39 protein-coding genes and 2 tRNA genes are annotated in these 42,833 nt (G+C 71.0%); 16 read left to right on the plus strand and 25 right to left on the minus strand.

The features are described from left to right. Positions 1-129: 129 nt before the first annotated feature. The 3 genes from QR78_RS24725 to QR78_RS24735 are packed head-to-tail and all read right to left on the minus strand — an operon-like array spanning position 130 to position 3,703. Positions 130-1,425, minus strand: coding sequence for an O-antigen ligase family protein (locus tag QR78_RS24725; RefSeq protein WP_082173837.1), 1,296 nt, complete (start codon positions 1,423-1,425; stop codon positions 130-132). Next, positions 1,419-2,687: a lipopolysaccharide biosynthesis protein gene (locus QR78_RS24730; protein WP_048430254.1), complete on the minus strand. Its 1,269-nt coding sequence runs from the start codon at positions 2,685-2,687 to the stop codon at positions 1,419-1,421. The genes QR78_RS24725 and QR78_RS24730 overlap by 7 nt, the downstream gene beginning before the upstream one ends. A gap of 2 nt (positions 2,688-2,689) precedes the next feature. Continuing rightward, a complete protein-coding gene (locus QR78_RS24735; RefSeq protein ID WP_048430255.1) occupies positions 2,690-3,703 on the minus strand; it encodes a lipid II:glycine glycyltransferase FemX in 1,014 nt (337 codons plus the stop codon). Between the two features lie 269 nt (positions 3,704-3,972). Here QR78_RS24735 and QR78_RS24740 point away from each other — a divergent pair, with 269 nt between their 5' ends. Both QR78_RS24740 and QR78_RS24745 read left to right on the plus strand, forming a co-directional pair. Continuing rightward, positions 3,973-4,749, plus strand: a complete 777-nt coding sequence (locus QR78_RS24740) for a polysaccharide deacetylase family protein (protein ID WP_048430256.1) — start codon at positions 3,973-3,975, stop codon at positions 4,747-4,749. Then, on the plus strand, positions 4,736-5,869 hold the full coding sequence (locus tag QR78_RS24745) for a glycosyltransferase family 4 protein (RefSeq protein ID WP_244276340.1): 1,134 nt from the start codon (positions 4,736-4,738) through the stop codon (positions 5,867-5,869). The genes QR78_RS24740 and QR78_RS24745 overlap by 14 nt, the downstream gene beginning before the upstream one ends. A 237-nt stretch (positions 5,870-6,106) precedes the next feature. On the opposite strand, the gene QR78_RS34390 is transcribed toward QR78_RS24745, so the two are convergent. Then, positions 6,107-6,301 carry a hypothetical protein gene (locus QR78_RS34390; RefSeq protein ID WP_048461050.1) on the minus strand — a complete coding sequence of 65 codons (195 nt, stop codon included), beginning with the start codon at positions 6,299-6,301 and terminating at the stop codon, positions 6,107-6,109. Between the two features lie 389 nt (positions 6,302-6,690). Next, positions 6,691-7,167 (minus strand): Lrp/AsnC family transcriptional regulator, encoded by a 477-nt coding sequence (locus QR78_RS24755; RefSeq protein WP_048430289.1) that lies wholly within the window; start codon positions 7,165-7,167, stop codon positions 6,691-6,693. A 237-nt stretch (positions 7,168-7,404) separates the two neighbouring features. Between QR78_RS24755 and QR78_RS24760 the strand changes: the two genes are divergently transcribed. Next, entirely contained in the window at positions 7,405-8,778 is a 1,374-nt protein-coding gene (locus tag QR78_RS24760) for a bifunctional folylpolyglutamate synthase/dihydrofolate synthase (protein ID WP_244276339.1), read from the plus strand. A 32-nt stretch (positions 8,779-8,810) separates the two neighbouring features. Here the strand turns inward: QR78_RS24760 and QR78_RS24765 are convergent, their stop codons facing one another. The 5 genes from QR78_RS24765 to QR78_RS24785 all read right to left on the minus strand — a co-directional run bounded on the left by QR78_RS24765 (position 8,811) and on the right by QR78_RS24785 (position 11,902). Further along, positions 8,811-9,461 carry a hypothetical protein gene (locus QR78_RS24765; RefSeq protein WP_048430259.1) on the minus strand — a complete coding sequence of 217 codons (651 nt, stop codon included), beginning with the start codon at positions 9,459-9,461 and terminating at the stop codon, positions 8,811-8,813. Between the two features lie 128 nt (positions 9,462-9,589). Continuing rightward, entirely contained in the window at positions 9,590-10,306 is a 717-nt protein-coding gene (locus tag QR78_RS24770) for an LrgB family protein (RefSeq protein ID WP_048430260.1), read from the minus strand. Continuing rightward, positions 10,303-10,674, minus strand: coding sequence for a CidA/LrgA family protein (locus QR78_RS24775; protein WP_048430261.1), 372 nt, complete (start codon positions 10,672-10,674; stop codon positions 10,303-10,305). Before QR78_RS24775 ends, QR78_RS24770 begins: the two co-directional genes overlap by 4 nt. After that, positions 10,671-11,420, minus strand: a complete 750-nt coding sequence (locus QR78_RS24780) for a glutamine amidotransferase (RefSeq protein ID WP_048430262.1) — start codon at positions 11,418-11,420, stop codon at positions 10,671-10,673. The genes QR78_RS24775 and QR78_RS24780 overlap by 4 nt, the downstream gene beginning before the upstream one ends. Then, the gene (locus QR78_RS24785) at positions 11,420-11,902 is read right to left on the minus strand and encodes a tellurite resistance TerB family protein (protein WP_048430263.1); all 483 of its coding nucleotides are present in this window, start codon (positions 11,900-11,902) and stop codon (positions 11,420-11,422) included. The genes QR78_RS24780 and QR78_RS24785 overlap by 1 nt, the downstream gene beginning before the upstream one ends. A gap of 259 nt (positions 11,903-12,161) precedes the next feature. Between QR78_RS24785 and QR78_RS24790 the strand changes: the two genes are divergently transcribed. The 3 genes from QR78_RS24790 to QR78_RS24800 all read left to right on the plus strand — a co-directional run bounded on the left by QR78_RS24790 (position 12,162) and on the right by QR78_RS24800 (position 14,356). Next, positions 12,162-12,237 (plus strand) — tRNA-Thr (locus QR78_RS24790). Between the two features lie 239 nt (positions 12,238-12,476). Next, entirely contained in the window at positions 12,477-13,160 is a 684-nt protein-coding gene (locus tag QR78_RS24795) for a spermidine synthase (protein ID WP_167349682.1), read from the plus strand. Positions 13,161-13,300: 140 nt separating this feature from the next. Then, positions 13,301-14,356: a helix-turn-helix domain-containing protein gene (locus tag QR78_RS24800; protein ID WP_125900969.1), complete on the plus strand. Its 1,056-nt coding sequence runs from the start codon at positions 13,301-13,303 to the stop codon at positions 14,354-14,356. A gap of 15 nt (positions 14,357-14,371) precedes the next feature. Here the strand turns inward: QR78_RS24800 and QR78_RS24805 are convergent, their stop codons facing one another. Then, complete coding sequence (locus tag QR78_RS24805) at positions 14,372-14,719, minus strand: hypothetical protein (RefSeq protein WP_048430266.1); 348 nt, start codon at positions 14,717-14,719, stop codon at positions 14,372-14,374. Between the two features lie 246 nt (positions 14,720-14,965). Here QR78_RS24805 and QR78_RS24810 point away from each other — a divergent pair, with 246 nt between their 5' ends. Next, positions 14,966-16,141, plus strand: a complete 1,176-nt coding sequence (locus QR78_RS24810; protein WP_048430267.1) for a multidrug effflux MFS transporter — start codon at positions 14,966-14,968, stop codon at positions 16,139-16,141. A 132-nt stretch (positions 16,142-16,273) separates the two neighbouring features. Further along, positions 16,274-16,912, plus strand: coding sequence for a transglutaminase-like cysteine peptidase (locus QR78_RS24815; RefSeq protein WP_048430268.1), 639 nt, complete (start codon positions 16,274-16,276; stop codon positions 16,910-16,912). Here QR78_RS24815 and QR78_RS24820 read toward each other — a convergent pair. Further along, positions 16,896-17,177, minus strand: a complete 282-nt coding sequence (locus tag QR78_RS24820) for a hypothetical protein (RefSeq protein ID WP_048430269.1) — start codon at positions 17,175-17,177, stop codon at positions 16,896-16,898. The genes QR78_RS24815 and QR78_RS24820 overlap by 17 nt on opposite strands. A 291-nt stretch (positions 17,178-17,468) precedes the next feature. On the opposite strand from QR78_RS24820, the gene QR78_RS24825 reads away from it, so the two are divergent. Then, positions 17,469-18,851, plus strand: coding sequence for an SGNH/GDSL hydrolase family protein (locus QR78_RS24825; protein WP_048430270.1), 1,383 nt, complete (start codon positions 17,469-17,471; stop codon positions 18,849-18,851). 3 nt (positions 18,852-18,854) lie between these two features. Here QR78_RS24825 and QR78_RS24830 read toward each other — a convergent pair whose 3' ends face one another. The 6 genes from QR78_RS24830 to gltB all read right to left on the minus strand — a co-directional run bounded on the left by QR78_RS24830 (position 18,855) and on the right by gltB (position 28,782). Further along, the gene (locus tag QR78_RS24830; protein ID WP_048430271.1) at positions 18,855-21,014 is read right to left on the minus strand and encodes a TonB-dependent siderophore receptor; all 2,160 of its coding nucleotides are present in this window, start codon (positions 21,012-21,014) and stop codon (positions 18,855-18,857) included. A 421-nt stretch (positions 21,015-21,435) separates the two neighbouring features. Beyond that, a complete protein-coding gene (locus QR78_RS24835; RefSeq protein ID WP_048430272.1) occupies positions 21,436-22,863 on the minus strand; it encodes a glutamate synthase subunit beta in 1,428 nt (475 codons plus the stop codon). Between the two features lie 45 nt (positions 22,864-22,908). Beyond that, positions 22,909-23,511: a glutathione S-transferase family protein gene (locus QR78_RS24840; protein WP_048430273.1), complete on the minus strand. Its 603-nt coding sequence runs from the start codon at positions 23,509-23,511 to the stop codon at positions 22,909-22,911. Between the two features lie 15 nt (positions 23,512-23,526). Continuing rightward, a complete protein-coding gene (locus tag QR78_RS24845; protein ID WP_048430274.1) occupies positions 23,527-23,817 on the minus strand; it encodes a BrnA antitoxin family protein in 291 nt (96 codons plus the stop codon). Further along, positions 23,777-24,049, minus strand: coding sequence for a BrnT family toxin (locus QR78_RS24850; protein WP_048430275.1), 273 nt, complete (start codon positions 24,047-24,049; stop codon positions 23,777-23,779). The genes QR78_RS24845 and QR78_RS24850 overlap by 41 nt, the downstream gene beginning before the upstream one ends. A 23-nt stretch (positions 24,050-24,072) precedes the next feature. Continuing rightward, the gene (gene gltB / locus QR78_RS24855; RefSeq protein ID WP_048430276.1) at positions 24,073-28,782 is read right to left on the minus strand and encodes a glutamate synthase large subunit; all 4,710 of its coding nucleotides are present in this window, start codon (positions 28,780-28,782) and stop codon (positions 24,073-24,075) included. 716 nt (positions 28,783-29,498) lie between these two features. Here gltB and QR78_RS24860 point away from each other — a divergent pair. Further along, the gene (locus QR78_RS24860) at positions 29,499-30,560 is read left to right on the plus strand and encodes a threonine aldolase family protein (protein WP_048430277.1); all 1,062 of its coding nucleotides are present in this window, start codon (positions 29,499-29,501) and stop codon (positions 30,558-30,560) included. Positions 30,561-30,563: 3 nt separating this feature from the next. Here QR78_RS24860 and QR78_RS24865 read toward each other — a convergent pair whose 3' ends face one another. Beyond that, positions 30,564-31,190: a carboxymuconolactone decarboxylase family protein gene (locus QR78_RS24865; protein ID WP_048430278.1), complete on the minus strand. Its 627-nt coding sequence runs from the start codon at positions 31,188-31,190 to the stop codon at positions 30,564-30,566. A gap of 222 nt (positions 31,191-31,412) precedes the next feature. On the opposite strand from QR78_RS24865, the gene QR78_RS24870 reads away from it, so the two are divergent. The 6 genes from QR78_RS24870 to QR78_RS24895 all read left to right on the plus strand — a co-directional run bounded on the left by QR78_RS24870 (position 31,413) and on the right by QR78_RS24895 (position 38,115). Then, positions 31,413-32,399, plus strand: coding sequence for a hypothetical protein (locus QR78_RS24870; RefSeq protein ID WP_048430279.1), 987 nt, complete (start codon positions 31,413-31,415; stop codon positions 32,397-32,399). 216 nt (positions 32,400-32,615) lie between these two features. Continuing rightward, positions 32,616-33,830, plus strand: a complete 1,215-nt coding sequence (locus QR78_RS24875) for an ABC transporter substrate-binding protein (protein ID WP_048430280.1) — start codon at positions 32,616-32,618, stop codon at positions 33,828-33,830. Between the two features lie 132 nt (positions 33,831-33,962). After that, positions 33,963-34,835, plus strand: a complete 873-nt coding sequence (locus tag QR78_RS24880; RefSeq protein ID WP_048430281.1) for a branched-chain amino acid ABC transporter permease — start codon at positions 33,963-33,965, stop codon at positions 34,833-34,835. A gap of 74 nt (positions 34,836-34,909) precedes the next feature. Next, positions 34,910-36,982, plus strand: a complete 2,073-nt coding sequence (locus QR78_RS24885) for a branched-chain amino acid ABC transporter ATP-binding protein/permease (protein WP_048430282.1) — start codon at positions 34,910-34,912, stop codon at positions 36,980-36,982. Between the two features lie 4 nt (positions 36,983-36,986). Further along, on the plus strand, positions 36,987-37,709 hold the full coding sequence (locus QR78_RS24890) for an ABC transporter ATP-binding protein (RefSeq protein ID WP_048430283.1): 723 nt from the start codon (positions 36,987-36,989) through the stop codon (positions 37,707-37,709). Positions 37,710-37,899: 190 nt separating this feature from the next. Beyond that, entirely contained in the window at positions 37,900-38,115 is a 216-nt protein-coding gene (locus QR78_RS24895; RefSeq protein ID WP_244276463.1) for a putative hemolysin, read from the plus strand. An 88-nt stretch (positions 38,116-38,203) separates the two neighbouring features. On the opposite strand, the gene QR78_RS24900 is transcribed toward QR78_RS24895, so the two are convergent. From QR78_RS24900 to QR78_RS24925, 6 genes are all read right to left on the minus strand, one after another. Further along, the gene (locus QR78_RS24900; protein WP_048430285.1) at positions 38,204-39,811 is read right to left on the minus strand and encodes a B12-binding domain-containing radical SAM protein; all 1,608 of its coding nucleotides are present in this window, start codon (positions 39,809-39,811) and stop codon (positions 38,204-38,206) included. A gap of 198 nt (positions 39,812-40,009) precedes the next feature. After that, positions 40,010-40,717, minus strand: coding sequence for a 50S ribosomal protein L1 (rplA, locus tag QR78_RS24905; protein WP_048430286.1), 708 nt, complete (start codon positions 40,715-40,717; stop codon positions 40,010-40,012). Between the two features lie 12 nt (positions 40,718-40,729). Then, positions 40,730-41,179: a 50S ribosomal protein L11 gene (rplK, locus tag QR78_RS24910; RefSeq protein WP_048430287.1), complete on the minus strand. Its 450-nt coding sequence runs from the start codon at positions 41,177-41,179 to the stop codon at positions 40,730-40,732. 181 nt (positions 41,180-41,360) lie between these two features. Then, the gene (gene nusG, locus QR78_RS24915) at positions 41,361-41,894 is read right to left on the minus strand and encodes a transcription termination/antitermination protein NusG (RefSeq protein ID WP_048430291.1); all 534 of its coding nucleotides are present in this window, start codon (positions 41,892-41,894) and stop codon (positions 41,361-41,363) included. A gap of 64 nt (positions 41,895-41,958) precedes the next feature. Then, a complete protein-coding gene (gene secE, locus QR78_RS24920) occupies positions 41,959-42,267 on the minus strand; it encodes a preprotein translocase subunit SecE (protein WP_048430288.1) in 309 nt (102 codons plus the stop codon). Positions 42,268-42,462: 195 nt separating this feature from the next. Then, positions 42,463-42,539, minus strand: a tRNA-Trp gene (locus QR78_RS24925). Positions 42,540-42,833: the final 294 nt, after the last annotated feature.

Genomic DNA, 42,833 nt, shown 5'->3' on the forward strand with positions numbered 1-42,833 from the left:
CCGGGCCGATCGCGGCACGCGTCGCCTCGTCGCCTGCCTGATCCTGATGGTGACCCTCAACGGCATGACGACGCCCGGCCTGTACCAGGACTGGAACGTCAACGTGCTGGCCTACATCGCGGTGCTGGCCTACGCGCGGGCGGCCCGGCGCGAGGCCAGCACCGCGATGTAGGCCAGCACGTTGACGTTCCAGTCCTGGTACAGGCCGGGCGTCGTCATGCCGTTGAGGGTCACCATCAGGATCAGGCAGGCGACGAGGCGACGCGTGCCGCGATCGGCCCGGGCGGCGAACCGGATCGGCTCGACGAGGCAGAGGATCGCGAAGCACAGGCCGACGATGCCGGTACCGGCCCAGGCGCTGAGGAACATGTTGTGCGAGCTGGTGATGAACACCGCCTCGCGGCCGAGCTCGTCGGCGAGCCCGGTGGTGGGGATCAGGAGCTGCACGAAGCGGTCGGCGGCCGAGAACCCGGACCCGAGCAGGTGGTCCCGCGTCGCCGCGATGAAGATCGGCCAGAACTGGCCGCGGCCGGTGGCGTTGGCGAGCTCCACCCGGGGCTTCTGCAGGATGACCGAGAGGGCATCGAGCAGAGCCGGGAAGCTCGACAGGCCGACCATCAGGAACAGGAACACCCCGGTCGCCACCACCGCGAGGACGATCCCGGCGAGGCGCACCCCCGGGCGGCGCGAGGCGATCATCAGGGCCGGCCCGACCGCCGCGAGCGCGCCCGTCGAGGCCGCCGACCCGGCGATGATGAACCCGGCCGCCGCCAGCGCCAGGTAGCGGCCCCGGCGGGGGTTGGGCGGCCCGAACACGACCGCGAAGCCGAGCGCGGCGCAGACCAGCGGCATCATGTTGTTCTTGGCCGAGGAGAACACGATGCCGGAGGACAGGCTCGTCAGGATCTCCGGCGTCACGGAGACGAGCCAGGCGACCGTCACGATCGCCAGGAGATCGGCGAGGCGCTGCCGGATGTCGGGCCGGTCGAAGATCAGGATCAGCGCCAGGGTGAAGACCGCGAGCTCGCCGGTGCGGTAGAGGGTGTAGGTCGGCACGATCGACCACGCCGCGCTCAGGCCGTTCATGCCGATCATCAGGGTGAACGGCAGGTAGGGCATCGCGAAGGGCAGGAGCAGGATGCGCCGGTCCGCGGCGATCTTCACCGCGAGGTAGAGCGCGGTGAGCGCGGTGAGCACCAGGGTGACGACGTTCGAGGCCGTCAGCCCCTGCTCCAGCACGGCGTTGCCGTCCTCGCGCGGGACCGTGAAGACCAGCGGCATGAAGGCGAAGACCACCGTCAGGGCGAGCGGCCAGAACACCGGCGCTCCCCCGGAGGGCGGGCGGGTCTCGAGGCGGTGGCGCAGGATCGGGTAGGCGACCGAGAACCAGGTCGCGACCCCGACGGCGATCAGGGCGTTCAGCATCGCTCGGAGGTCTCCGCCCGGGGGAGCGCGCCGCGGCCGAGGGCGACGACGAGCGCCAGGAGGGACGCGCCGTGCGCGATCGCCACCACCGCCGCCGCCCCGGCGGCCCCGTAGCGGCCGATGAGCGGCTGGATCAGCGCCAGCGACACCGCGAAGCTGACCGCGAAGGCGCGGAAGATCACGTCGGTGCGTCGCCGGGCACGGAAGATCTGCGCCGCCATGTCCCGCAGGAAGATGAACACGACCCCGAGGGCCAGCCAGCGCAGGCACGGCGCGAAAGGAGCGTAGGGCGCGCCGAAGACGAGGCGCAGCCAGAGGTCTGCCGGGACCGCCACCAGGCCGAGCAAGATCGCGACCGGCAGGCCGAGACGGCGCGTGACGCCGAGGAGATACGCCCGCAGGGCCGGCTCGCCGCCGGTCTCGTAGGCACGGCCCGCCCCGGTCGGGACCACGTTCTCGGTCGCGGCGAGCATCAGCAGCACGATGCCGACGAGGTACTGCGCGGCCCGCAAGCCCCCCAGGGCCTCGTCGCCCAGGGCCGCCCCAGCCAGGATCCAGACCAGCTGCTCCTGCCCGAAGGTGACGAGGACCACCGGCAGCAGCCAGCGCGCCATCTGCCAGTGCCGGCGCGCCGCGATGGCGAGACGGCGGCGGCCGGGATCGGCCGCCCGGGCGAGAAGGGCCGGCAGCGTCGTGAGGAAGGCCGTGAGCGCGAGGATCTCGACGAGGCGCGGCGCATCGAGGGGGATGCCGGCCGCCCACAGGCCCGCGACGCCGAGCGGGAACGCCACCGCCCGGGCGAGGTCCATGACGAGGGCCCGGCCGCCGCCCTCGTAGGCGAAGAGCAGCCGCCGCGCGGTGAGCTGGAGGTTCTGGGCCAGGGTCAGGGCGCCGGCGGCGGTCACGAGATCGACCGGAATCGCCTCGCCGCGGGCGTGGAAGTAGAGGGCGAGGGCCCCGGCGACGCCGAGGGCGAGGCCGGCCGCGAGCACCAGGGCACCGGCGCTGACGGCGGCGGCGTAGCGGGCCGGATCGCGGACCGAGCCGGCGAGCGTCATCAGCGGTGCGGTGACGAGCGCGTTGTGGAGCCCCTGGGCGAAGCCCGCGACGATGAGCACGAGGGCGAAGCGCCCGAACGCCTCCATGTCGATCAGGCGGGCGGCCGCGATGCCGGCGAGGAAGCCGAAGCCGCTCACCGCCCCCTGGTCGAGGAGCGAGAGCAAGGCCGGCCCGCGCAGCCGGGCGACGAGGGCGGAGGCCATGCTCACCGGGCGAGCGCCGCCCCCGCCGCCATCGCGACGAGGCGGCTTCGTCCGTAGAGCCAGAGCGGGCCGCTCGACGCGACGTTCCGGGTGACCCCGCGCTTGAAATCGTAGACGCCGCGGTTGTTCGCCGGGTCGATCCCGCCGAAATCGAACACCCGGCACCCCTCCTCCGCACCGCGCCGGATGAAGCTCCACACCGCCAGGTGGGCGGCGGCGTTCGCCTTCGCCCGCTCGGTCGAGGCGGTGAAGAAGTCGGTGAAGCGGTCCCGGCTCAGATGCGCGATCCGGACCAGGCAGGGCTCCCCGTCCTCCCGGATCTCCAGGATGACGTGGCGCGGGTCGTTCGCCGCGAGGTCGCGGTAGGCGGCGGGGTCGAAATCGTTGGAAAAACCCTTCCGGGTCTTCAAGGCCGCGTACATCGCCGTGAAGGCATCGAACGCGGCGAGCCGCTCGGCCGGGTCGTCGAGGAAGCGGACGGTGAGGGCGGCGTTGCGCTCGGCCTTGCGGATCGCCTTGCGCCAGCGCTGTTCCATCTCGGCCAGCACCGTCTCGGTCCCGCGGGTGAGGTCCACCTCCAGGGTGTGCCGCCCGGCCGTCGTCACCGGTTTGAACCCGCCGGCCAGGAGGCCGAGGACGGCCCCCGGACTCTCGGCGCGGCTGAAATCCACCACCACGAGGTCGAGGGGCCGAAGCGCCAGATGGGCGAGGAGCGCCGACACGACCGCCTCGCCCTGGCGCTCGCCCTTGTCGGTGAGGAGCGGCCCACCCTGGATGTAGACCTGCCGCGCCGGGCCCCGGCGCCGCACCTGGACCTGCGCCAGCCCGAGCAGGTCGCCCGCCTCGTCGACGACGCGCAGCCTCGCGACGTCCGCGCCGCGGCGCGCCTTGTAGGTGCCCCAGCCCGAGGCCGCGAAGATGGTACCGCGGGCCTGCGCCCAGACGGCCTCGTCCCAGGCCGGCACATCGGCCGCCGGGAGGACCCGCAATCCCGTCTCGCGTTCCGTTCCGGTCATGGAAACCCTGTACCAGGATGCGACGGACATCGCCGTCTTCGCCCCCGTCACGCAAGTGGCGCACCGCGGGACAAATGACGCACCGCGGGGTCGACGATGCATGGCAGGGCCGGCCGCGCACAGGTTTGTTAGGCATGAACGGCGACGGCGCGACGAAGACCCGGGCATCGGTGGCGCGATCGGCCGGACGCTACGTTGTCCTCTCGACTTGCGCCCGCACCGGAACGACCTCACCCTCGTCGGACGGCGCTATCGCAACGGCGGGTGAGATGCTGCTACCGTTCAAGTCCCTCGCCCGCGACCACCCGCTGATCCGCGCCCTCCTGTTGCGGGCGCTCGCGCGCCTCCGCCGGCTCGCCCACGCGCCGCCCGGCCTCTACACCCTGTGCTACCACCGGGTCCCGGACCGGCACCGGGCCGGATTGGCCGCGCAGATCGGCTACCTGCAGCGGCACGGCCGCTTCGTCGGGGCCGATGAGGCGGTGACGCTGCTGGAAACCGGCGCGGCGGCGACGGAGCGGCACTTCCTCGTCACCTTCGACGACGGCTACGCCGACACGGTCGAGGTGGCGCTGCCGGTTCTGCGGGCGGCCGGCGTGCCGGCGATCCTGTTCCTCGTCTCCGACTGGCTCGACGCGCCGCCGGCAAGCCCGCCCGGTCCCTATGTCGACCGGGAGATGGTGAGGATCTGGCTCGATGCCGGCATGGAGATCGGCTCGCACGGCCGCAGCCATGCCCGCATCGCCACCCTGGACGACGTCGCGGCCGAGCGCGAGATCGCCGGTTCGCGCCGTGCCCTCGCCGTGGAGACCGGCCAGCGGGTCCGGCACTTCGCCTGCCCCTGGGGCGTGGCCGAGCGCGACTACCGGCCCGACCGCGACCCGGGCCTGGCGCTGGGCTCCGGCTACGCCACCTTCTTCACCACCCGCCGGGGCGTCGCCACCGGCGCCGCCGACCTCCCGGCGCTGCCGCGCCACGTCATCGAGCCGGAATGGCCCTTGCACGAGATCGACGCCCTGATGGGAGCCCGCCTTGCCGGGCGCTGACGTGACGGATTCCCGATCGACCGACGCCGACCGCCCCGTCGTGGTGGTGACCGGGGCGCTCGCGCCCTACACCCAGGTACTTTACCGAGCGCTCGCCGCCGCCCTCGACGCACCGCTCACCGTGCTCGCCTGCGCGGCGCGGGAGCCGGCGCGGCAATGGGAGCTCGCGGCCGCCGACGGCTACGGCTTCTCGGTGCTGCCGGGCCTGCGCTGGCACCGGGACGCGGTGCGCAACCTCTACGTCAATCCGAGCGTCGTCCCGCGGCTCGCCGCCGCGCGGCCGGCGGCGGTGATCCTCAACGATTTCTCGCCCACCATGGCGATGGCGGCCCTCGCCGCGCGTGCGCTCGGCATCCCCTACGGCATCCGGACCGACGGGGTGCCGGAGACCGATCCGGGCACGCGCTCGCCCGCCCACCGGGCCCTGCGCCGCGCCATCGTCCCGGGCGCCGCCTTCGGCCTCGCGCCGAGCACCGGCAGCCGGACGCTGCTCGCCGCCTACGGGCTCGCCCCGGCGAGGATCTTTCGCGCCCCCCTCTTCCCGGCCTGGGAGGCGAAAGCCGCGCTGCCCGACCCCGAGGCCCGGCCCTACGACGTCCTGTTCTGCGGCATCCTCAACGAGGAGGTGAAGGGCGCGCGCTTCTTCACCGACGTGATGCGGGCCTGCGCCGCCGCCGGGCGCCCGTTGCGGGTGCGGGTGGCGGGCGACGGGCCGCTGCGGGACGAGATGGCGGCCCGCCTCGCGGAAGCCGGGATCGAGGCCCGGTTCGACGGTTATCTCGCGCAGGACGCCCTCGCCGAGGCCCATACCTCGGCGCGGCTCCTGCTCTTCCCGAGCCGCGGCGACGTCTGGGGCATCGTGGTCAACGAGGCGTTGCAGAGCGGCACGGCGGTCCTCGCCTCGCCCCATTCCGGCGCCGCCCGCGAGCTGCTCGCGGCCGAGGGCTGCGGCGTGGTGCGGCCGCTCGCGGTGGAGGCGTGGGCGCGGGAGACCCTGGCGCTCCTCGACGATCCCGGCCGGCGGGCGCAGCTGCGGCAGGCGGCGGCGCGGGCGATGCCGGACGTCTCCCTCGCCCGCGCGGTCGAGGGCTACCGGGCGGCCCTCGCCTCCCTGGGCTGACGCGTCTCTCAGCAGACTTGCGTTGGCAGGCCAACGCTTCGCCCGCTCAGGTTATTGTTTTATCGCAGATTTTTGACGCCGAACCGGTCTCCACTTCGGCGAAATCCGCTTAGAGCACTTCAAGATCGCGCTGCAATCGCGAAGCTTTCTAAGTCTTTGGTTTGGTGCATGGTCTTCGACGAACCGGCATCCACTTCGTCGGAAAATGCTCCGGCGCCCCCAGGATCGTTCGCCGCCTCACGGGCGGTCGAGGCCGGCGGCGGCGAGGAGCGCGCGGTCGAGGCCGTCGCCGCCCGCCGACAGGGCCTCGCGCAGCTCGGCCTCACCGGCATAGACCATCACGTCGCAGGCGTCCCCCTGCTCGGCGCCGAGATGCAGGCAAGTGCGGACGACGTAGTGGTGGTCGGCCGTGCGATAAAGCGTCTGCGTCACCGGGAGGGCATCGCCGGGCGGGCTCGCCGCCCGTCCGATCGGCCTCGCGAACAGACTGACCGGATCCGTCGCGCCGGTCGACGGCGTCGGTGCGGGAGAACGGGACGGTTGGGGCATCGTCATCCTGATCAGCGCGGCACTTCCCCCGATGTTGCGGAGTATTGCCGATGATTCCGGCGCACCGCCACCGCTACGGCACACCATCGACAACAACTCAAGGTTTTGTCGACGTGTGCGGATCGACCTGACGGCGCACCGGCTATTGCGCCATGACAGCATGAACCGGCCGTCGGCGCATCCACAATTGACGGCTTGACTGGTCCTGGCGGCGGTTATTCACGGTTAAAGTGGCGATCGGCGCATCCCGGCCCGCGGAGACTGGACCGGCACTACGCCTCGCCGCCGTCGAGGGGCGCGATCGGCTCGTCCTTGATCTGGTCGATGGCGAGCGCCGTGCGCACCGTGCGCACGTTGGGCAGGCCGGTGAGGTGGCCGACCAGCTGCTGGAAGGCGCCGAGATTCGGTGCGACGCATTTGAGCAGGAAATCGGTCTCGCCCGAGAGCGTCCAGCATTCCCGCACCATCGGCCAGCCGCGCATCTCCGCCGCGAAGGCGGCGAGCTCGGCCTGGCCCTGCGCGGCGAGCTGCACCATGGCGAAGCACATTACCTCGTAGCCCAGCGCCTTGGGCTCGAGCAGCGCCCGGTAGCCGCGGATGATGCCGGCCTCCTCCAGCGCCCGGACCCGCCGCAGGCAGGGGGGCGCCGACAGGCCGACGCGGCGCGCCAGCTCGACGTTGGTGATCGAGCCGTCGGCCTGCAACTCCCGGAGGATCGCCCAGTCGATGGCGTCGAGACGGGCGGGCAAGGCGGCGACCACGATCCTGGCGGGTGGAAAGGCGACGGCAGGAATGCCCGGCGGGCCGCATGAGTAGCCGGCCCCCGGGGCCGGCACAAGGTCGCGCTCCGCGCGTGGCCCGTCCCGCGGCCCGTCCCGCGGCCCCGGCTCCCCTCTTCTGGGGGGCTGCCGGTGCGGCGCGGACGGGCCAAGGTATGCCGCCGGGGAGCGCCGGCCCTCCTCCCCCGAGCCGACCCACCGGACATTATGAACGCCGCGCCCCTCTCCGCCCCGCTCGACGTACCGTCCCGGCCCGCCCTGGGCCTGCCGGAGGTGCTGGCGCGCCTCGACCGCCTGACCGACTGGGAACGGCGGCCGCGCGGCGGGATGCGGGTCGGCCTCGCGCCGATGCACGATCTGCTGGCCCGCCTCGGCGCGCCGCAACGCCGGCTGCGGGTGGTCCATGTCGGCGGCACCAAGGGCAAGGGCTCGGTCAGCGCCCTGATCGAGGCCGGGCTGCTCCGGGCGGGCCTGCGGGTCGGGCGCTATGCCTCGCCCCACGTCGAATCGGTCACCGAGCGGGTCTGCCTGGGCGGCGCACCGGTGACGGAGGCGGTGCTCGCCCGGGCCCTGGCCCGGACGCTCGACGCCCACGAGGCCGCGCGGCGGGACGAGAGTGCGGGTGGCGACGCGACCTGGTTCGACGTGCTGACCGCCGCCGCCCTCCTGATCTTCGGCGAGGCGGGGCTCGACTGGGCGGTGATCGAGGTCGGGCTCGGCGGGCGGCTCGATTCGACCAACGCGGTCGACGGCGAGGTCGCGGTGATCACCAATATCGGGCTCGAGCATACCGAGATCCTCGGCCATACCCGGGCCGCCATCGCCGCCGAGAAGGCCGGCATCCTCAAGCCCGGCGCCGCCCTCGTCACGACGCTCCCGCCGGAGGACGAGGCCGGCGCCGTCGCGGCGGGGCGCGCCGCCGCCCTCGGCTGCCCGGTGCTGCGTCCCGTCCTCCCGCCCGGCGCCTCGATCGCCGAGGAGAACGCGGCGCTCGCGGGCCTCGTCCTCGATCATCTGGGCCGGGATCATCCGGGCCTGCGCGGCCTGCGCAACCGCGGCGGCGCGCCGGTGAGCGCCGCCCTTCTCGACGGCGCGACCCGCGCGGCGGCCTGCCTGCCGGGCCGGCTCGAACGGCGGACGATCCGCAGGGCGGAAGGCCCGGTGCCGGTGGTGCTCGACGGCGCCCACGTGCCGTTCAACCTCGCGGCGGTCCTGCGCGATCTCACCCGCGCCGACGATCTCCCCGGCCCCTGCATCGCGCTGGTGGCGATGGCGGGGGACAAGGATGCGCCGGGCTTCCTCGCGGTCCTCGCCCGCCACGCCGCGAGGCTCGTCTGCACCGAGATGCCCGAGCGCCGCGGCCACGGTGCCGAGATGCTGCAAGCCCTCGCCGCGGTCGCGGGGGCCGAGGCCGAGGCGGTGGCCCTCCCGGGGGCGGCCCTCGCCCGCGCCGCGGATCTCGCCGCGGCGCGCGGGGGCTGGCTGCTCGTCACCGGCTCGCTCCACCTCGTCGGGGCGTTGCGGGGGGCGACGCAGGCCGAGGCGTATGGTCGGGGTCGGTCCCCCTGGCCGGAGCCGTGATCACGGGCGACCGGTGAGACCGATCCGCCGCGTCACGTCCGCGGCAGCGGGCCGCCTTTCGCCGTCACCTCCGCGCCGTGCCGCCTAGCGAGGACCGTGACGACCTGGGCCAGAACGTAGGAATCCCGATCCAGCATCACGATGGGAATGCAGAGGGTGTCGGGGCGCCTGTGCCAGGCGTCGATCGTCGTTCCGGCCCGGAACGGATTGTGTCGCACCCGGATCGGGGCACGCAGCGTCAGATGGAGATGGGCGAGGAAATTCGGGGTGTACACGACGCGGACCCGGGACACCGTCGCCCACGGGATCGTCGCTCCGGCCCGCCGATCCTCGATGTTCCGCGACCGGATGATCAGGACGGGCTCCGCCTGGAAGGCGTCCCGCAGGCAGGTCCAGCCCTGAGGCGGTCCCTGGACACCGAGGAGCAATCCGGCGGGGAGGCAGCCCACCACGACGACCCAGGACACCCACTCCGATGGGTGTGTCGCGACCAGCCAGAGCATCATGGCGACCATCGCCATGCAGAGCAGGCCCATGGCCAGCATGACGAGGCCGCAGAGGTACTGAAGGACCGGGCGAGTGTGGACGTCGAGCGGCAGATCCACCGGGATGGGAGGAATCGCGTAGGTCCGGCCGAAGCTCGGCAAGCCCGGCACCCGGACCGTTTCCGTGTCCTGCAGCATGGCAACAACGATACGCCGATGGATGCCGTCCGACCATGCGAACGAGACGCTGCCGGGGCGGATTTTTACGTCCGCCGATGACGGAAGACGCTGCCGGCACGGGCGGTCCGATGAGAGCGGTATTCGGCCTACCGCAGGAACGCCAGCGCCAGCGGCACCAGAACCGCCGTCAAAAAGGCATTGAGCCCCATGGCGATGCCCGCGAAGGTGCCGGCGACCTCGCTGACCTGGAAGGCGCGGGCGGTGCCGATGCCGTGGGCGGCGAGCCCGACGGCAAAGCCGCGGGCGCGGTAATCGGTGATGCCGAGGCGGTCGAGGAGCGGGGTCACCATGATGGCGCCGAGGATGCCGGTGAGGATCACCAGGACGGCGGTCAGCGTCGGGTCGCCGCCGAGCGCCGAGGTGATGCCCATGGCGACGCTGGCGGTGACGGATTTCGGCGCCAGCGCGATCAGGATCGGGTCCGGCACGCCGAGCAGCTTCGCCGTGCCGATGCCGGCGACGAGCGCGACCGTGGAGCCGACGGCGAGGGCCGCCAGCATCGGCACCAGCACGCGGGTCACGGTCTTGCGGTGCTCGTAGAGCGGGATCGCCAGCGCCACCGTGGCCGGGCCGAGGAGGAAGTGCACGAACTGCGCGCCCTCGAAATAGACCGCGTAGGGCGTGCGGGTGACGATCAGCACGAGGCCGACCATCCAGATCGCATGCAGGACCGGGTTCGCCAGGGGGTGGCGGCCGGTGGCGGCCGACACCCGGTCGGCGACGACATAGGCGGTGAGCGTCACGGTGAGCCACAGGAGCGGCGTCCGCGTCAGGAACACCCAGAGGGCGAAATCCCCGGTCATCGCCCAGTCCGCTTCGCGACGAACGAGAAGGTCAGCACGGTGGCGACCAGGGCGAGCGCCGTCGAGACCACCAGGGCCACCGCCAGCGCCAGGCCGTGGGCGGCCAGCACGTCGAGCCGGCCGATCACGCCGGCGCCCGCCGGCACGAAGAGCAGCGAGAGGTGGGCGAGCAGCCCCTTGCCGGTGCGCTCGAGGGTCCCGTCGACGAGGGGCGCGGGCAGACCGCCGGGCCGCCGGTCGCGCAGGATCAGCACCCCGAGGAGCAGCGCCATGCCGACGACCGGCCCCGGCACCGGCAGCGCGAAGGTCCGTGCCAGAATCTCGCCGACGAGCTGGCACAGCAGCAGGAGCGTGAGGCTGAGGATCATGCCGCCGCCCGGGCCGGGCCGGAAAGCCAGTGGTCGAGGAAGGCGTCGAGCCAGGCCGCAACGCGGCCGTCATGCATGAACCGGCCCTCGATCTGGCGCGCCCGGTCCTGCGCGCCGGGCAGGCGCAGGCGCTCGGCGGCGCGCACGGTCCAGCGGCAGATCATGGCGTGAGTCACCTCGGGGTGGAACTGGAGCCCGAAGGCCGCCGGCCCGACCCGGATCGCCTGGGTGGGGAAGTCGTCGCCGGTGGCGAGCGTGTCGGCCCCGGCCGGGCAGGAGAACCCCTCCCGGTGCCAATGGTAGACGTGGGACGGCCAGGGCTGGCCGATCTCGCCCGCGAAGTCGCGCCCGGCCTCGGTCGGCAGGAGCGGGTAGTAGCCGATCTCGGCCCGGCCCTCCGGGTGGGCGCGAACCGGGGCGCCGAGGCACTTCGCCAGCATCTGCGCGCCGAGGCAGAGGCCGAGGAACGGGCGCTGCTCGCGCAGCGGCACCTGGATCCAGTCGATCTCGCGCCGCACGAAGTCGTCGCCGTCGTTGGCGCTCATCGGCCCGCCGAAGATCACCGCGCCGGCATGGTGCTCCAGCGTCTCGGGCAGCGGGTCGCCGAAGCGCGGGCGGCGGATGTCGAGGGGGTGGCCGCGCTCCTGGAAGAGCCGGCCGAGGCGGCCGGGGGTCGATTGCTCCTGGTGCAGGATCAGGAGCACGGGCTTGCGCGGGGCCTCCGGCGTCACGACGGAACTCGCCATCACCGGGCGGGCACCTGCTGGGCCGGCAGCCCCGCCAGGGCGACCGCCCGGGTGGCGGTGATCGCGGCATCGTCGAAGCCGAGGAGCTGGCCGACGCGCCAGACGAGATCATCCTCGAACTCGTGGACCTGGCCGTCGGCGGCGGCGACCGCCCAGGCGAGGCCGAGGAGCCCGCGCCGCTCCTCCTCCGGCAGGTCGCGGCCGATCATCTCGACGAGTTCCGCGACATCGCGGGTCTCGTCGTCGAAGCTGATGGCGCGGGCGATCAGCGCCTTCGCCTGCGCCTCGGTCGGGACGAAGCGCTGGGTCAGGAGGCGGGCGAGCCGGTCGCGCTCCACCGCCGCCAGCGTCCCGTCGACCCGTGCGACGTGCACGAGCAGGGCCGCGGCGGCGAGGTGCTGCTCGGCCTCGGCATCGAGCGGCGAGGCGGGCGCGCCGAACATCTCGGCGGCATAGGCGCGAAGGCGGGCGATCAGAGGCATTGGGAGGATTGGGTTTTTCCGGCTCGTCCCATCGTCCGGTCTCGGGGGCCCAGCGTCAAGCGCCGTTCCGCGCCGACGCCCGCCCGGAGCCCTGCGCGGGCGGCAAGCCGGTTCAGGTGTCGCTTGGAAACCACCCCGGCGGAGCCGGACCACGACCGCGCCCGGTCCCGGCTCGTCGCCTCGCCGACACAGCCTTGCCAACCCGACCGCCCCCGGCTATGAGAGCGCCACCGAACGCCGCAGCGCCGGCCCGGTCGGCGCCGCAATAGCTCAGCTGGTAGAGCACCTCATTCGTAATGAGGGGGTCGGGGGTTCGAATCCCTCTTGCGGCACCACTCGTCTCCACCACAAGCAGTTTGCGGTCATCGGCTGGATCTCGGATCCTCCGGTGTTTTTTGCATGTCCGGTCCTCTGCCGCCTGCCCCGTGCGGGTGCGGTGATCCGGCCATGAAACAAATCTTCAGCCCCTTCCCCGCATCAGCGGCGACGACGATTGTTCGCACGAGGCGCCCGCCCCTCCCCCGGCGGCGGAGAGTACCGACCGATGAGGCGTTCCCGCGTGCCCGGTGCAGGCCTGGCGTCCTGGACCGAGATCGACACCGGCCCGATTCCCGGGGGTGGGGCCCTGCGGCTGGTGCGACGCGACGACGAGTTCCTGATCGCGGTCGACGGGATGGAGCTGATGGGCAGCCATCGCAGCGGTTCGGAGCGGGAGCTCGCGGAGCTTGCCTGCGGGGCGCTCTGCGACCATCCGGCGCCGCGGATCCTGATCGGCGGGCTCGGCATGGGCTTCACCCTGCGGGCGGCGCTCGCGAGGCTCGGGCCGCAGGCCCGGGTGGTGGTGGCGGAACTGGTGCCGGCGGTGGTGGCCTGGGCCCGCGGGCCGCTGGCGCACGTCTTTGCCGGCTGCCTCGACGATCCGCGGGTCGAGATCCGCGAGGCCGACGTCAACCGGGTGATCCAGTCCGGCCCCGAGACCTGGGACGCCATCCTGCTCGACGTCGACAACGGCCCGCACAGCCTGGTCAGCCGGTCGAACGACCGGCTCTACGATTCCTGGGGGCTGAAGCGGGCACGCTGGAGCCTGCGGCCGGGGGGCCTGCTCGGCGTCTGGTCCGGCTGCCCGGACCGCCAGTTCAAGGCGCGGCTGCAGCGCACCGGCTTTTCCGTGACCGAGCACCGTCTCCGTTCGGAGCGCCCGGGCCGGACGCCGCACGTCGTCTGGATCGCCCGAAAGCCCGCCGCCCCGGCCGCGTGACGCGAGGGAGCGGCGACGGCGAGCGGCGACGGCGAGCGGCGACGGGAAGCGCCCGACCGGATTGACGGCGGGCCGGCGCTTCCGCAACGCTCCGCCGGGGCGGCACGCGGGAGTGCCGTCTCCCGTCAGGGCGCCCCGCCTTGCCGGAGCGGACGGGTACCGGCGCGATGGCGGAACGGGAGACGACGGATTTCACGCTCGGGCGGCTCGCGGCCGAGCAGCAATTCGCCCTCTGGCACGACCTCGTGCGGCCGCTGTTCCGGGTCAGCCTCGAGACGCAGGAGGAGGCCGCCGCGTTCCGGGCCGATGTGCAGGCCGCCCCGGTCGCCGACGCGCTCCTGACCACCTGCACCGCGCGCGGACAGGTCTTCGCGCGCGACATGGGGGATGTCCGCAGCTCCGGCTGGGACCACGTCGTGATCCAGCACTACGTGTCCGGCCGCTTCGAGGGCCTGTGCGGCGACCGCACGGTGGCGGTGGAGGCCGGCGACATCAACGTCCTCGACCTCAACCGCACCTTGCGCACCCGGGCGACCGACTTCTCGAACCTGACCCTGATCCTGCCGCGGGACCGGCTGCCGATCGCGGCGACGCACGACCTGCACGGCCGGGCGCTCAAGGGCGGCGACGCGATCGCGGCCGTGATCGGCAGCCACCTGCGCAGCCTCGCCGCCCATGCCGGGTCTCTGTCGCCGCGGGAGGCGGGCAGCGCCCTCGACGCCCTCTGCCTGCTGCTCTCCGGCAGCGATCTGCGGGAGGCCGACCCGCTGGTCCGGGCCGCGGCCTCCGCCAGCGCCCACGAGCGGATCTGCGCCCATATCGACCGCCACCTCGACGATCCGGACCTGAGCCCCGCCACCCTCGCGGCCGCCTGCCGGGTGTCGCGGGCGACGCTCTACCGGCTGTTCGGCTTCGAGGGCGGGGTGATGGCCTACATCGCCGGGCGCCGCCTCGACCGGGCCTTCACGATCCTGTGCCGCCCGGAAGCCGAGCGCACCAGCATCGCCGAGGTGGCCTATCGCAGCGGGTTCACCAGCGAGACGCATTTCAGCCGCTCGTTCCGGGGCCGCTTCGCGATGGCGCCACGGGATGCCCGCCGCCTCGCCCGCGCGGGGCTGGCCCCGGCCCGGGCGGCGATCGGCCTCGCGCCCCACGACTGGATCGGCACGATGCGCCGCCTGCGCGAGACGTTCTGAGCCCTCCGCGCGGTCCTACGGCAGCGCGCCGATCTTCTCCTTGGCACGGGTCATGGTGTCGTTGCAGGCATCCGCCTGGCCGGAACGGTCCTGCTCGCGGGCCTTGGCGATCAGGGTCCGGGCCTCGGCGATATGCGCGGCCTCCGGCTTCGTCGCCGGATCGCTCGGCTGGCCTTGCGGCGGGGCCGGCAAAGCCTTCGGCGAGCCGGTCGTCGTCGGGGTCTCCCCGGTGACCTTGGCGGCGCCGGGGCTCTCGAGCCGGCGTTCGATCGTGGCGATCTGCTCGGCGCACGGCGTCGCGGAGGCGGCGGTGGCGAGGAAAGGCAGCAGGGCGGCCGCCCCGATCAAGATTGCGCGATTCACCGGTGACGCTCCTCGTGCGAGGCCGCCCCCTCCGGGCGACGCCGGGATGCAACGGCGCGTCGGCGTCGCGGTTCGCACGCGACCCCTCGGCTTCGGTGTCGCAGGCCTGCCGGGCGCCCCGCCCGCCGCGGGCATCGTGGCGCTCCCGGGCACCCTGCCATTCCGGGCCGGCATGCCTCCCGGGGTCGGCTCCGTCCTACAGGAGAACCTTCTCCTCTCTTTGGGACGCCGCGAGCGGACAGCAGGATGAAGCATTCCCCGAGGCTCTCCGGCCAGGCGTCGCTGCCGCTCCTCGTCGCGGTGACGATGACCGGAACGGTGGCGCTGCACATCTTCGTCCCGGCGCTGGCCGCGGCGGCGGCCGATCTCGGCACGACGCCGGTCGCGGCCCAGCTCACGATCACCCTCTACCTCGTCGGGCTCGCCTGCGGGCAACTCGTCTACGGTCCGCTCTCGGACCGGTTCGGCCGCCGGCCGGTCCTGATCGCCGGGCTGTCGCTCTACCTCGCGGGCCTGCTCCTCGCGATCCCCGCCCCGTCGATCGAGGTCCTGATCGTCGCCCGGGTGCTGCAATCGCTCGGGGCCTGCGGCTCGCTGGTGCTCGGCCGGGCGATGGTGCGCGACGTCTCGACCGCCACCGACGCCGCCCGCAAGATCGCGATCCTCACCATGGCGATGACGCTGACGCCGGCCCTCGCCCCGGCGATCGGCGGCCTCGTCGCCGGCGCCTTCGGCTGGCGGGCGGTGTTCGTGGTGCTGGCCGCCGTGGTGGCGGGCCTCGGCGCCCTGGTGGTGTGGACGCTGCCGGAGACGAACCGCCGGCCGATGGCGCTGCCGGGCGTCGGCGCCGTGGCGGGGGCCTATCTGCGGCTCCTGCGCAATCCCGCCTACCGGGCCTACATGCTGGCCGGGGCCTGCGCCGGCACCAGCCTCTACGCCTTCCTGGCGGTGGCGCCGTTCCTTCTCGTCGACCGGCTCGGCCGCTCCTCCCAGGAGGTCGGGCTCGATTGCCTGATCGTGGTGGCCGGGATGGTGGTGGGCTCGGGCATCGCCGGGCGCCTCGCCGGACGGATGCCGATCCGCCGCGCGGCCAAGATCGGCAACGGCGTCTGCCTCGCCGCCGCCCTGGCGCTGCTCGCCGTCGACCGGAGCGGCGCGCTCACGGTGACGACCCTGCTGGCACCGCTCGTGCTCTACGCCGTCGGCATCGGGCTCCTCGGGCCGAACGCGGTGGCGGGGCTGATGAACGTCGATCCCCATGCCGCCGGCTCGGCCTCGAGCCTGTACGGCTTCATGCAGATGGCGCTCGGCGCCCTGTTCACCCTGGCGGTCGCCACCTGGCACGACGGCTCGGCCATGCCGGTGGCGGTCACGCTGCTCGCGGCATCCGTCATCGCCGCCCTGTCGCTGCGGCGGACCTGACGGGTGGCCTCACCCGCCACCGGCGAGCCTGTGAACAGACGTTAACCTTTCCTTAACTCGGCCGTTGCCCTCACGGACCCGGCGTGCGACCAACTCGTTAACGAGAGCTTAACGGGTGTGGGTGCGGGTCGGATGCGTATCGCGGGTCGCAAGAACGGTATCGGACAGGCTGCATTCGCGGCCGTCGCCCTCCTGGCCTCGGTGACGGGCGCCGGCAGCCAGACCCTGGCGGCACTCCCCGCCGTCACCATCCCGGCGGCCCCCGTCGGCGAGGCGCGACCGGTCCCGGCCTGGACCGAGTTCTGCGCCCGCTACGCCCGGGAATGCGCCGTGGACACGAGCGAGCCGACGGAGGTCACCCTGACCCCGCGGCTGTGGCAGACGGTCACGACGGTCAACCGCCAGGTCAACACCGGCTTGCGCGCCGTCACCGACCAGGAGCACTGGGGCGTGCCCGACCGCTGGGACCTCGCCGAGGATGGCTCGGGCGATTGCGAGGATTTCCAGCTCCTCAAGCGCAAGCTGCTGGCCCAGGCCGGCCTGCCCCGCCGCGCCATGCGCATGACCGTCGTCATCGACGAGAAGGGCGAGGGCCACGCCGTCCTGATGCTGCGTACCGACCGCGGCGACTTCGTCCTCGACAACAAGACCAGCGCCGTGCTCCCCTGGCACAAGACCGGCTACACCTACATCAAGCGCGAGGCCGACGAGGCCATGCGCTGGGTCTCCCTCGGCCGGGCGGTGTCGCCGGTCGTCACCGCGAACCGCTAGCCTCCGGCTCGAACCGGGCCGCCAGGGCCTCGCTCGCCAGGATGGCGCTGCCGTTGGTCCAGGGCAGCGGCAGGATCACCCGCACGCCGGGCGCCGGCTCCGGGATCACCGGACGGGCGAGCGGCGCGGCGATCGGCACCGGGTCGAGACCGGGCCGCAGCGTGAGGGCCGCGGCCTCCCGGCCGCCCCGGGCGAGCAGCGCGACCGACCCGATCGCGACGATGAGCGCGGCCTGGAGTCCCAGCCGGCGTAGGGTCCGCATCATGTGAGCACCCGCCTGTCCTGCGGCGACCGTGTCTGGGACCAGTCGCTCGTTGGACAAGACCATCGAGCCGGGCCGCTTAACGTCCGGTCGTCGGGACGTCCGCTCTCTTCCCGGCGAGGCGACGACTTATCGCGATGATGAACGGAGGTTTTACACTGATCTCCACCCGGTGGTAACCTTGACGGATCGTCCTCGCGCCGGGCCGCGGACGGGCGGCGTGCCTCGGGATGGGCCGGAGCGGACGCGTGCGCTATATTCCCCGGCATGAGGATGCAGCGGGGAACGGTGCGGATGGGGTGGCCGGCGGGACGGATGCTGTCGCGGCTCGTCCTGTGGGGCCTGCTCGCGGGCCTGAGCGCCCCCGGCCCCGTCCACGCGCAATATTACGACGAGGGCTACGCCCCGCGCCGCGTGACGGAGGGCGCCTACGGCTACCGCCGCCGCGATCCCGGCTACCGGCCGGCGCCCGAGCCGCAGCGGCAGTTCTACTGGCCGTGGGAGGACCGCCCGGCGGCGGCGCCCCAGGCGCAGGATTACGGCCAGCCCGCGGCTCGCGGCGGCTACCGCACGCCCCGCCCGCGGCGCGAGCGCGAGCGCGAGGTCGTGCACAGCCGCGAGGGCCGCTCGGTGCAGCGGCCCAAGCCCCGCCCGGCTCCGGTCGTGGCGCGGCCCGCCGCCCCGAAGCCAAAGACCGACCCGGCGACCCAGATCGCGGTGTTCGGCGATTCCCTCGCCGAGCTGCTCGGCCAGGGCCTCGACACCGTCTACGAATCCTCGCCCGACGTGGCGGTGATCCGCCGCGCCAAGGGCGACAGCGGCCTCGTGCGCAAGGACGTGGTCGACTGGCCGAAGGCGGCGGAGGACTACCTCAAGACCAACCCGAAGGTCTCCTACGCCGTGGTGATGGTGGGCGCCAACGACCGCCAGCCCCTGCGCGACGGCGACCAGACCGTCGATCCCCTGAGCGAGCGCTGGCGCACCCTCTACCGCGACCGGGTCGACGCGCTCCTCAAGGTCTTTTCCGACCGCAAGGTCCCGGTCGTCTGGGTCGGCGAGCCGCCGATGAAGAGCGACACCCTCTCGGCCGACATCACCTCGCTCAACGAGATCTTTCGCGACCGGGTGCAGCGGGCGGGCGGCGTCTACGTCGACATCTGGCCGGCCTTCGTCGACGAGAACAACCGCTACGCCGCGACCGGGCCGGACCTCGAGGGCCAGCAGGCGAAGCTGCGCACCGCCGACGGCGTGCACTTCACGCAAGCGGGCGCCCGCAAGGCGGCGCATTTCGCCGATGTCGAGATCAAGCGGCTGATCGAGGCCAAGGGCGGCAGCCCGACCCCGCCCGACGCGGTGGCGGCCGTGAGCCCCGAGGCGCCGCCGCCCGCCGCCGGCCCGGTCAAGCTCGACGACGACGCGGCGATCGACCGGCTCATCACCGCGATGCTGCCGAGCCTGCCCGAGCCCCCCGGCATCCCGGCGCTCCCGGTCAAGCCGGCCGCCGGCCCGGTGGTGCCGCTGACCCGCACCGAGGTCGCGCCCAACGGCCAGCTCGTCACCGGCCGGCCCCGGATCGACCGCGACACCGGCTATACCCTGGAGCGCAGCCTGACCCGCGGCGTCGCCCCCCCACCCCAGCCGGGCCGGGCGGACGATTTCCGCTGGCCGCGGGGGTGAGGGCTACAGCCGCGCCGTGAGCGTCGCCAGCACCGAGAACGGCGCGCCCGGAATGTTGTTGAACTGGTTGAACGGCGCCTCGATGTAGCGCGCGTTGGTCAGGTTCTTCAGGTTCAGGGCGAACCGGGCGTGCTCGTTGAGATCGTAGAAGATCGCGGCATCGACGCGGGTATAGGCGCCGACCTTGTAGGTGTTGGTGATGTCGCCGAAGCGCGAACCGACATGGGTCACGCCGGCGCCAAGACCGAGGCCGCGCCAGAATCCCTCGTCGAACTGGTAGGTGGTCCAGACGCTGCCGCTGAATTGCGGTGCGCCGTCGAGCCGGTTGCCAACCGGGATGCTCGTGTCGCGCGTCACCCGGGCATCGGTGTAGCCGACGCCGCCGATGACCTTCCAGCCCGGCAGGATCGTGCCGGCGAGATCGGCCTCGACGCCCTTCGAGCGCTGCTGCCCGGTGATGATCGAGAAGCCGGTATTGATCGGATCGTTCGCCGCGACGTTGTTGCGGGTGATGTCGAACACCGAGGCGGTCAAGCTCAGGTCGGGCGAGAACTCGAACCGGGTACCGACCTCGACCTGCTCGCCGGTTTCCGGCGGCGGGTTGGCGGCACCGAAGACGTTGGCGGTCTGCGGCTTGAACGAGGTGGTGTAGCTCGCATAGAGCGCCAGGGGCTCGGCGACCCGGTAGATCAGCCCGATCCGCGGCGACACGCCGGAAAGCTCCTGATCCGGCGGGATCGTGCGCGAGGTCGGCGTACGGCTGAAGTAGAACTGCGAGCCGGTGTCGTAGCGCACGCCCAGCAGCAATTGCAGGCCGTAGCCGAGGTCGATCTGGTCCTGGGCGTAGAGCCCGGTCAGCTCGGTCTTCTGCTTCAGGTCGCTCTGCAGCGACAGCGCACCCGGCAGGGCGAGGCCCGGAACGGGGTTGAGGAAGCTCACCGAGGCGAGCGGACCTTGCGTGGTGATCGCCCGCCGGTAGCCGTTGACGTACTCGACCCCGAGGAGCGCCGTGTGGCGCAGGCCCAGCCAGTCGAACTTCGCCACCAGCTCGGTCTGGCTGTCGACGGCGGCGTAGGTCGAGGTGGTGGCCGTGGTGCGGCGGGTGAGCGTGAGCCCGTTGGCCGAGACGCCGTTGGCCCGGGCCGCGATCGCGTCGAAGCTGCCGCCCTGCGCGTTGATCACCTGGCGCAGCATCAGGTGCTCGTTGACGTCGTGCTCGACTTTCAACGTGCCGAAATTCGCATTGGCGTTGTAGCGCGAGAACGGCTCGCCGTAGTAGCGCGCGATGTTGTCGAGGGGCACGCGGCCGTTCCGGGCGACCAGCCCCTCGTCGTAGACCGTGTCCTGCCGGGTGAACTCGCCGATGAACGAGACCCGTGTGTCGGGGCTCGGGTTCCAGCTGAAGGCCGGCGCGATGAAGAACCGGGAATTGTCGCGCCCGGCGAGGTCGCGAAACGTCGGGTCGACCTGCGTCCCGAAGCTGAGGCGGGCGGCGAGCCCCTCGACCCCCGGCACGGCCCCGGAAGCCGAGCCCTGGACCCGCCGGAAGCCGAAGCTGCCGCCCTGGATGCTGGCATCCGCCGTCGGCACCAGGCTCGGCTGGCGGGTGACGATGTTGATGACGCCGCCCGGATCGCCCCGCCCGTAGAGCACCGAGGCCGGACCTTTGAGCACCTCGATGCGCTCGACATCGGCGAGGTCGCGCTGGACCGGGTAGAACGTGTTGGCCTGGTTCATGAACACGCCGTCGATGGCGTAGGTCTGGGTCCGGAAGCCGCGGATGATGAAGGTGTCGCTGCGGCCCTGGATGGTGCCGCCCGGCTGCACGTTGCTGACGTTGAACAGGGCATCGGCGAGCCGGGTTTCGGCCCGGTCGACGATCACCTCGCGCGGCACGACGTTGACGGTCTGGGGGACGTCGCGCAGGGGCGTGTCGGTCTTCGTCGCGGTGGCGCTGCGGGTGGCGCGATAGCCCTGGACCGGGCCGGTGGCGGTTTCCCGGAACTGCGGTGCGCCCGCGACGGTGATCGTATCGAGGGCGATCGCCTCGCCGGCCTCCTGCGCCCATGAGCCGCCCGCGCCGAGAACCGGCGCCGCGCCCGCGAGCAGAGCGACGAGCAGCGGCGACCGATGCCGGCGGGCGGGGCATGGACGTGGGCGCACGGGAACCTCGAGTGACGAAAAAAAGGCCTCTCGCCGCGTAAGCGGCTGGTTCTCGGCAATCAATCATTTCATCCCAACAAGCTCTGGAATGATTCCAGCCCTGGACGCTATCGTCATTGGTGTTGCATCGACGCATCTTTCCCAGTGTTCGACGCCCCGGGCCACGCACCTTTCATTGCATGAATTAGAATAGGTCCAATAAGATCGGTCGATGACGGCTGAGGCCGCGCGCTCCCGACGGAGTCCGGTTTCGGATGGCCCCTGCCCTGCCGGGCGCCCATGCAAAGCCTTCGTTGGGAAACCTCGAATGCGAGGGTCCCGGAAACGACGACGGGACCCGCCCCGGATGAAGCGGATCCCGCGTATCGATGCTCGACTTCATGACCGGCGGGGGCTGGGCGCCCCCGCGGACCGATCCGCCTCAGAGCGGCAGGGTCGTCGCGCCCATCAGTGCCTCGTCGATCGAGCGGGCAGCCTGCCGGCCCTCGCGGATCGCCCAGACCACCAGGGACTGGCCGCGGCGCATGTCGCCGGCGACCCACACCTTGTCGGTCGAGGTGCGGTACTGGGTGTCGTCGGCCTGGACGTTGCCGCGCTTGTCGCGGGCGACGCCCGATTCCTCGATCAGGCCGGTCGCCACCGGGCCGGCAAAGCCGATCGCCATGAAGACGAGGTCGGCGGGCAGCAGGAACTCGGAGCCGGCGATGGGCTTGCGGGCCTCGTCGACGCGGGCGCAGACCACGCCCTTCACCTTGCCCTTCTTGTTGCCCTCGATGCGCAGCGTCGCGGCCTGGAACTCGCGCTCGGCGCCCTCGGCCTGGCTCGACGAGGTCCGCATCTTGGTCGCCCAGTAGGGCCACACGGTCAGCTTGTCCTCGCGCTCCGGCGGGCGCGGACGGATGTCGAGCTGGGTGACCGAGAGGGCGCCCTGGCGGAAGGCGGTGCCGACGCAGTCCGACGCGGTGTCGCCGCCGCCGATCACCACCACGTTCTTGCCGGCGGCGAGGATCGGCTCCTCGGGCGTCGCGGCCTCCTGGCCGACGCGGCGGTTCGACTGGACGAGGTAGGGCATGGCGAAGTGCACGCCCTCGAGCTCCTGACCCGGCAGGCCGGGATCGCGCGGGGCCTCGGCGCCGCCGGCGAACAGCACGGCGTCGAACTCGTTGTGCAGGCTGGCGAAGGAGCGGGTGACGCCGACATTGACGCCGTAATGGAACTGCACGCCCTCGGCCTCCATCTGCCGCACCCGGCGGTCGATGTGGCGCTTCTCCATCTTGAAGTCGGGGATGCCGTAGCGGAGGAGCCCCCCGGCCTTCGGCTCGCGCTCGAAGACGTGGACGTCGTGGCCGACCCGGGCGAGCTGCTGGGCCGCCGCGAGGCCGGCGGGGCCCGAACCGATCACCGCGACCTTCTTGCCGGTCTTCACCGCGGCGGGCTCGGGCACGACCCAGCCCATGCTCCAGGCCTTGTCGGCGATCGCCTGCTCGATGGTCTTGATCGCGACCGGCTGGTTCTCGAGGTTGAGGGTGCAGGCCTCCTCGCAGGGCGCGGGGCAGATGCGGCCGGTAAATTCCGGGAAGTTGTTGGTGGAGTGCAGGTTGCGCGCCGCCTCCTCCCAATCCGCGTTGAAGACGAGATCGTTCCAGTCCGGGATCTGGTTGTGGACCGGGCAGCCCGTCGGGCCGTGGCAGAACGGAATGCCGCAATCCATGCAGCGCGCCGCCTGCTTCTTCAGGTCGTGCTCGTCGAGCGGCAGGGTGAATTCGAGGAAGTGACGCACGCGGTCGGCCGCGAGCTGATACTTCTGCTCCTGCCGGTCGAACTCGAGGAAGCCTGTGACCTTGCCCATCGGGTGAGTGCTCAGTTCGTGAAGTGGTCGGGCCGGCGGCGGGTCTTAGGCGACCCCGGCGACGGTGGCGGATGTGGGGAGCGCGTCCCCGCAGCGGGTGAGCCAGGCCCGGATCGCGGGCCGGCCCGAGAGGTCGAATCCGCCCTCGTCGGCGAATTGCGTATAGGCGAAGAGGGCGACATCCGCGATGCTGACGGCCTCGCCGACGAACCACGCGGCGGTGGTCAAGTGTCGCTCCATCCGGTCGAGGGCGGCCTCGCCCCCGGCGACCTTCTTCGGGTCGCGGGTCTCGGCCGGCTCGCCCCGGTAGCGCATGTGGAAACGGCAGACCGCGATCGTCGGCTCGTGGCTGTACTGCTCCCAGAACAGCCACTCGTCGATCTTGGCCTGTATCCAGGCGTCGTCCGGCAGCAGGGCGGAGCCGCGGGCGAGGTACCGGATGATGGCGTTCGACTGGGCGAGGCAGCGCCCATCCGGGAACTCGACCCCGGGCACCTGGCCGGCGGGGAAGCGGGCCAGATAGTCGGCCGTGCGGCTCTCCCCCTTCATGATGTCGATCGGGATCCAGTCATAGGCGAGCCCGAGGCGATCGGCGACGTACCGCACCTTCAGGCAGTTGCCCGACATCGTGTCGCCGTAGATCTTCACCTTCGGGCTCTCCCCTTACCCGGCGTCGTGCAGGCTGTCGTGCTTCTGCAGCCATTGCCGCAGGGCGGTGTCCAGGATCATCTCCCAGCCGTTCCCGAAAGCGCGGAAACGGTCGAGCAATTCGACCGGAAGCTCGATCGATTCGAGCCGGCCGCTCTCGCCGGGCTCGCGGCCCCGGCGGATCAGCTTGCCGCCTTCGTAGTGGAAGGCCCGTTCGAAGAACTCGTCGGTCAATTCCGGGGCGTCGTCGGGATCGTGCCAAACCTCATCGGAGGAGGTGAGCATATCGGGCTTGCTCGCGGTCATTCGCCTTCCTCATGCTGATGATCCGACGGTCGTCCCCACGGTCGGTCCACACCACGACGACCATCCGGCCATCGAGGCGGCCATAGGTCTGTGTGCGCACCTCACCGTAATCGGCCCTCCGGTCCACGATGTTCAAGGTGTGACCGGAGAACACCTCTTCACAACGCGCGAAGTCCAAGCCCCGCTCATGCAGGGTCCGCTCCCGCTTGGCCGGGTCGTAGACGAGTGTCACGGCCCGGCCTCACGGATACGTCGTTACTCCGCCGCCACCGGCATCCGGGCCCGCTCCATCTCGCGAAGCGCCCGCCGGTACTCGACCGGCATCACCTTCACGAACTTGGTGCGGTAGGTCTCCCAGTTGTCGATGATCGCCTTGGCGCGCACCGAGCCGGTATACTTCAGGTGGTTGTTGATGAGGCCGACGAGGCGCTCCTCGTCGTGGCCCGACATGTTCTCGAGAATGTCGATGCGCCCCTTGGTCTCCAGGTCGCCGTCCTGGTGGAAGCGGCGCATGAACTCGTCCTCCTCCTCGACCGGCTCGAGATCGACCATCGACAGGTTGCAGCGCTTGGCGAACGACCCGTCCTCGTCGAGAACGTAGGCGATGCCGCCCGACATGCCGGCCGCGAAGTTGCGCCCGGTCTCGCCGATCGACACGACGACGCCGCCGGTCATGTACTCGCAGCCATGGTCGCCCATGCCCTCGACCACCGCGATGGCGCCCGAGTTGCGGACCGCGAAGCGCTCGCCGGCCGCGCCCCGGATATAGGCCTCGCCCGCGATGGCCCCGTACAGCACCGTGTTGCCGACCATGATGGTGCGGTCCGACGGCGAGCCCAGCGCATCCGAGGGCCGGATGATCAGCTTGCCGCCCGACAGGCCCTTGCCGACATAGTCGTTGGCATGGCCGGTCAGGCTGAGCGTCACGCCGGCGGCGAGCCAGGCGCCGAAGCTCTGGCCGGCGGTGCCGGTGAGCTTCACCGTCAGGGTGTCGTCCGGCAGGCCTTCATGGCCGTGCGCCTTGGCGACGGCGCCCGAGAGCATCGCGCCCGCGGCCCGGTCGGAGTTGCGGATCGTGTCCTCGACGGTCACCGCGACACCGGTCTCGATCGCGTCGCCGACGGCTGCGATGAGGCGACGGTCGAGGACCTGGTCGATCGGGTGCTTCTGGGTCTCGACGTGGCGGAGCGCGACGCTCTCCGGCACGTCCGGCTTGTGAAACAGCCGGGTGAAGTCGAGGCCCTTGGCCTTCCAGTGCGAGATCGCCGCGAGCTTGTCGAGGTATTCCGAGCGGCCGATCAGGTCGTCGAGCTTGGTGACGCCCAAGCTGGCCATCAGCTCGCGCACTTCCTCGGCGACGAAGAAGAAGTAGTTGATGACGTGCTCAGGGGTGCCCTTGAAGCGCTTGCGCAACACCGGATCCTGGGTCGCGACGCCGACCGGGCAGGTGTTGAGGTGACACTTGCGCATCATGATGCAGCCCGCCGCGATGAGCGGCGCGGTCGAGAAGCCGAACTGGTCGGCGCCGAGCAAGGCCGCGATCAGCACGTCCCGGCCGGTGCGGATACCGCCATCGGCCTGGAGCGCCACCCGGCCGCGCAGGTGGTTGAGAACCAGGGTCTGCTGCGTCTCGGCGAGACCGATCTCCCAGGGGCCGCCGGCATGCTTGATCGAGGTGAGGGGGGCCGCACCGGTGCCGCCGTCGAAGCCCGAGATGGTGATGTGGTCGGCGCGCGCCTTGGCGACGCCGGCTGCCACCGTGCCGACGCCGACCTCCGCCACCAGCTTGACCGACACGTCGGCCGCCGGGTTGACGTTCTTGAGGTCGAAGATCAGCTGGGCCAGATCCTCGATCGAGTAGATGTCGTGGTGCGGCGGCGGCGAGATCAGGCCGACGCCCGGGGTCGAGTGGCGGACCTTGGCGATCTTGGCGTCGACCTTGTGGCCGGGCAGTTGGCCGCCCTCGCCGGGCTTGGCTCCCTGCGCCACCTTGATCTGCATCATGTCGGCGTTGACGAGGTAGTCCGTCGTGACGCCGAAGCGGCCCGACGCCACCTGCTTGATGGCCGAGCGCCGCGAGCGGCCGTCCGGCAGCGGCCGGAAGCGCTCGCGCTCCTCGCCGCCCTCGCCCGAGTTCGAGCGGCCGCCGAAGGAGTTGACGGCGATCGCCAGGGTCTCGTGCGCCTCCTTGGAGATCGAGCCGTAGGACATCGCGCCGGTGGCGAAGCGCTTGACGATCTCGACGGCCGGCTCGACCGCGTCGATCTCGACCGCGGCCCGGCCGAGTTCCGCCGCGCTCTTGATCCGAAAGAGGCCGCGGATCGTCTTGAGGTGGTTCTCCTGCTCGTTCACCATCTTGGCGAAGGCCCGGTAGCGGTCGGGCAGGTTGAGCCGGACCGCGTGCTGGAGCGTCGCGACGGTGTCGGGCGTCCAGGTATGGGCCTCGCCGCGCAGGCGGTAGGCGTATTCGCCGCCGACATCGAGGGCGGTGCGGTAGACCGGCGCGTCGCCGAAGGCGTCGCGGTGGCGGCGCACCGTCTCCTCGGCGACCTCGGCCATGCCGACGCCTTCGATCGTCGTCGCGGTGCCGAAGAAGTCGCGCTCGACGAAGGCCGAGTTCAACCCGATCGCGTCGAAGATCTGCGCGCCGCAATAGGACTGGTAGGTCGAGATGCCCATCTTGGACATCACCTTGAGCAGACCCTTGTCGATCGACTTGATGTAGCGATAGACGATCTCGTCGTCGGTCAGCTCCGGCGGCAGCTCGTCCTTCATCGCGATCAGCGTCTCGAAGGCGAGATAGGGGTTGATCGCCTCGGCGCCGTAGCCGGCGAGACACGCGAAGTGATGCACCTCGCGCGGCTCACCCGACTCGATCACGAGCCCGACCGAGGTGCGTAAGCCCTTGCGGATCAGGTAGTTGTGGACCGCCGCGGTGGCCAGCAACGCGGGAATCGGGATCCGGTCCGGGCCGACGGCACGGTCCGACAGCACGATGATGTTGTAGCCGCCGCGCACCGCGGCCTCGGCGCGGTCGCAGAGACGGTCCAGCGCCCCCTCCATCGCCTGCGCGCCGGTCTCGGCCGCGTAGGTGATGTCCAGGGTCTTGGTGTCGAAGCGGTCCTCGAAATGGCCGATGCAGCGGATCTTCTCCAGGTCCGCATTGGTCAGGATCGGCTGGCGCACCTCGAGGCGCTTCTTGCGCGAGGTGCCCTCCAGATCGAGGATGTTCGGCCGCGGCCCGATGAACGAGACGAGGCTCATCACGGCCTCCTCGCGGATCGGGTCGATCGGCGGGTTCGTCACCTGCGCGAAGTTCTGCTTGAAGTAGGTGTAGAGGAGCTTCGGCTTGTCGGACAAAGCCGAGAGCGGCGTGTCGGTGCCCATCGAGCCGACCGCCTCCTGGCCGGTCACGGCCATCGGCTGCATCAGGAGCTTCAGGTCTTCCTGGGTGTAGCCGAAGGCCTGCTGGCGATCGAGCAGCGACACGTCGGTGCGCGACTCGCGCGGCTGCACCGGGCGCAGGTCCTCGAGCACGATCTGGGTGCGCTTCAGCCACTCCTTGTAGGGGTGGGCGGCGGCGAGCTCGTCCTTGATCTCCTCGTTGGAGACGATGCGGCCCTTCTCGAGGTCGATGAGCAGCATCCGGCCGGGCTGGAGGCGCCAGGACGAGACGATCTTCTCGTCCGGGATCGGCAGCACGCCCATCTCGGAGGCGAGCACGACGAGCCCGTCATCGGTGACGAGGTAGCGGGCGGGGCGCAGGCCGTTGCGGTCGAGGGTGGCGCCGATCTGGCGGCCGTCGGTGAAGCAGAGCGCGGCCGGGCCGTCCCACGGCTCCATCAGGGCGGCGTGGTACTCGTAGAAGGCGCGCTGCTCCTCGCTCATCAGCGGGTTGCCGGCCCAGGCCTCGGGCACCAGCATCATCATCGCGTGGGCGAGCGGGTAGCCGCCCTGGACGAGGAATTCGAGGGCGTTGTCGAAGCAGGCGGTGTCGGACTGGCCCTCGTAGGAGATCGGCCAGAGCTTCGAGATGTCGTTGCCGAACAGGTCCGAATCGACGCTGGCCTGGCGCGCCGCCATCCAGTTCACGTTGCCGCGCAGCGTGTTGATCTCGCCGTTATGGGCGACCATCCGGTAGGGGTGCGACAGGCGCCAGGTCGGGAAGGTGTTGGTGGCGAAGCGCTGGTGCACGAGCGCGAGCGCCGAGACGAAGCGCTCGTCCTTCAGGTCGAGGTAGTAGTGGCCGAGCTGGTTCACCAGCACCATGCCCTTGTAGACGATGGTGCGGGACGACAGGGAGACCGGGTAGAACTCCTTCAGCCGCGCGTCCTTGAGGGTGTAGACGGCGTTGGAGATCACCTTGCGGACGAGGAACAGCCGGCGCTCGAAGGCGTCCTGGTCGGCGCTGGAGGCCGGGCGGCCGATGAACACCTGGCGGTGGCGCGGCTCGCTGGCCTTCACGCTCTCGCCGAGGTCGCTCGGGTCGACCGGCACGTCGCGCCAGCCGAGCAGCGCCAGACCCTCGTCGGCGATCGCCTTCTCGACGATCTTCTCGACGAGCTGAAAGCCCTCCTCGTCCTGCGGCATGTAGAGTTGGCCGACGCCGTAATGGCCGGCCTCCGGCAGGGCGATGCCGAGACGCTCGGCCTCCGCCGCGAAAAAGCCGTGCGGGACCTGCACCAGGATGCCGCAGCCGTCGCCCATCTTCGGGTCGGCGCCGACCGCGCCGCGATGGTCGAGGTTCTCCAGGATCTGGAGACCCTGCTGGACGATGGCGTGGGTCTGGCGGTTGTGCATGTCGGCGATGAAGCCGACGCCGCAGGCATCCTTCTCGTTGCCCGGGTTGTAGAGGCCCTGGCGCGCCGGCAGGGCCGGATCGCGCACGACGAGGGCGGGAACGGTCTGCCCGCGGGAGGGGTGCTGGGTCCCGATCCGGGACCGCGACTGGTCCGTGCCGCTCATGGTCTGGTCTCCCATTAGGCTCGCGGGCGAGCGCGCTCGTTCATGAAGGCGGCAGGTGCGCGGTCTCGCGCGCCGGCCGTGAAGGGACTGCCCGCCGCACGAACCGACGTGCCTGCCGATGAGGCAGGCCCGGTCGGGGGCGAGTTATACCCGCGCCGAGGGCGGGCAAAGTGGCGCGGCTGACGCAGGGTCGCCGCGTGGGCGTGCAGGCCGAGGGCACGGCCGCCGCCTCGTCTTGTTTCAGTCCGCGGGAGGGTCGGTCGCGTCTCGCGAAGGGAGCGCCCGCACCTCGCGAGCGCCCGGCAGGCTGGTGTCAGCCCGCGTGCGCCCGCACCGCCCGAATGGCGGCGCGTTTGGTATCTCGTTTGGCCGTCGTGCAAGCCACAAGCCAGCGCCCTTGCGACCCGGGGGCACGAGCCCAGCCGGGAAAATGGGACAGCGGTACTGTCCTAACTCGGGGAACCTGCCAGATTTCAATCGGTCCAGCAAGAGGCCATTCCGTCCAGGCTTGTGCTTTTCTTGCGTTTCGCGACGTCCAATCGCAACGAAACGCCGAAATCGCCCGGAGCCGCGCATCTTTCCCCTTCCGGCGATAGGCAGGGCATGGCCTGCAAGGCATGACGGGCATGAGGCCGGGACGGCTCGTCCCGACCGGCCGCGCCCGCCATGATGGCGCGCCGCCCCGCGGGGCGCGAGACCGAGGAGCCCCGGGGCCGATGAATTTCGCCAGCGACAACGTGGTGGGCGCGAGCGCGCCGATCCTGGAGGCGATCGTGCGCCACAACGGCGGCGCGATGCCGGCCTACGGCGCCGACCCGCTGACGCTCGGCCTCACCCCGCGCTTCCGCAGCCTGTTCGAGCACGCCGACCTCGCGGTCTTCCCGGTCGCCACCGGGACGGCGGCGAACGCGCTCGCGCTCTCCGTGATGGTGCCGCCCTTCGGCCTGTGCCTCTGCCACGAGGAGGCGCACGTCATGGAGGACGAGTGCGGCGCGCCGGAATTCTACACTCACGGCGCCAAGCTGCACGGCCTGCCCGGCACCGGCGGCAAGATCGCGCCCGAGACCCTCGACGGCTTCCTCGGCGGCCTCACCCGTCACGTGAAGCAGATGCCGCCGCGCGCCCTCACCCTGTCGCAGCTCACCGAGAGCGGGCAGGTCTACACGGTCGAGGAGATCGCGGCGCTGTCGCGCATCGCGCACGCGCACGGCCTCGCCGTGCACATGGACGGGGCGCGCTTCGCCAACGCGCTCGCGGGCCTGACCTGCACGCCGGCCGAGATGACCTGGCGGGCCGGCATCGACATCCTGTCCTTCGGGGCGAGCAAGAACGGCGCGCTCGCGGCAGAGGCGGTGCTCGTCTTCCGCCCCGATCTCGCCGAGACGCTGGAGTTCCGCCGCAAGCGCGCCGGCCACATCCTGTCGAAGGGCCGCTTCCTCGCCGCCCAGCTCGACGCCTATCTCGCCGACGACCACTGGCTCGCCAATGCCCGCCACGCCAACCGGATGGCGGCCCGCCTCGCCGCCGGCCTGTCCGAGATGCGCGGCGTGCGCCTCGCCTGGCCGGTCCAGGGCAACGAGCTCTTCCCGATCCTGCCCGCCCGCCTGGACTCGGCCCTGCGGGACGGCGGCGCGCTCTACTACGACTGGGCGAGCCGCAGCCTGCCCGCAGGCGAGGCGGTGCGCGAGGACGAGCGGATGATCCGCCTGATCACCGCCTTCTCCACCACCGAGGCGGAGGTGGAGGCGTTCCTCGCGCTGGCGCGGCGCTCGACCTGAGCGCTACTCCGGCAGGCGCGGCAGCGGCGTGCCGTCCTTCGGCAGCGGGTAGCGGGCGACGTTCAGCTCCATCGCCAGGAAGGTGTAGTAGCCGCTGACCGCCGTGAGATCGACGACGCCCGGCTTGCCGAAGAGCTTTTCCGCCCGGGCGAAGGTCGCGTCGGAGACGCGCTTGTTCTGCAAGAGCTCGGCGGTGAAGTCGTAGGCGGTCTCCTGGTCCTCCGGCAGGCCGGTCGGGCGGCGGCCGTCGCGGATCGCCGCGATGGCCTCGGGGGCGATGCCGACCTTCCCGGCGATCGGCGCGTGGACGTACCACTCGTAGTCCTGCGTCCAGTGGCGGGCATTCACCAGGATCACGAGCTCGGACAGCGTGGTGCCGATCTTCGGCTTGTAGCGCAGGTAGTCGCCCATCGAGCGTGCCAGGGTCATCACCTCGGGCGAGTGCATCAGCGGCTCGAACGGGCCGAAGACCGGCACCTTGCGGGCGGCCTCGAAGGCCTCGGCGGCCTGCTTCTGCTCCGGGGTGTACTGGGCGGGCGGGATCGTCGGCAGCCGGTCCTCGGCGAGGGCCGCACCGGCCCAGGCGGCGGGCAGGAGCGCGAGAAGAAGCGCGGGCAGCAGGCGCGGCATGGCGTGGTCCTCCGGAGACATTGGGGGGCGTGGGTGTCGTCCCTTACCCGAAAGGCCGGTCCCATGCCGGCCACGCTCCCGCAATCCCGCCTCATTCCCGCGGTTAACAGGTTATTGTCCGAGCACGAGGGGAATGCGGGGCCTCACCCGCCCGGCACGACCCCGGAAACAAGGGAATGCGGGACGATGACTGCACTACCGTCCAAGACGGGTTCGCGGTCCGTGACGGGCGCGGCACGTCTCGCTGCGCTCGCCGCCACGTTGATGGCCGGTGCGATCCTGCCGGCACAGGCGCAGGGCTATCGCCCAGGCTATCCGGTCGCCATCGAGGACGAGGACGACGCGATCCTGCCGCCCCGCGCGGTGATCTTCCGCCTCGGCCGGGCCGGCTTCACCGGCATGACCCATCCGCGCTTCGACGGCGAGACCTACCGGGTCGAGGCCGACAGCCCGTGGGGCAACCGGGTGCAGCTCGTCGTCGACGCCCGCACCGGCCGCATCCTCGACCGCGAGCGCCTGGAGGCGCCGCTGATTCCCCCCGGCACCGTGCCCGGCGGGCGCCGCCCCGGCTACGGCTGGACCGAGGCCGACAGCCGCCCGCCCTGGCCGCGCGACGAGGCCTTTCGCGATCGCGCGCCACGCGGCAATGGCTGGCGCGAGGAAGGCGCCTACGCCCCCGTGCCGCTGCCCCGCGCCGAGCCGCTGCCCCCCGGCGATCGTCCGGAGGAGCGCCGCGTCGCCGCCCGCCCGCTGCCGCAGGGCGCGCCGCAATTCGAGCCGACCTCCCCGGCGACCCGTGCCGCGCCGGCTCCCCGGACCCCGAGCAATGCCGGGTCGAACCCGCTCGGCCTCAATCCCGACAGCTCGGCCGCCCGAACCGGGGTCGCGCCACGCCGCGAGGCCCCGTCCGAGGCGGCAAAGTCCGAGGGAGCGAAGTCCGACGCGCCCCGCAGGACGGCGGCGCGCGCCAAGCCGGCCGAGAAGCCGCCCGAGCGAATCGAGACCCCGGCCGCCCTCGTGCCGCCCCTGGCCCCGAAGACCGGGCCGGTCGCCAAGGAGCCCGCTCCCGCCAAGGCGGCCGAGGCCAAGCCCGCCGACACGAAGCCGGCGGATGGCGGCTGGAAGACCCCGCCCGAGGGCAACCGACCGGTCCGGGTGATCGGCGGCATCACGCAGGTGCCCGGCAAGGACGAGCCGGCGAAGGATTGAGACCGCGGGCGGTGCCTCTTGCGCGAGCCGGGATCCGCCGCCTCGACTCGTCGGGTCGAAGGCGCGGGAACCCGGTCGTCCGCGCCCGTTCTTCGATGTGTTTCTAGATCGAAAGACGCGCTCGACAAGCGCTGCCACTTTCGGTTCTATCCGGCACCCCGATCCCCGTCCGCAGCAGGCCGGGACGGCAAGAAACGGTCCCCGGAGGAACCCCAGATGCGCTCATCCCTGACCGCTCTCGCGGCGGCGCTTGCCTGCGCGACCGCCTTCGCGGTCCCGGCCCTGGCCGCCGACCCGATCAAGATCGGCGTGACCGGCCCCTATACGGGCGGCTCCTCCTCGATGGGCGTGTCGATGCGCGACGGCGTGCGCCTCGCCGCCGAGGAGATCAACAAGAACGGCGGCGTGCTCGGACGCCAGCTCCAGCTCGTCGAGCGCGACGACGAGGCCAAGAACGAGGTCGGCGCCCAGGTCGCCCAGGAGCTGATCAATAAGGAGAAGGTGGTCGCGACCCTCGGCTTCATCAACACCGGCGTGGCTCTGGCCGCCCAGCGCTTCTACCAGGAAGCCGAGATCCCGGTGATCAACAACGTCGCCACCGGCACGATCATCACCAACCAGTTCAACCCGCCGGATTACGACAACAACTACGTCTTCCGCACCTCGGCCTACGACGTGCTGCAGGCCGGCATGATGGCCGACGAGGCGATCGCGCAGGGCTACAAGAAGATCGCGATCCTCGCCGATTCGACCAATTACGGCCAGCTCGGCCGCGAGGACCTCGAGAAGTACTTCAAGGACAAGGGCATCAAGCCGGTCGCGGTCGAGAAGTTCAACATCAAGGACGTCGACATGACGCCCCAGCTGCTGAAGTCGCAGCAGGCGGGCGCCGACGTGATCCTGGCCTACGGCATCGGCCCGGAACTGGCCCAGATCGCCAACGGCATGGCCAAGCTCGGCTGGAAGGTGCCGATGATCACCTCGTGGCCGGCCTCGATGCAGAGCTTCATCGATATCGCCGGCACGAACGGCAACGGCGTGATCATGCCCCAGACCTTCATCGAGGATAAGACGCTGCCCAAGCGCAAGTCCTTCCTCGACGGCTACTACGCCGCCTTCAAGGTCAACAAGATCCCGACCCCGGTGGCGGGCGCGCAAGGCTACGATTCGGTCTATCTGCTCGCCGCGGCGATCAAGCAGGCCGGCTCGACCGACGGCGCGAAGGTCCGCGCCGCGCTCGAGAACCTGAACACCAAGGTCGAGGGTGTGGTCACGACCTACGACAAGCCGTTCACGGCCAAGGACCACAACGCCATCAGCCGCAACATGGTGGTGTTCGGGAAGGTCCAGGACGGCAAGATCGTCTACGCCAAGGACGAGGACGCCAAGAACGCCGGCGTCGTCCGCGTCAAGGAAAAGGCCTCGAACTGAGTGCCGTCCCGGGGTCCCGCGCTCGCGGCGCGGGACCCCGCACCTGCGCGTCGAGCGCGGGCCCCGTCCCGGCGGGCTGACGCGCGGGGCCCGCCCGACGTGACGAGCCTGTCCCCCATCGAGCTTTTCCCCATGCAGATCTTTCTTCAGCTCGTGGCGAGCGGCATCGCCGTCGGCATGATCTACGCCGCGATCGCCTTCGGCTACCAGCTCACCTTCGCCACCTCGAAGACCCTGAATTTCGGCCAGGGCGAGGCACTGATGCTCGGCGCCCTGTTCGGCCTGACGCTGGTGCCGTTCACCGGCTACTGGCTGATGCTGCCGCTGGTGCTGGTCTTCGGCTTCGCGCTCGGCGCCGTCGTCGAGCGCCTCGGCGTGCGCCCGGCGGTCAAGATCAAGTCCGAGTACGGGTGGATCATGGCCACCATCGCGCTCGGCATCATCTTCAAGAACGTCGCCGAGAACATCTGGGGCCGCGACGACCTCAAGTTCCCCTCGCCGCTGCCCGAGACCGCGCTGACCTTCGGCGGCGTCCGGGTGCTGCCGATGGAGCTGATGATCGTCGCCGGCGCGCTGCTGATGATGCTCGCGGTCGAATTGTTCAACCGCCGCTCGATCTGGGGCAAGGCGGTGGTGGCGACCTCGAACGACATCGACGCCGCCGGCCTGATGGGCATCAACACCCGCAAGGTCATCACCCTGTCCTACTCGATCAGCGCGATGACCGCCGCCTTCGCGGGCGTGCTCGTCGCCCCCGTGACGCTGACCGGCGCCACGATGGGCTCGGTGCTGGCGCTCAAGGCCTTCGCGGTGGCGATCATCGGCGGCCTCGAATCCGGCCTCGGCGTCATCGTCGGCGGGCTGATCCTCGGCGTCGCCGAGACGCTCACCGGCTTCTACATCTCGACCGGCTACAAGGACGTGCCCGGCCTGATCCTGCTGCTCGCCGTGCTGGCGGTGCGCCCGGTCGGCCTGTTCGGCAAGGCCGTGATCAAGAAGGTCTGAGCTTTCGTCCCGCGCCGCTCCCCGGATGCGGGAGCGGCCCTCGCTCCCCGTTCCATCCAGGGTTCCTCACCACCATGGCGCAGTCCGCCTCCGCGCCGGCGCTCTCCCGGCAAACCGCCCCGCCGGTGCCCCAAGCGCCGCAGGCCTCCCAAGCCGGGCTCGGCCGCTTCGTCGGCCTCCTCGGCGCCGTCTTCCTCGTCGTCTTCCTGGCGGCCTTCCCGCACGTCGTCACCAGCCAGTACTACATCCACCTGCTGATCGTGATCGCCATCTACGCGATCCTGATCCTCGGGCTCGATATCGTGGTCGGCTATACCGGCCAGGTCTCGCTCGGGCATGCCGGCCTGTTCGGCATCGGCGCCTACGCGGCCGCGGTGCTGTTTCTCAAGCTCAAGCTCGGGCTGTGGTTCGGGCTCCTCGCCGGCATCGGCGTCACGGCGGGATTCGGCTTGCTGCTGGCGATCCCGGCGCTCCGGGTGAGCGGCCCCTACCTCGCCATGGTGACGCTGGCCTTCGGCACCATCATCCAGATCTTCATCAACGAGATGACGGACCTGACCAACGGGCCGCTGGGCATCACCCTGCCGCCGGCCCGGGTCCTCGACTTCTCGCTCATCGGCATGCAGGCGCCCTGGGGTGCCGCCGGCCGCAAGCTCGAATTCTACTATCTCGTCTGCGCCTGCCTGCTGCTCACGATCCTGGTGGTGAACCGGGTGGTGCGCTCGCCCTTCGGCCGGGCCTTCGAGGCCCTGCGCGATTCGCCGATCGCCTGCGACTGCATGGGCGTCAGCGTCTACCGCTACAAGGTCTACGCCTTCGTGATCTCGGCCGCGCTGGCGGGCCTTGCCGGCGCGCTCTTCGCCTGGTCGGAGCGCTACGTCGCGCCCAACTCCTACGGCTTCGAGCTGACGGTGCTGTTCCTGCTCGCCGTCACCATGGGCGGGCGCAAGTCACGCTCCGGGCCGCTGATCGGCGCGGCCATCATCGTGATGATGCCGAACATCCTCGCCGATATCGGCCTCGTGCGGATCATGGCGGGCATCATCGCGGCGGTGGCCGTGATCGTGGTCGGCCTCGCCTTCCTGCGCCGCCGCGACGACCGGATGACCCTGCTCATTCCGGGCGCGCTCTGCCTCGCCTTCTTCCCGGCGACGCTCGCGATGGACTCGGTGACGGATTTCCGCCTCACCGTCTTCGGCCTGATGATCCTGTTCGTGGTCTACTACCTGCCCGAGGGGATCGTCGGTTTCTTGCGCGAGAAGCTGCCCTTCCTGCGCCCGGCCCATACCGGGGCGACCCAGAACCTCGCCGCCTCCGGCGATGCGCTGATCCGCCAGGGCGGCCGCGCCGGCGCCGACCCGCTGCTCACGGTCGAGCGGGCCCTGATGCAGTTCGGCGGCCTCAAGGCCCTCAACGAGGTCGACCTCGCGATCCGTCCGGGGACGATCCACGGGCTGATCGGCCCGAACGGCTCGGGCAAGAGCACGATGATGAACGTGCTCACCGGCATCTACAAGCCGACCGCCGGCAGCGTGACTTTGGCCGCCGGCACCGATGCCGCCAAGCGCCTCGACGGCCGCACGCCCTCCGAGATCGCGCTTTCGGGCGTCGCCCGCACCTTCCAGAACGTCCAGCTCTTCCGCGAGATGACGGCTCTGGAGAACGTGCTCGTCGGCCTGCATCACAGCTTCCAGGGCACGCTGTTCGACGCGATCCTCGGCACGCCGCGGCGCCGCCGCGAGGAGCGGGAGGCGCGGGCCCGCGCCATGGCGATCCTCGACTTCGTGGGCCTCGGCGCGCTCGCCCAGATCGAAGCCCGCAACCTGCCCTACGGCAAGCAGCGGCTCCTCGAGATCGGCCGGGCGCTGGCGCTCGACCCGGTGCTCCTCCTCCTCGACGAGCCGGCGGCCGGCCTCACCGCCCCGGACATCGCCGAGCTCACCCTCATCATCCGCAAGATCCGCGATGCCGGCATCACGGTGATTCTGATCGAGCACCACATGGACGTGGTGATGGGCCTGTGCGACCGCGTCAGCGTGCTCGATTTCGGCCACAAGATCGCCGAGGGCGGCGCCCGCGAGGTCCAGTCCGACCCCAAGGTCATCGAAGCCTATCTCGGCAGCCCCGTTGCCGACGCCGCGGAGTAGAGAGATGCTCGACGTCAGCGGATTGTCGGCCGGCTACGGCCAGATCGAGGTCCTGCACGGCCTCACCTTCACGGTGCCCAAGGGCCAGGTCGTCACCCTGATCGGCTCCAACGGGGCCGGCAAGACCACGACCATGCGGGCGCTCTCGGGCATGATTCGCCCGCGCGCCGGCTCGATCAAGCTCAACGGCCGCGAGATCGGCGGCCTCGACAGCCACGATGTCGCCCGCACCGGCCTCGCCCACTCGCCCGAGGGGCGGCGGGTGTTTCCGACCCTCTCGGTCGAGGACAACCTGACGCTCGGTGCCTTCCCGCGCCTCACCGGCTCGCGGCCGAAGGGCGACGTCAATGCCGACCGGGAGCGGGCCTACACCCTCTTCCCGCGCCTGCGCGAGCGCCGCACCCAGCTCGCCGGTACCCTGTCGGGCGGCGAGCAACAGATGCTCGCCATGGGGCGGGCCCTGATGCTGCGCCCGGAGATCCTGCTCCTCGACGAGCCGTCGATGGGTCTCGCGCCGAAGCTGGTGGAGGAGGTGTTTCGCATCATCCGCCGGCTGAAAGAGGAGCAGGTGACGATGCTGCTCGTCGAGCAATTCGCCATGGCGGCGCTCGGCGTCGCCGACCACGCCTACGTGCTGGAGAACGGCCGCATCCGCTTCCAGGGCCCGGCGGCGCAGCTGCGCGACGATCCGCAGGTGCGGGCGGCCTATCTCGGCGGCGGGCACTGACGACCGGACCGGCGGGACGCCCGAGAGCATTGTCCGACGAAGCGGATACCGGTTCGTCGCAGAAATGCTGCAAAATCAGAGACCTAGAGTGCTTCGCGATTGCAACGCGATCGTGAAGTGCTCTAGCGTCAGCGCCGGTTCATCGCCTCTCCCCTATCCTGCCGTCCGGCCTGTGACCAGGAGAGATGCCGTGACACGAGTCATGATCGCAGCCGCGCTGCTCGCCACCACCGTCGGGACCGGTCAGGCCTGGGCCATGGCGAATCCGGCCTCGGCCTATTGCGCCTCGCTCGGCGGGCGCGTCGAGATCCGCAAGGACGCCACCGGCGAGGCCGGCTATTGCCATCTGCCCGACGGGCGGGTGGTCGAGGAGTGGCAGCTGTTCCGCGCGGCAAAGCAACGGTAGGGGGATCGCCACCCCTCCCCGCTCCGCATCCCGGGGCCTCGGCCGCGCCGAGCCCCGGGATGCGCGCCCGATGACGGGCGCGGGCCGATCAGGCCGCCTGCCGGGCCCCGGCCGCGGCTTCCGCCTTCGCCTTGTCCTGCGCCGCGTAGAACGAGGCGTTGTGCTCGCCCCGCAGGGCCTCGCGGGTGAAGCGGATCAGGTGATGGGCGACGAAGCCCATGTTGAACACCGCCTCGATCTGCCCGCGCTTCAGCGCGTAGCCGGCCGCCCGCCAGAAGGCCCGGCGATAATCGGAATGCAGCCCGACCTGGGTGACGATGTTGAAGCCGAGGATCAGCCCGCGGCGCAGGTTGGTGAAGGTCAGCTTGCCGGCGGTCGGTGTGGTGATCCGGTTCGGATAGGTGACGTCGCACTGGCGCTTGAAGCGCTCGAACAGGTGCTCGGGCGAGTAGGCATGCGCGATGGCCCGGCGCCAGGAGCCCACCACCTCGTCGTGCGGGCGCTTGAACAGCACGTTCGATTCGAGGCTCGCGTCGTGGACGAGCCGCCCCTCCCGCTCCAGCCGGTCCCAGAGCGGAGTCTTGGGCAGGGCTTGCAGCAGGTTGATGGTCAGGACGGGAATCGCCGAGCGGTCGATGAAGTCGATCAGGTTCTGCTCGGACTTGTCGGAATCGGTATCGAGACCCAGGATGATGCCCGACGTCACCTCGAGCCCGTAGGAGTTCAGGGTCTCGATCGCCTCGTACATCGGCACGGCGGCGTTGTGGGTCTTGTCGATGCCCTTGAGCGCGTCGGCCTCCGGCGTCTCGATGCCGACGAAGACCGTCATGAAGTTTGCCTGACGCATCAGCTCGAGGATCTCGGGCTGCTTGGCCATGTTGAGCGTCGCCTCGCAGGCGAACTGGAGCGGATAGTTGTTCCGCTTCTGCCACTCCACCAGGTGGGGCAGCATCTCGCGGGTCGCCTTGCGGTTGCCGATGAAGTTGTCGTCGACGAAGTACACCACCGCCGGGTGAGCCGGCTGGGCCACGATGGCGTCGAGCTCGGCGCAGAGCTGCTCGGGAGTCTTGAGCCGCGGCTGGCGGCCGTAGAGCTGCGGGATGTCGCAGAACTCGCAGCGATACGGGCAGCCCGACGAGAATTGCAGCGAGCCGATCAGGTAGCGCTTGAGCGGCACGCGCTCGTAGGCCGGCGCCGGGAAGTCGGCGAGCGCCAGGCGGTCGGCGGTCTCGAAGCGCTCGGGCTCGGTCGGCACCGCCACGGTCTCGTCGAGGCGCCGGATCAGCCTGTCGGTGGCGTCGCCGATCTCGCCGAGATGGAGGTAGTCGAAATCCGGGTACTTTTCCGGGGCACCGGAGACGGAAGGGCCGCCCAGCACTGCGACCTTGCCGGCGGCATGCGCCCGGCGGCCGATCTCGTGGATCTGGCCCTCCTGGATGTGCATGCCCGACACGAACACCGCGTCGGCCCAGGCGAAATCCTCGGGGCCGGCCCGAGCGATGTTCTCGTCGACGAACCGCACCTCCCATGCCTCCGGCATGTAGGCGGCGATCACGAGCAACCCTTGCGGCGGCATGAACGCCTTCACGCCGCCCATCAGCGGATAGGCGTGCGAGAAGGTGCCGAACGAGGGCGTGTAGGCGGGGAAGACGCAGAGGATGCGTCGCGAGGAGGAGACCGGGACGGTGCTGCGCATGGCAGCGTATCTAGCACAGCCCCGCCGGAAGGCTGCCCCGCCGCATCAGCTTTTCGCCGCGCCGCTTCGCCTTAGCCGCGAGTCGCAATGCCGCAGCGTCATTCGTCGTCGGCAAGACGCCGCCCCCGCGAACGCGAAACGCCCGGTCCGTTGCCGGACCGGGCGTTTCAGATCGTGTTTGCGACAGTCGCGTCGGCGTCAGGCGCCGGCGGAGACCAGCACGCTCGAGGGATCGACCTTCACGCCCGGGCCCATCGTCGAGGAGACGGCGATGCGCTGGATGTAGGTGCCCTTGGCGCCGGCGGGCTTCGCCTTGGCGACCGCATCGGCGAAGGCGCGGATGTTCTCGACGATCTTCTGCTCGTCGAACGAGACCTTGCCGATGCCGGCATGGACGATGCCCGCCTTCTCGACGCGGAACTCGACCGAGCCGCCCTTGGCGCCGGCGACGGCGCCCTTGACGTCCATGGTGACGGTGCCGACCTTCGGGTTCGGCATCAGGCCGCGCGGGCCCAGCACCTTACCGAGGCGGCCGACCAGCGGCATCATGTCCGGGGTGGCGATGCAGCGATCGAAGTCGATCGTGCCGCCCTGGATCGTCTCGAGCAGGTCCTCGGCGCCGACGATGTCGGCACCCGCGGCCCGCGCCTCGTCGGCCTTCGGGCCGCGGGCGAACACCGCCACCCGCACGGTCCGGCCGGAGCCGTTCGGCAGGTTGCAGACGCCGCGGACCATCTGGTCGGCGTGGCGGGGATCGACGCCGAGATTCATCGAGACCTCGAAGGTCTCGTCGAACTTGGCCTTGGCCCGCTCCTTGATCAGCTTCACCGCCTCGTCGAGCGGGTAGAGCTTGGTAACCGCGATGCCCTCGCGGGCGGCGCGGATGCGCTTGCCTGTCTGTGCCATGTCGCCCTCCCCTTACGCGGTGATCTCGAGGCCCATCGCGCGGGCGGAGCCGCGGATCATGGCGACGGCGGAATCGACCGAATCGCAGTTCAGGTCGGGCATCTTCTTCTCGGCGATCTCGCGGATCTGCGCCTCGGAGACCTTGCCGGCGGGCGCGCCCTTGCCGGGGGTCTTCGAGCCGGAGGCCGGCTTCTTGCCGATCTTCAGGCCGGCGGCCTTCTTCAGGAAGAAGGAGACCGGGGGCTGCTTCATCTCGAAGGTGAAGGAGCGGTCCTGATACGCGGTGATGATCACCGGGATCGGGGTGCCCTTCTCGATCTGCGCGGTCTTCGCGTTGAAGGCCTTGCAGAATTCCATGATGTTGAGGCCGCGCTGACCGAGCGCGGGACCGATCGGCGGCGACGGATTGGCGGCGCCGGCCGGGACCTGAAGCTTCACGTAGCCCGTGATCTTCTTCGCCATGGGACTGCTCCCAGAATAGCCCTACTGCTTGAGGGCGGTTGCAGGTCGCGGTGCGGCCCGGGCTCCCGGAGGCGTTTCCGGGCGGGCCTTCCGCGGGTGAGAGGCGGCTTTTTTCGGGAGCACCGACGACGAGGCACGCTGGCGCGCCCCGTGCGACTCGCAAAAAAACCGCCGGGTACGATCAGAGCTTCTCGACCTGACCGTATTCGAGCTCGACCGGGGTCGCCCGGCCGAAGATGGAAACCGCCACCTTGAGGCGGGAGCGGCTCTCGTCGACTTCCTCGACGATGCCGTTGAACGAGGCGAAGGGGCCGTCCGCGACGCGGACCTGCTCGCCGACCTCGTAGGAGATCGAGGCCTTCGGGCGGTCGGTGCCTTCCTGGACCTGGCCCTTGATGCGCTCGGCCTCGGCATCCGGGATCGGCACCGGCTTCGACTTGTCGGCCCCGAGGAAGCCCGTGACCTTCGGGGTGTTCTTGATGAGGTGGTAGACCTCGTCGGTGAGATCGCACTTCACCAGCACGTAGCCGGGGAAGAACTTGCGCTCGGCATCGACCTTGCGGCCGCGGCGCACCTCCACGACCTTCTCGGTCGGGACCATGACCTCGTCGAACTTCTCGCTCAGGCCGCGCTGCGCCGCCTGGTCCTTGATCGACTGCGCGACCTTGTTCTCGAAGTTCGAGTAGGCGTGGACGATGTACCAGCGCTTCGACACGGCGTTCACTCCAATCCGGCGGCGGCCCCGTCGCGGGCCGGCATCAGCCGGGTCTTCTGTTCGATCAGGCCCCGATGCCCAGCACCAGCGTCACGGCGTAGCGCAGCACCTGGTCGGCGACGGTGAAGAACACGCTCGCCACCACCACCATGACGAACACCATCAGGGTGGTCACCAGCGTCTCCTTGCGGGTGGGCCAGGTGACCTTCCGGCCCTCGTCGCGGACCTGCTGCAGGAACTCGAACGGGCCGACGCGCTTCTGTGCCGGGCGCGCGGGCGGCGTCGGCGACGCGGAGCCGCCGCGGGCCGGCGGCGTGTTCCGGGAGGCGTTGCGCCCGAGGTCCATCTTCTTCGTCGCTTCGTTCGATGCCATGGCTCGGACAACCGATGCGCTCGAAACCAACGGCGGCGGCGGGCTGAAGGATCACCCCCGGCCCGCGAAGCCGCCTGTTCGATCTGGGATGGGGGCAGCGTCTAGCGCAGTTGCCTGCGCTTGTCGACTGTCCCGGATGAATTGTTACGGAGATCTGCCGGCTTTCGCTGGAGGCTCCGGTCGGCTCGCGGTTCCTGGCAGGAGTGGAGGGACTCGAACCCCCAACCCCCGGTTTTGGAGACCGGTGCTCTGACCAGTTGAGCTACACTCCTGCAGCGCCGCGGCGCGACCGCTGCTTAGCCGCTTTGCCGGCCCGGATGCAAGCGGAATGTCGCGAGATCGTCGTGCGCTCCCGCAATCTGCCTCCGGTCGCCCACCGGGCACCCGCGGGAGGACGGCGATCCGACAGGATCCCGCGCCGCGACCGGACAGGCCGTGACGGCGATCGGTGACATCGTGGCCCGGACGGAGGCGATCAGCGCCGTTCTCGTCCTCCCTCACCGCAGCCTTGGACCTGCAGGCAGCCTCGAACCAGGAGGATGGGACGACGCAGGAGATCGTGCGCA

Source organism: Methylobacterium indicum (assembly GCF_001043895.1).
Lineage (GTDB): Bacteria > Pseudomonadota > Alphaproteobacteria > Rhizobiales > Beijerinckiaceae > Methylobacterium > Methylobacterium indicum.

Coding starts and splice junctions, on each gene's coding strand:
- QR78_RS24725 (WP_082173837.1), bottom strand. CDS start 1,425: ATGCTGAACGCCCTGATCGCCGTCGGGGTCGCGACCTGGTTCTCGGTC.
- QR78_RS24730 (WP_048430254.1), bottom strand. CDS start 2,687: ATGGCCTCCGCCCTCGTCGCCCGGCTGCGCGGGCCGGCCTTGCTCTCG.
- QR78_RS24735 (WP_048430255.1), bottom strand. CDS start 3,703: ATGACCGGAACGGAACGCGAGACGGGATTGCGGGTCCTCCCGGCGGCC.
- QR78_RS24740 (WP_048430256.1), top strand. CDS start 3,973: ATGCTGCTACCGTTCAAGTCCCTCGCCCGCGACCACCCGCTGATCCGC.
- QR78_RS24760 (WP_244276339.1), top strand. CDS start 7,405: ATGAACGCCGCGCCCCTCTCCGCCCCGCTCGACGTACCGTCCCGGCCC.
- QR78_RS24765 (WP_048430259.1), bottom strand. CDS start 9,461: ATGCTGCAGGACACGGAAACGGTCCGGGTGCCGGGCTTGCCGAGCTTC.
- QR78_RS24770 (WP_048430260.1), bottom strand. CDS start 10,306: ATGACCGGGGATTTCGCCCTCTGGGTGTTCCTGACGCGGACGCCGCTC.
- QR78_RS24775 (WP_048430261.1), bottom strand. CDS start 10,674: ATGATCCTCAGCCTCACGCTCCTGCTGCTGTGCCAGCTCGTCGGCGAG.
- QR78_RS24780 (WP_048430262.1), bottom strand. CDS start 11,420: ATGGCGAGTTCCGTCGTGACGCCGGAGGCCCCGCGCAAGCCCGTGCTC.
- QR78_RS24785 (WP_048430263.1), bottom strand. CDS start 11,902: ATGCCTCTGATCGCCCGCCTTCGCGCCTATGCCGCCGAGATGTTCGGC.
- QR78_RS24810 (WP_048430267.1), top strand. CDS start 14,966: ATGAAGCATTCCCCGAGGCTCTCCGGCCAGGCGTCGCTGCCGCTCCTC.
- QR78_RS24815 (WP_048430268.1), top strand. CDS start 16,274: ATGCGTATCGCGGGTCGCAAGAACGGTATCGGACAGGCTGCATTCGCG.
- QR78_RS24820 (WP_048430269.1), bottom strand. CDS start 17,177: ATGATGCGGACCCTACGCCGGCTGGGACTCCAGGCCGCGCTCATCGTC.
- QR78_RS24825 (WP_048430270.1), top strand. CDS start 17,469: ATGGGGTGGCCGGCGGGACGGATGCTGTCGCGGCTCGTCCTGTGGGGC.
- QR78_RS24835 (WP_048430272.1), bottom strand. CDS start 22,863: ATGGGCAAGGTCACAGGCTTCCTCGAGTTCGACCGGCAGGAGCAGAAG.
- QR78_RS24845 (WP_048430274.1), bottom strand. CDS start 23,817: ATGACCGCGAGCAAGCCCGATATGCTCACCTCCTCCGATGAGGTTTGG.
- gltB (WP_048430276.1), bottom strand. CDS start 28,782: ATGAGCGGCACGGACCAGTCGCGGTCCCGGATCGGGACCCAGCACCCC.
- QR78_RS24860 (WP_048430277.1), top strand. CDS start 29,499: ATGAATTTCGCCAGCGACAACGTGGTGGGCGCGAGCGCGCCGATCCTG.
- QR78_RS24865 (WP_048430278.1), bottom strand. CDS start 31,190: ATGCCGCGCCTGCTGCCCGCGCTTCTTCTCGCGCTCCTGCCCGCCGCC.
- QR78_RS24875 (WP_048430280.1), top strand. CDS start 32,616: ATGCGCTCATCCCTGACCGCTCTCGCGGCGGCGCTTGCCTGCGCGACC.
- QR78_RS24880 (WP_048430281.1), top strand. CDS start 33,963: ATGCAGATCTTTCTTCAGCTCGTGGCGAGCGGCATCGCCGTCGGCATG.
- QR78_RS24885 (WP_048430282.1), top strand. CDS start 34,910: ATGGCGCAGTCCGCCTCCGCGCCGGCGCTCTCCCGGCAAACCGCCCCG.
- QR78_RS24890 (WP_048430283.1), top strand. CDS start 36,987: ATGCTCGACGTCAGCGGATTGTCGGCCGGCTACGGCCAGATCGAGGTC.
- QR78_RS24900 (WP_048430285.1), bottom strand. CDS start 39,811: ATGCGCAGCACCGTCCCGGTCTCCTCCTCGCGACGCATCCTCTGCGTC.
- rplA (WP_048430286.1), bottom strand. CDS start 40,717: ATGGCACAGACAGGCAAGCGCATCCGCGCCGCCCGCGAGGGCATCGCG.
- rplK (WP_048430287.1), bottom strand. CDS start 41,179: ATGGCGAAGAAGATCACGGGCTACGTGAAGCTTCAGGTCCCGGCCGGC.
- secE (WP_048430288.1), bottom strand. CDS start 42,267: ATGGCATCGAACGAAGCGACGAAGAAGATGGACCTCGGGCGCAACGCC.